Origin of the sequence: Citrobacter sp. S39, assembly GCF_009495675.1 — a bacterium.
Classification (GTDB): domain Bacteria; phylum Pseudomonadota; class Gammaproteobacteria; order Enterobacterales; family Enterobacteriaceae; genus Citrobacter; species Citrobacter freundii.
This window is the reverse complement of record NZ_CP045555.1, coordinates 3,443,086-3,500,035: the sequence shown is the minus strand read 5'-3', so window position 1 is coordinate 3,500,035 and position 56,950 is coordinate 3,443,086. Positions and strand designations below refer to the sequence as shown.

General features: G+C 50.9%; 54 protein-coding genes and 3 pseudogenes (1 of these 57 cut by a window edge). 30 read left to right on the top strand and 27 right to left on the bottom strand.

All coding sequences use genetic code 11. From position 1 onward, the window contains the following. Positions 1-186: 186 nt before the first annotated feature. A complete protein-coding gene (gene ydgH, locus GFB57_RS16650; protein WP_003028946.1) occupies positions 187-1,131 on the bottom strand; it encodes a DUF1471 family protein YdgH in 945 nt (314 codons plus the stop codon). 525 nt (positions 1,132-1,656) lie between these two features. Here ydgH and pntA point away from each other — a divergent pair. Then, positions 1,657-3,186, top strand: coding sequence for a Re/Si-specific NAD(P)(+) transhydrogenase subunit alpha (gene pntA, locus GFB57_RS16645; RefSeq protein WP_003028945.1), 1,530 nt, complete (start codon positions 1,657-1,659; stop codon positions 3,184-3,186). Positions 3,187-3,196: 10 nt separating this feature from the next. Beyond that, a complete protein-coding gene (gene pntB / locus GFB57_RS16640; RefSeq protein WP_003028943.1) occupies positions 3,197-4,585 on the top strand; it encodes a Re/Si-specific NAD(P)(+) transhydrogenase subunit beta in 1,389 nt (462 codons plus the stop codon). 46 nt (positions 4,586-4,631) lie between these two features. Here pntB and GFB57_RS16635 read toward each other — a convergent pair whose 3' ends face one another. Then, positions 4,632-5,666, bottom strand: a complete 1,035-nt coding sequence (locus GFB57_RS16635; RefSeq protein WP_003028941.1) for an AI-2E family transporter — start codon at positions 5,664-5,666, stop codon at positions 4,632-4,634. Between the two features lie 416 nt (positions 5,667-6,082). Between GFB57_RS16635 and mdtJ the strand changes: the two genes are divergently transcribed. Both mdtJ and mdtI read left to right on the top strand, forming a co-directional pair. Further along, positions 6,083-6,448: a multidrug/spermidine efflux SMR transporter subunit MdtJ gene (mdtJ, locus tag GFB57_RS16630; RefSeq protein ID WP_161799268.1), complete on the top strand. Its 366-nt coding sequence runs from the start codon at positions 6,083-6,085 to the stop codon at positions 6,446-6,448. Further along, entirely contained in the window at positions 6,435-6,764 is a 330-nt protein-coding gene (gene mdtI, locus GFB57_RS16625) for a multidrug/spermidine efflux SMR transporter subunit MdtI (protein WP_003028939.1), read from the top strand. Before mdtJ ends, mdtI begins: the two co-directional genes overlap by 14 nt. Before the next feature lie 34 nt (positions 6,765-6,798). Here mdtI and GFB57_RS16620 read toward each other — a convergent pair whose 3' ends face one another. The 5 genes from GFB57_RS16620 to msrP all read right to left on the bottom strand — a co-directional run bounded on the left by GFB57_RS16620 (position 6,799) and on the right by msrP (position 11,589). Then, entirely contained in the window at positions 6,799-7,620 is an 822-nt protein-coding gene (locus GFB57_RS16620; protein WP_003028938.1) for a serine protease, read from the bottom strand. A gap of 270 nt (positions 7,621-7,890) precedes the next feature. Continuing rightward, complete coding sequence (asr, locus tag GFB57_RS16615; protein ID WP_003028934.1) at positions 7,891-8,286, bottom strand: acid resistance repetitive basic protein Asr; 396 nt, start codon at positions 8,284-8,286, stop codon at positions 7,891-7,893. A gap of 137 nt (positions 8,287-8,423) precedes the next feature. Next, positions 8,424-9,911: a carboxypeptidase M32 gene (locus GFB57_RS16610; protein WP_003028932.1), complete on the bottom strand. Its 1,488-nt coding sequence runs from the start codon at positions 9,909-9,911 to the stop codon at positions 8,424-8,426. Between the two features lie 47 nt (positions 9,912-9,958). After that, positions 9,959-10,585, bottom strand: a complete 627-nt coding sequence (msrQ, locus tag GFB57_RS16605; protein ID WP_003028930.1) for a protein-methionine-sulfoxide reductase heme-binding subunit MsrQ — start codon at positions 10,583-10,585, stop codon at positions 9,959-9,961. Next, entirely contained in the window at positions 10,585-11,589 is a 1,005-nt protein-coding gene (gene msrP / locus GFB57_RS16600; RefSeq protein WP_003028929.1) for a protein-methionine-sulfoxide reductase catalytic subunit MsrP, read from the bottom strand. The genes msrQ and msrP overlap by 1 nt, the downstream gene beginning before the upstream one ends. Before the next feature lie 189 nt (positions 11,590-11,778). On the opposite strand from msrP, the gene GFB57_RS16595 reads away from it, so the two are divergent. The 3 genes from GFB57_RS16595 to GFB57_RS16585 all read left to right on the top strand — a co-directional run bounded on the left by GFB57_RS16595 (position 11,779) and on the right by GFB57_RS16585 (position 14,821). Then, positions 11,779-12,501 carry a response regulator transcription factor gene (locus GFB57_RS16595; RefSeq protein ID WP_003028928.1) on the top strand — a complete coding sequence of 241 codons (723 nt, stop codon included), beginning with the start codon at positions 11,779-11,781 and terminating at the stop codon, positions 12,499-12,501. Next, complete coding sequence (locus tag GFB57_RS16590; RefSeq protein WP_003028927.1) at positions 12,498-13,988, top strand: ATP-binding protein; 1,491 nt, start codon at positions 12,498-12,500, stop codon at positions 13,986-13,988. The genes GFB57_RS16595 and GFB57_RS16590 overlap by 4 nt, the downstream gene beginning before the upstream one ends. Before the next feature lie 143 nt (positions 13,989-14,131). Further along, positions 14,132-14,821: a type II CAAX endopeptidase family protein gene (locus GFB57_RS16585; RefSeq protein ID WP_003028926.1), complete on the top strand. Its 690-nt coding sequence runs from the start codon at positions 14,132-14,134 to the stop codon at positions 14,819-14,821. Positions 14,822-14,851: 30 nt separating this feature from the next. Here the strand turns inward: GFB57_RS16585 and GFB57_RS16580 are convergent, their stop codons facing one another. Continuing rightward, positions 14,852-16,105, bottom strand: a complete 1,254-nt coding sequence (locus tag GFB57_RS16580; RefSeq protein WP_003028925.1) for an MFS transporter — start codon at positions 16,103-16,105, stop codon at positions 14,852-14,854. A gap of 107 nt (positions 16,106-16,212) precedes the next feature. Here GFB57_RS16580 and GFB57_RS16575 point away from each other — a divergent pair, with 107 nt between their 5' ends. The 3 genes from GFB57_RS16575 (at position 16,213) to bioD (ending at position 19,281) form a co-directional block, all read left to right on the top strand. Next, entirely contained in the window at positions 16,213-17,121 is a 909-nt protein-coding gene (locus tag GFB57_RS16575; protein WP_003028924.1) for a LysR family transcriptional regulator, read from the top strand. Positions 17,122-17,239: 118 nt separating this feature from the next. Then, positions 17,240-18,460 carry a sugar metabolism global transcriptional regulator Mlc gene (gene mlc / locus GFB57_RS16570; RefSeq protein ID WP_003028923.1) on the top strand — a complete coding sequence of 407 codons (1,221 nt, stop codon included), beginning with the start codon at positions 17,240-17,242 and terminating at the stop codon, positions 18,458-18,460. A 125-nt stretch (positions 18,461-18,585) separates the two neighbouring features. Beyond that, a complete protein-coding gene (bioD, locus tag GFB57_RS16565; protein WP_003028922.1) occupies positions 18,586-19,281 on the top strand; it encodes a dethiobiotin synthase in 696 nt (231 codons plus the stop codon). On the opposite strand, the gene clcB is transcribed toward bioD, so the two are convergent. The 5 genes and pseudogenes from clcB to GFB57_RS16540 all read right to left on the bottom strand — a co-directional run. Further along, positions 19,237-20,526, bottom strand: a complete 1,290-nt coding sequence (gene clcB, locus GFB57_RS16560; protein WP_032933007.1) for a voltage-gated ClC-type chloride channel ClcB — start codon at positions 20,524-20,526, stop codon at positions 19,237-19,239. The genes bioD and clcB overlap by 45 nt on opposite strands. A 119-nt stretch (positions 20,527-20,645) precedes the next feature. Then, positions 20,646-21,260: a Tat proofreading chaperone DmsD gene (gene dmsD / locus GFB57_RS16555; RefSeq protein WP_003028918.1), complete on the bottom strand. Its 615-nt coding sequence runs from the start codon at positions 21,258-21,260 to the stop codon at positions 20,646-20,648. A gap of 42 nt (positions 21,261-21,302) precedes the next feature. Then, complete coding sequence (locus GFB57_RS16550; protein ID WP_003028916.1) at positions 21,303-22,157, bottom strand: dimethyl sulfoxide reductase anchor subunit family protein; 855 nt, start codon at positions 22,155-22,157, stop codon at positions 21,303-21,305. A 1-nt stretch (position 22,158) separates the two neighbouring features. Beyond that, complete coding sequence (locus GFB57_RS16545) at positions 22,159-22,776, bottom strand: DMSO/selenate family reductase complex B subunit (RefSeq protein WP_003028915.1); 618 nt, start codon at positions 22,774-22,776, stop codon at positions 22,159-22,161. Between the two features lie 10 nt (positions 22,777-22,786). After that, positions 22,787-23,821 (bottom strand): annotated as a pseudogene (locus GFB57_RS16540) (molybdopterin dinucleotide binding domain-containing protein); the annotation flags it as partial. 57 nt (positions 23,822-23,878) lie between these two features. On the opposite strand from GFB57_RS16540, the gene GFB57_RS16535 reads away from it, so the two are divergent. The 4 genes and pseudogenes from GFB57_RS16535 to GFB57_RS16520 all read left to right on the top strand — a co-directional run. Then, positions 23,879-25,465: a site-specific integrase gene (locus GFB57_RS16535; RefSeq protein WP_319886311.1), complete on the top strand. Its 1,587-nt coding sequence runs from the start codon at positions 23,879-23,881 to the stop codon at positions 25,463-25,465. Positions 25,466-25,959: 494 nt separating this feature from the next. Further along, positions 25,960-26,328, top strand: a complete 369-nt coding sequence (locus GFB57_RS16530; RefSeq protein ID WP_000113585.1) for a hypothetical protein — start codon at positions 25,960-25,962, stop codon at positions 26,326-26,328. Positions 26,329-26,498: 170 nt separating this feature from the next. Next, positions 26,499-27,667, top strand: a protein-coding gene (locus GFB57_RS16525) for an IS3 family transposase (RefSeq protein WP_100216202.1) whose coding sequence is annotated in 2 segments (ribosomal slippage) — positions 26,499-26,748 and positions 26,748-27,667 — 1,170 coding nt in all. Because the reading frame shifts where the segments join, the coding sequence is not laid out codon by codon here. 7 nt (positions 27,668-27,674) lie between these two features. Beyond that, positions 27,675-28,370: pseudogene (locus GFB57_RS16520) on the top strand (hypothetical protein); the annotation flags it as partial. A gap of 541 nt (positions 28,371-28,911) precedes the next feature. On the opposite strand, the pseudogene GFB57_RS16515 reads toward GFB57_RS16520, so the two are convergent. Further along, a pseudogene (locus GFB57_RS16515) lies at positions 28,912-30,336 on the bottom strand (molybdopterin-dependent oxidoreductase); the annotation flags it as partial. 148 nt (positions 30,337-30,484) lie between these two features. Continuing rightward, positions 30,485-30,793 (bottom strand): DUF1161 domain-containing protein, encoded by a 309-nt coding sequence (locus GFB57_RS16510; protein ID WP_085951541.1) that lies wholly within the window; start codon positions 30,791-30,793, stop codon positions 30,485-30,487. A 102-nt stretch (positions 30,794-30,895) separates the two neighbouring features. Between GFB57_RS16510 and GFB57_RS16505 the strand changes: the two genes are divergently transcribed. Next, complete coding sequence (locus GFB57_RS16505) at positions 30,896-31,606, top strand: YnfC family lipoprotein (protein ID WP_003032377.1); 711 nt, start codon at positions 30,896-30,898, stop codon at positions 31,604-31,606. Positions 31,607-31,613: 7 nt separating this feature from the next. Here the strand turns inward: GFB57_RS16505 and speG are convergent, their stop codons facing one another. Continuing rightward, a complete protein-coding gene (speG, locus tag GFB57_RS16500) occupies positions 31,614-32,174 on the bottom strand; it encodes a spermidine N1-acetyltransferase (RefSeq protein WP_003032379.1) in 561 nt (186 codons plus the stop codon). Between the two features lie 35 nt (positions 32,175-32,209). Beyond that, positions 32,210-32,551: a DUF1283 family protein gene (locus GFB57_RS16495; RefSeq protein WP_003032382.1), complete on the bottom strand. Its 342-nt coding sequence runs from the start codon at positions 32,549-32,551 to the stop codon at positions 32,210-32,212. Positions 32,552-32,704: 153 nt separating this feature from the next. On the opposite strand from GFB57_RS16495, the gene GFB57_RS16490 reads away from it, so the two are divergent. From GFB57_RS16490 to GFB57_RS16470, 5 genes are all read left to right on the top strand, one after another. Continuing rightward, on the top strand, positions 32,705-33,031 hold the full coding sequence (locus GFB57_RS16490) for a YnfA family protein (protein WP_003032384.1): 327 nt from the start codon (positions 32,705-32,707) through the stop codon (positions 33,029-33,031). Positions 33,032-33,138: 107 nt separating this feature from the next. Continuing rightward, complete coding sequence (gene rspA / locus GFB57_RS16485) at positions 33,139-34,353, top strand: starvation-sensing protein RspA (RefSeq protein ID WP_003032386.1); 1,215 nt, start codon at positions 33,139-33,141, stop codon at positions 34,351-34,353. A 13-nt stretch (positions 34,354-34,366) separates the two neighbouring features. Then, a complete protein-coding gene (locus GFB57_RS16480) occupies positions 34,367-35,386 on the top strand; it encodes a Zn-dependent oxidoreductase (RefSeq protein WP_003032388.1) in 1,020 nt (339 codons plus the stop codon). Positions 35,387-35,438: 52 nt separating this feature from the next. Further along, positions 35,439-36,818, top strand: coding sequence for an MFS transporter (locus GFB57_RS16475; protein ID WP_003032390.1), 1,380 nt, complete (start codon positions 35,439-35,441; stop codon positions 36,816-36,818). Between the two features lie 164 nt (positions 36,819-36,982). Then, complete coding sequence (locus tag GFB57_RS16470; RefSeq protein ID WP_003032392.1) at positions 36,983-38,449, top strand: mannitol dehydrogenase family protein; 1,467 nt, start codon at positions 36,983-36,985, stop codon at positions 38,447-38,449. A 75-nt stretch (positions 38,450-38,524) separates the two neighbouring features. Here GFB57_RS16470 and ydfZ read toward each other — a convergent pair whose 3' ends face one another. From ydfZ to ydfG, 3 genes are all read right to left on the bottom strand, one after another. Next, a complete protein-coding gene (gene ydfZ / locus GFB57_RS16465) occupies positions 38,525-38,728 on the bottom strand; it encodes a putative selenium delivery protein YdfZ (RefSeq protein WP_003032393.1) in 204 nt (67 codons plus the stop codon). 191 nt (positions 38,729-38,919) lie between these two features. Continuing rightward, on the bottom strand, positions 38,920-39,606 hold the full coding sequence (locus GFB57_RS16460) for a GntR family transcriptional regulator (protein WP_003032396.1): 687 nt from the start codon (positions 39,604-39,606) through the stop codon (positions 38,920-38,922). Positions 39,607-39,692: 86 nt separating this feature from the next. Next, a complete protein-coding gene (gene ydfG, locus GFB57_RS16455; RefSeq protein WP_003032398.1) occupies positions 39,693-40,439 on the bottom strand; it encodes a bifunctional NADP-dependent 3-hydroxy acid dehydrogenase/3-hydroxypropionate dehydrogenase YdfG in 747 nt (248 codons plus the stop codon). A gap of 137 nt (positions 40,440-40,576) precedes the next feature. On the opposite strand from ydfG, the gene dcp reads away from it, so the two are divergent. The 3 genes from dcp to GFB57_RS16440 all read left to right on the top strand — a co-directional run bounded on the left by dcp (position 40,577) and on the right by GFB57_RS16440 (position 44,253). After that, positions 40,577-42,622 (top strand): peptidyl-dipeptidase Dcp, encoded by a 2,046-nt coding sequence (dcp, locus tag GFB57_RS16450; RefSeq protein ID WP_003032400.1) that lies wholly within the window; start codon positions 40,577-40,579, stop codon positions 42,620-42,622. 288 nt (positions 42,623-42,910) lie between these two features. Next, positions 42,911-43,129 carry a hypothetical protein gene (locus GFB57_RS16445; RefSeq protein WP_003032402.1) on the top strand — a complete coding sequence of 73 codons (219 nt, stop codon included), beginning with the start codon at positions 42,911-42,913 and terminating at the stop codon, positions 43,127-43,129. A 197-nt stretch (positions 43,130-43,326) separates the two neighbouring features. Further along, entirely contained in the window at positions 43,327-44,253 is a 927-nt protein-coding gene (locus GFB57_RS16440) for a diguanylate cyclase (protein WP_003032404.1), read from the top strand. A gap of 282 nt (positions 44,254-44,535) precedes the next feature. Here the strand turns inward: GFB57_RS16440 and mgtS are convergent, their stop codons facing one another. Next, on the bottom strand, positions 44,536-44,631 hold the full coding sequence (mgtS, locus tag GFB57_RS16435) for a protein MgtS (RefSeq protein WP_003032406.1): 96 nt from the start codon (positions 44,629-44,631) through the stop codon (positions 44,536-44,538). Positions 44,632-45,117: 486 nt separating this feature from the next. Here mgtS and urtA point away from each other — a divergent pair, with 486 nt between their 5' ends. Genes urtA through urtE form a run of 5 tightly spaced genes read left to right on the top strand, consistent with a single transcriptional unit; the run spans position 45,118 to position 50,585 of the window. After that, positions 45,118-46,389, top strand: a complete 1,272-nt coding sequence (gene urtA, locus GFB57_RS16430) for an urea ABC transporter substrate-binding protein (RefSeq protein WP_003032408.1) — start codon at positions 45,118-45,120, stop codon at positions 46,387-46,389. A gap of 43 nt (positions 46,390-46,432) precedes the next feature. Continuing rightward, positions 46,433-48,007, top strand: a complete 1,575-nt coding sequence (urtB, locus tag GFB57_RS16425) for an urea ABC transporter permease subunit UrtB (protein WP_003032410.1) — start codon at positions 46,433-46,435, stop codon at positions 48,005-48,007. Continuing rightward, complete coding sequence (urtC, locus tag GFB57_RS16420; RefSeq protein ID WP_003032412.1) at positions 48,007-49,080, top strand: urea ABC transporter permease subunit UrtC; 1,074 nt, start codon at positions 48,007-48,009, stop codon at positions 49,078-49,080. The genes urtB and urtC overlap by 1 nt, the downstream gene beginning before the upstream one ends. Further along, positions 49,080-49,877: an urea ABC transporter ATP-binding protein UrtD gene (urtD, locus tag GFB57_RS16415; protein WP_003032414.1), complete on the top strand. Its 798-nt coding sequence runs from the start codon at positions 49,080-49,082 to the stop codon at positions 49,875-49,877. The genes urtC and urtD overlap by 1 nt, the downstream gene beginning before the upstream one ends. 9 nt (positions 49,878-49,886) lie before the next feature. Further along, positions 49,887-50,585: an urea ABC transporter ATP-binding subunit UrtE gene (urtE, locus tag GFB57_RS16410; protein WP_003032416.1), complete on the top strand. Its 699-nt coding sequence runs from the start codon at positions 49,887-49,889 to the stop codon at positions 50,583-50,585. Between the two features lie 43 nt (positions 50,586-50,628). Here urtE and ydeE read toward each other — a convergent pair whose 3' ends face one another. Next, complete coding sequence (gene ydeE / locus GFB57_RS16405) at positions 50,629-51,816, bottom strand: efflux MFS transporter YdeE (protein ID WP_003032418.1); 1,188 nt, start codon at positions 51,814-51,816, stop codon at positions 50,629-50,631. A 198-nt stretch (positions 51,817-52,014) separates the two neighbouring features. Here ydeE and eamA point away from each other — a divergent pair, with 198 nt between their 5' ends. Continuing rightward, positions 52,015-52,914 carry an O-acetylserine/cysteine exporter gene (gene eamA / locus GFB57_RS16400; protein WP_003032420.1) on the top strand — a complete coding sequence of 300 codons (900 nt, stop codon included), beginning with the start codon at positions 52,015-52,017 and terminating at the stop codon, positions 52,912-52,914. Positions 52,915-52,944: 30 nt separating this feature from the next. Here the strand turns inward: eamA and marB are convergent, their stop codons facing one another. From marB to marR, 3 genes are read right to left on the bottom strand one after another with little or no spacing between them, the layout of a single operon-like run. Next, positions 52,945-53,163: a multiple antibiotic resistance protein MarB gene (gene marB, locus GFB57_RS16395; RefSeq protein WP_003032422.1), complete on the bottom strand. Its 219-nt coding sequence runs from the start codon at positions 53,161-53,163 to the stop codon at positions 52,945-52,947. Positions 53,164-53,193: 30 nt separating this feature from the next. Next, positions 53,194-53,577: an MDR efflux pump AcrAB transcriptional activator MarA gene (gene marA / locus GFB57_RS16390; protein ID WP_003032424.1), complete on the bottom strand. Its 384-nt coding sequence runs from the start codon at positions 53,575-53,577 to the stop codon at positions 53,194-53,196. Positions 53,578-53,595: 18 nt separating this feature from the next. Continuing rightward, complete coding sequence (gene marR / locus GFB57_RS16385) at positions 53,596-54,030, bottom strand: multiple antibiotic resistance transcriptional regulator MarR (RefSeq protein WP_003032426.1); 435 nt, start codon at positions 54,028-54,030, stop codon at positions 53,596-53,598. Between the two features lie 257 nt (positions 54,031-54,287). On the opposite strand from marR, the gene GFB57_RS16380 reads away from it, so the two are divergent. After that, positions 54,288-54,953 (top strand): MarC family NAAT transporter, encoded by a 666-nt coding sequence (locus tag GFB57_RS16380; RefSeq protein ID WP_003032428.1) that lies wholly within the window; start codon positions 54,288-54,290, stop codon positions 54,951-54,953. 36 nt (positions 54,954-54,989) lie between these two features. On the opposite strand, the gene GFB57_RS16375 is transcribed toward GFB57_RS16380, so the two are convergent. Then, entirely contained in the window at positions 54,990-56,186 is a 1,197-nt protein-coding gene (locus tag GFB57_RS16375; protein ID WP_003032430.1) for a sugar transporter, read from the bottom strand. A gap of 222 nt (positions 56,187-56,408) precedes the next feature. Further along, positions 56,409-56,950: the 3' portion of a LysR family transcriptional regulator gene (locus GFB57_RS16370; protein WP_003032431.1), read on the bottom strand. It continues 334 nt past the right edge of the window; the window shows 542 of its 876 coding nt (coding positions 335-876); its start codon lies beyond the right edge, outside the window; its stop codon occupies positions 56,409-56,411.

Here is a 56,950-nt window from a genome sequence, read left to right as displayed (position 1 = left end):
ATGGTGAAAGCCACTAAGGCGCGGGATTTTACGGAGAGAAGAGAACGCATGCAATGGGGATAGAGAGATTTGTGACTAATAGTGTGAAAAGTCGTCTTAATACTGCTGTTTTTGTTTTGTCTGGGAACAGAACTGCGCGAAATTATCAGGTCTACAAGAACTGTAGACCTGATAATACATTGGGTATTACTTATACAGATCGGCGCTGATCGTCACGTTGTTACCACGTTCTGACCACTGGCGGGTGATGTGATAATACTTCGCGCCTTTTTTCGCAGCGCGTTTTGCTACCTGATAAGAAACTTCCGTCATGTTGCCGTAGTTACCGGTGAACTTGATGCTGTCGAACGGTACCATCATGGCGGCGGTCGCTTTGTTCAGTTCTTCAACTTTGGTTCCATCCGGTAGCGTGACAGTGTAACGTCCGCCTTTGGTGGATTGCGTTTCGAAGAAGCGACCGACTTCAGCACTCGGAGAAGCGGTAGTCGCAACGCCTGGGATCTCAACTTTCTTCGCGGCTTCGCCACCTGCTGCTAATGCGGCGCGTCCGGCATCAGAATCTGCTGGGATTGCATCAGGGCTTTGCACGACGCGTTTTTTCGCATCAGCTTTGTAGATGAATGCGGTAATACGCTGGTTGCCGCCCTGGTTGGCATCGACCTGGCGCACGATATAGAAGGAATACGCACCTTTCTCTCTCGCAGCTTTGGTGATTGCATCGTTTACTTCAGGCTGGCTACGGTAGAAACCCTGTACCGTAACGGTATCGTAAGGTTCAATCAGAACGGCCTGATCTTTAGGCAATTCCATAACGCCGTTAATGATACGGTTTTTTGACGCTTCCGCTTTTTCAGCGTCAGCTTTATAGACGTCGGCAACAACGCGCCAGTTACCGCCGCTGCCAAAATCTGAAGTATCAACAACATAAAAGGAGGCTGCACCGTCTTTATCTGCACGGCGTGATACGGCAGCAACTGCATCACCGATAGCATTAAAACGACCGGTGACCACAATGCGGTCATAGGGTTTCAGGGCAGCCGCTTGCTCCGGCGTCAATTCTGTCGCTGCATTGACAGAAAAAGCAGTCGCAGAAATAAGTGCGGACGCCAGGAGAGTGTTCTTAAGCTTCATAAAAATAATCCTTCGCCTTGCGCAAACCAGGTACTGGTATTGTTATTGACTAGAAACGTCGCTGATTATTGCATTTAAATTGCGTCAGTGTCTGCGTCATTTTTCACTCATCGTGCCACCTGGCTTAACAACATCGATAACATTTAGTGATATGACGAAAAATTCGGCGTTTGGTGACCAAAACTGATAAAGAAGTTGAATTTCATAAGTTAATTTAATGTTAATTAATTGTTTTTGGCAGGTACGTAATCATGTTTTGCCGCTTCGCTTAAGCGAATTATCAGCCTTTGTGGGCTATTTTTAGGGCATTTTATCTGTCTGAGGTTCGATTAATCTCTATTTTGCGAATTTCATAATAAATACTGTTTTTTGGCGCTAGATCACAGGCGTCATTTTCAGTAGGTTATACAGAGTTTGTTACTGTTTTATTTTATTGAGGTAACACTGACCTCTCTCGAGAGTGCGCGCATGCCTCGTGCGAACATTGATAAACCATCATCATAATTACAGATGGAAGGGAACATTATGCGAATTGGCATACCAAGAGAACGGTTAACCAATGAAACCCGCGTTGCAGCCACGCCGAAGACGGTTGAGCAGCTGCTTAAGTTAGGTTTCAGCGTCGCGGTTGAAAGCGGTGCAGGTCAACTGGCGAGTTTTGACGATAAGGCGTTTGTACAAGCAGGCGCAGAAATTGTTGATGGAAATGCAGTCTGGCAGTCAGAGATCATCCTGAAGGTCAATGCGCCGGAGGAGGCGGAAATTCCGTTACTCAATCCGGGCACGACGCTGGTGAGTTTTCTTTGGCCCGCGCAAAACCCTGAACTGTTGCAAAAGCTTGCAGAGCGAAACGTGACAGTTATGGCGATGGACTCCGTGCCGCGTATTTCGCGCGCACAGTCGCTGGATGCTTTGAGCTCAATGGCGAACATCGCCGGGTATCGCGCTATTGTTGAAGCTGCACATGAATTCGGTCGCTTCTTCACCGGCCAGATCACCGCCGCAGGCAAGGTTCCACCTGCCAAGGTCATGGTGATTGGTGCGGGTGTGGCAGGTCTTGCGGCGATCGGTGCGGCAAACAGCCTGGGCGCTATCGTGCGTGCTTTTGATACCCGTCCGGAAGTGAAGGAACAAGTGCAGAGTATGGGCGCCGAGTTCCTTGAACTGGACTTTAAAGAAGAAGCGGGCAGCGGTGATGGTTATGCCAAAGTGATGTCCGAGGCGTTCATCAAAGCCGAAATGGAACTCTTCGCTGCACAGGCGAAAGACGTCGACATTATCGTTACCACTGCGCTGATCCCGGGCAAACCGGCCCCGAAACTGATCACCCGTGAAATGGTCGATTCGATGAAAGCGGGCAGCGTAATTGTCGATCTTGCCGCGCAAAACGGCGGTAACTGCGAATATACCGTGCCTAATCAGGTGACAACCACCGAGAACGGGGTGAAGGTTATCGGCTATACCGACCTGCCTGGCCGTTTGCCAACGCAATCTTCCCAGCTTTACGGCACCAACCTCGTCAACCTGCTCAAACTGTTGTGCAAAGAGAAAGACGGCAATATCACCGTCGATTTTGACGACGTGGTTGTTCGCGGTGTCACGGTGGTTCGCGAGGGTGAAATCACCTGGCCTGCGCCACCTATCCAGGTTTCTGCTCAGCCGCAGGCTGCGCCAAAAGCCGCACCTGCACCGAAAGAAGAGAAAAAACCTGTCTCTCCGTGGCGCAAATATGCACTGATGGCGCTGGTGGTGATTTTGTTTGGCTGGCTCGCCGACGTTGCGCCGAAAGAGTTCCTTGGTCACTTTACGGTGTTCGCGCTTTCCTGCGTGGTGGGTTACTACGTGGTCTGGAATGTGTCACATGCGTTGCATACTCCGTTGATGTCTGTGACTAACGCCATCTCAGGGATTATCGTGGTTGGGGCGTTATTGCAAATTGGCCAGGGTGGCTGGGTGAGTTTCCTGAGCTTTATCGCGGTGCTTATTGCCAGCATTAATATTTTCGGTGGCTTCACCGTGACTCAGCGCATGCTGAAAATGTTCCGGAAAAACTAAGGGGTAACATATGTCTGGAGGATTAGTTACAGCTGCATACATTGTTGCCGCTATCCTGTTTATTTTTAGTCTGGCGGGGCTTTCGAAACACGAAACCTCTCAGCAGGGTAACAACTACGGTATCGCCGGGATGGCGATTGCGCTGATTGCCACGATTTTTGGCCCGGATACCGGCAATGTTGCGTGGATCCTGGTGGCGATGATCATCGGCGGCGCGATTGGTATTCGTCTGGCGAAGAAAGTTGAGATGACCGAGATGCCGGAGCTGGTGGCAATTCTGCACAGCTTCGTTGGTCTGGCAGCGGTACTGGTGGGCTTCAACAGCTACCTGTATCACGACACGGGCCTGGAGCCGATTCTGGTGAACATTCACCTGACGGAAGTGTTCCTGGGTATCTTCATCGGTGCGGTAACCTTTACCGGTTCTGTGGTGGCCTTTGGCAAACTGCGCGGCAAGATCTCCTCTAAACCGCTGATGCTGCCGAATCGTCACAAAATGAATCTGGCGGCGCTGGTTGTTTCTTTCCTGCTGCTGGTGGTGTTTGTCCGTACCGAAAGCGTGGGCCTGCAGGTTCTGGCGCTGCTGGTGATGACCATAATTGCACTGGCTTTTGGCTGGCATCTGGTGGCCTCCATCGGTGGTGCGGATATGCCGGTGGTCGTTTCAATGCTCAACTCCTATTCAGGATGGGCGGCGGCGGCGGCGGGCTTTATGCTGAGCAACGATCTGCTGATCGTTACCGGTGCGCTGGTCGGTTCTTCTGGTGCGATCCTGTCTTACATTATGTGTAAGGCGATGAACCGTTCATTTTTCAGCGTTATTGCAGGTGGCTTTGGTTCTGACGGTTCTTCTACCGGATCAGAAGAAGAAGTCGGTGAACACCGTGAGATTACTGCGGAAGACACAGCAGAAATGCTGAAGAACTCGCACTCCGTGATCATCACCCCGGGCTACGGCATGGCAGTGGCTCAGGCACAGTATCCGGTCGCGGAAATCACCGAGAAACTGCGCGCACGCGGCATCAAAGTGCGCTTCGGTATTCACCCGGTAGCAGGGCGTTTGCCCGGTCATATGAACGTACTGCTGGCGGAAGCCAAAGTCCCTTATGACATCGTGCTGGAAATGGACGAGATCAACGATGATTTCGCCGATACCGATACCGTGCTGGTGATTGGTGCCAACGATACGGTAAACCCGGCGGCGCAGGATGACCCGAACAGCCCGATCGCCGGTATGCCGGTGCTTGAAGTATGGAAAGCGCAGAACGTCATCGTGTTCAAACGTTCGATGAACACGGGCTATGCTGGTGTGCAGAACCCACTGTTCTTTAAAGAAAACACCCATATGCTGTTTGGCGATGCCAAAGCCAGCGTGGATGCGATTCTGAAAGCGTTGTAATCGTCAGTGAAAACTAAGACGGCCTCTGCGGAGGCCGTTTTGCATTTTACTCTTTGTTGAGATCGCTCAGTAACACTGCAATGCTTTGACCGCCATTGGTTTGCTCTAGCGCGATTTTCACAATGATGGTTAGCGGAACAGAAAGCAGCATCCCAACAGGGCCGAGCAGCCAGCCCCAGAAGATTAACGACAAAAAAACCACCAGCGTAGACAGTCCAAGTCCACGCCCCATGATCCGCGGCTCGAGGATATTCCCGAATACCAGGTTGATGACCAGATAGCCTGCCAGAACCACCAGCGCATCGTAAAGGCCGCTAAATACCAGCACCTGAGCAATAGGGGGAATGGCCGCCAATACCGAACCGATATTAGGGATGTAGTTCAGGGCGAAGGCCAGTAATCCCCAGACAAAGGCAAAGCGCACATCCAATGCAGCAAGCATGCCCCAGGCGACCAACCCGGTCACAATGCTGATTGCCGTTTTAAGCACCAGATAGTGAGAGACGCTGTCGATGGCGCGTTGAATCGCCGCCATACCTTCAATGGGGCGACTCATCATTTGTTTTAGTTTGTTGGGCAGTTGCGGTACTTCCAGCAGCATAAAAACTACCGTCAGTAGCAGTAGAAAGATCGATGACATAGCATTCGAAAGCTGCGCCAGCAAATTGGTCACCAGCGTCATTGCCGCGTTTGGATCGATATATTTGACGAGCTCATCCACGGAAACGCCGATCCCTGCGCGTTGTAACCATGGTTCAAGATTTTTTAGTGGAATAACCAGTGAAGAGCGATATTGCGGTAGCGTACGCGCAAGCTCATTTAAGGATGTGCCTAAATACGCTAACAGCAGTACCATTAGCATTACAATAATAACGATGAGCAATGACACCGCAAATACGCGCGGTATGCGAAGCTTGACCATCCGCTGCACCACGGGGTTCAGCACAACGGCTATAAATAACGCCAGAATAAAGGGGACGATGATATCTGCGGCAAAGCGAATGCCGCTCAGAATGATAACCAGCATGCCCAGCATAATGACTATTTTTAGACCGTTAAGCGTGATGATCGGTTTCGCCATATGTATTCCTGCGTTTTTGATTTTTGAATCTGAATAATAGTGTGATTTGCGTCGAGCCGTTATAACAAAAATCAAACGGGGCAGGTAAAGAAGTGAAAAGACTTTGAGTTCGTATTGAAGCTATGATACAAATCATCTGTGTTTAACTACCGAGGACAATTATCATCCGCGATGATGAGAAGCAACACTGCGGATAATTGTAATATTATGGACAATATGTTCAGGATGTTTTTGCGTTTACCTTCACTTCTTCGTACCTCTTCCACTTTCTTGCTTGCGGGTGAGCAACACTGGCGCAACGCGCTTTAGTCCCTTCTTCTGCCTGAGCTGGCGCTGTGCGCTGAGCTAACTAATTTTATTTTTTGGTTTACTGTATGCAGTAGGCCCAAAGGACTATATTCTCAAGCAGGAGAAGCATCATGTTTTACTGGATATTATTAGGTCTGGCCATCGCGGCTGAAATTACTGGTACGCTTTCAATGAAATGGGCAAGCGTCGGCCATGGTAATTCGGGCTTTATTTTAATGCTGGTAATGATCGCCTTATCGTATATTTTTCTCAGTTTTGCCGTTAAAAAAATTGCCCTTGGTGTGGCCTATGCCCTGTGGGAAGGGATCGGTATTTTATTTATTACGCTGTTTAGCGTGCTGTTATTTGACGAAACCTTGTCCACATTGAAGGTGGCAGGACTGGCTTCACTGGTGGTCGGCATTGTGCTGATTAAATCCGGCACCCGCAAGCCTGTTAAACCGGGCAAAGAGGTGACCCATGCAACAGTTTGAATGGGTTCACGGTGCCTGGCTGGGTATGGCCATCGTGCTGGAAATCGTCGCTAACGTCTTTTTGAAATTTTCCGATGGTTTTCGCCGCAAGATTTATGGCGTGCTGTCGTTAGCTGCCGTGTTAGCAGCCTTTAGCGCGCTGTCGCAGGCGGTAAAAGGTATTGACCTTTCTGTTGCCTACGCCTTGTGGGGCGGATTCGGTATTGCCGCGACGTTAGCGGCAGGTTGGGTGCTGTTTGGTCAGCGTCTGAATAATAAGGGCTGGATCGGCGTGATACTGCTGCTGGCCGGAATGATAATGATAAAACTTGCCTGATATCCATGCTGCCCGTTAATGCGGGCAGCATGTGTTATTCCTGCGCTAACGCTTCCAGCTTCTCGCGAAAACCGGTCACGGATATGGCGCGATTATCTGCCCGCCAGCGATCTTTGGCTGCTGGAGCGGAGCTTTGCACACCAATCAACTGCCAGCCAGACTCTGTCTGCAACATCAATGGCGAACCGCTGTCGCCCGGGAGCGTGTCGCACTGGTGTGACAAGACGGTATTCTGCGCCCAGCCGGTCACCACACAATCCTGATGTGTGTACAGGTCGTCCAGATGATCTTCAGGATAGCCCGACTGCGTGACTTTACGATCTGCAGTTTTTAGCGCCGCGGTTAACGCGTCCTTGTCGCCATCAAACAGTGGCAGCGGTGTGATGCCAGACGGCGGATTACGCAGCACCACCAGACCAAAATCCCACGGGGCTGCGGCAGGCGGCACTATCCAGCCATCACCATCGGCTTTTAAACGTTTGGCAAGTGAGGGCGCAACCCGGCCTTCAATGTCGTGGATTTCATAGCGCCAGAGACCCTTTTTAGACACGAAGCGCAATGCGACGGCTTTGTCCGGCTTACCTTTCGGGGGGGTGAGTAAACAGTGTCCGGCCGTCAGGGCCAGATGTGGCGAAATGAGCGTGGCGGTACACAGGTTACCGCTGGCGGTTTCCAGTTGCCCGATAGCGTCCCACGGCGATTGTGTAGGGTCAGTCACCTTTATGCGATCGTCATGACCAAAAAACAGCGTTTTTATATTTTCTGCTTCGGCGCTGTCCGTTGCAGGCTGGTCCGCATGCGCAACGACAGGAAGTAAACAAAGTGAACCCAGTAATACAGCAATGGTTTTATGCATATCACGCTCTGGTGGGGAATTATGATTATTAACAGCAAACCCTCAGTTAATACTATAGACGGGACGACGTGAAAGTGGGAGTAAAATCAGATAACTACATTCAGGCAAGATAAAAACGCATGGCGATGATGGCGCAAATTATCAGCGTAATAAGAATTAACTCAAAGCGGTAATGTGACACCATTTTACCCTCCGAAAGGCGGCGCTACATCAGGTCGATCTAGCGCCGTATGCTATGGCGTGGGGGACGCCATAGTGACTACAAATGCGTTATGCTGCAGGTTGAGCTGCTGGTTTAGCAGTGTCGTGTTTTACTGCTTTTTTGGTGTGTTTTTTAGCGGCCTGAGCTTTCTGCTCTGGCGCTTTTTGTTCTGCAGCTGGTTTGGTTGCCGCTTTTTTGGTGTGTTTTTTAGCAGCCTGAGCTTTCTGCTCTGGTGCTTTCTGTTCTACAGCCGGTTTTGTGGTGGATTTTTTAGCGTGTTTCTTGGCAGCCTGTGCTTTCTGCGGCGCTGCTTTGTGCTGTTTTTTATGATGCGTGGTTTTTGCCGGCGCAGCTTTAGTGGTTGCTGCAGCAGCCGGAGCGGTTGTAGCAGTTGTTTCAGCAGCAAATGCAGCAGAAGACAGACCCATAGCAGCGGCAACAACCAGAGCTAATACTTTTTTCATTCTCATACCCTCGATTTGGTTTTTCATTCAACCCCACTGCGGGGCCGTTGAAATAACTATATCGCTGTAATCACAGGGCTTCCGTGAGTCATTGGTATCGGCGTGTAACGATATGTACAATGACTCACGGTATGAGATTACAAATAGCGGGCTTCCAGGTGGGTGCGGAAATAACGGCTGCTAAGCGGCTCTCCGGTGGCCTGGGTAATAAGCTGTTCAGTGGTGAAACGGCTGCCATGCTGCCAGATGTTCTGACGTAACCAGTCAAACAGGGGACCAAACTCACCTTGCGCAATAGACTGATTCAAATCAGGTAATGCGCGGTTAGCGGCACTGAACAACTGCGCCGCATACATAGCGCCCAAGGTATAGGAAGGGAAGTAGCCAAAGCCGCCGTCGGTCCAGTGAATATCCTGCATACAACCGTTACGATAGTTTCCGATCGTTGACAGCCCCAGCCAGGCCTGCATTTTCTCATTCCACAATGCCGGGATATCATCCACTTCAATATCGCCATTAATGAGCGCACGTTCGATTTCATAACGCAGGATCACGTGAGCGGGATAGCTCACCTCGTCAGCATCAACACGGATAAACCCGGGTTTGACCTGCTGGTTCCAGGCGATGAAATTGCTTTCTTCAAATGCAGCCTGATCGCCAAAGTAGCGCGTTACAGCAGGAATTAACCGTGTCAGAAAGGCTTTACTGCGTCCCAGTTGCATCTCAAAGAACAGACTCTGGGACTCATGAATGGCGGTGGAACGTGCCAGAGCGATAGGTTGCCCTGACCAGTTACGCGGAAGATTTTGCTCATAGCGGGCGTGACCGGTTTCATGGATCACGCCAAACAGCGCACTGAGCAATTCGTTTTCATCATAGCGGGTGGTAATGCGAACATCTTCTGGTACGCCGCCACAGAAGGGATGTGCACTGATATCCAGCCGACCAGCGGTAAAGTCGAAACCTAGCTGTGCCATTGTTTCAAGACCCAACTCTCGCTGTACAGCTGTTGGGAAGGGGCCTACCGGGGCGATGAGCGACTGTTGAGACTGCTTTGCCACTACCTTGTTTAGCAGATCGGGAAGCCAGGTTTTAACGTCCGCGAAAAGGTTGTCCAACTGCGCGCAGGTCATTCCCGGTTCAAAAATGTCCAGTAACGCGTCATACGGCGAACACCCTTTAGCTTCTGCGCGCAGTCGGGCTTCTTCGCGGCTATACTTCACAACCTCTTTCAGGTTTTCGGAAAATCCTTCCCAGTCATTTGCCGGTCGCTGGCTACGCCAGGCATGCTCGCAGCGGCTTCCCGCAAGTGATTTTGCTTCTACCAACGATTCCGGCAACAAGGATGCCTGGTGATGCAGTCGCGACATTTCGCGCAGGTTCGCCTGTTCTACATCGTTGAGGTCTTCCTGTTGCGCTGCGGAGATCCACCTTGCCACTTTCGGATCGGTTAACAGTTGGTGTTCAAGCACGCTCAGCTCGGCCAGCGCTTCGCCGCGGGCTTTGCTTCCTCCTGACGGCATCATGGTAAACATGTCCCAACTGGCGATTGCCGAGAGGTGGGAGAAGCGAGAGAGCCGCTGGAACGTGCGGGTGAGCTGATGGTAATTATCATTGTTACTCATTTTTTGTTCTCGTTCTGTTTAGGTGTGGTTAAGAAGTTTACCGTGATTCACTCACTTTTCATAAACACACCTTTATACCTGGTTTTTCGTAAAAGTTTTTTATAGCGAAAAGCCAACAGAACCACAAAACAGATGGCGTAGATAATAGGGAGCGGTGATAACACTTTTACCGACCACAGGTAATGCAGCGGTAGCAAAATGGCGGCCAGGTAGACGTAGTTGTGCAATGTTTGCCAGCGTTTGCCCATTTTACGCTGCGCGGCTTGCGTGGAGGTCAACGTCAACAGGAATAAGATAGTCCAACCGGTCATGCCCAGGGTTAGCCATGGGCGTGAAACCAGTTCACGACCCAACAATCCCAGATTTTGTATACCCAGTTCCAGCAGAGCATAGCTGGCCATATGCAGTGTGGCCCATGCAAAGCACCATAAACCTAACAACCGCCGGGTACGAAACAACAAAGGCTGCTTTGCATAGCGTGCAAGCGGGGATATCAGCAGAGTAGCAAGCAAAAACTTTAGCGCGGTAATGCCCGTAAAGTGCTGGATATCTTTTCCCGGGTCGGCACCCAACCCGCCATGCTGCGCGGCCCAAAAGAGCCATAGCAGGGGTAAAAAACCGGCGAGATGCAGCAGCACTTTCAGGCCGGTTATCTGTTTTGCGGTCAACCTCACTAAAAATACTCCCGAAGATCCATACCCCGATATAACGATGCCACCTCATCGGCATAACCATTAAAAGGTAACGTGGGCTGTCGCTGTACATCAAGAATGCCACCCGAACCGATAAACCGTTCAGTAGCCTGAGACCAACGAGGGTGATCGACCTGCGGATTTACGTTGGCGTAAAAACCGTATTCATTCGGTGCTGACATATTCCAGGTCGTCGGCGGCTGCTCACGCGTCAGCGTAATACTGACTATCGATTTAATGCCCTTAAAGCCGTACTTCCAGGGTACGGTCAAGCGTATCGGCGCCCCATTTTGCGGCGGCAATGCTTTGCCATATACGCCTACGGTCAGCAGTGTTAGCGGATGCATGGCTTCATCCAAACGCAGACCTTCAACATAGGGATATTTTAACCCACCGCCAATGAAGCGATCTTTCTGGCCGGGCATTTCATCAGGGGCGTAGCGAGTTTCAAAGGCGACGTATTTGGCGTGACTGGTTGGCTCAACCAGCGCCAATAATTTATGCAAAGGAAATCCGATCCACGGCACAACCATCGACCATGCTTCAACGCAACGCATACGGTAAATACGCTCTTCTAACGGAAAGCGAGTGGTCAGCGCATCATGATCCAAGGTTAAAGGTTTGTTGACCTCTCCGTTGATCGTCAATGTCCAGGGATCGGTTTTCAGACTACCGGCATTGGCGGCAGGATCTGCTTTATCCAGACCAAATTCATAGAAATTGTTGTAGCCCGTCACCTTGTCTTCTGGCGTCAGAGACAGGCTGTTTTGCCAGCGCTCGGGCTTTGTAAATTCGAGCGCTTTGCCTGCGGGTGCTGGTGGACGATCGTTGCCTTTAAACCAATCCAACAAATTAGCCCGTGTAGGGGAAGACAGCGTGGCCGCCGCCGCGCCTATCCCAAGTGCTTTGAGGATTTGTCGTCGTTGCATAAAAAAAACTGATTCGGCTGTAACATCAGCTTCCCGAAGTGGACGTTTTTTCTGCATAACTTTTCCTTTTTATTTTCATGTTAAGGAAAACAAAGCGACGTTTCCCTGTTGATGCCTGGTGTGTCTATAACGACATACTGCGCGTATGCGTATCCCTGGATCCTCACGAAAAGTTAAAAATTTTGTGATAACTTCCGCCCCTTGCCTGAGGTAAGCTTTCAGCACGACGAGAGGGGGATGACACTGATGGCAGGCGCGAAAAAGATATTTTTGGTGGAAGATGACAGCGATATTGCCTCACTTTTGCAGCTTAGCCTGAAGGATGAGGGTTACGAGATAGTTCATGAAGCGGACGGCACGCGAGCGCTTGAACAACTGGAGAAACACGTTTGGGATGCCGTTATCCTCGATTTGATGCTGCCAGGTGTCGACGGGCTGGAGATTTGTCGTCGCATTCGCCAAATGAGTTTTTATTTGCCCGTTATTATTATCAGCGCCCGGACCAGCGAAACGCACCGTGTATTGGGGTTGGAAATGGGGGCCGATGATTATCTGGCCAAGCCTTTCTCGGTGCTGGAGTTGATGGCTCGGGTGAAGGCGTTGTTTCGCCGTCAGGAAGCGATGAGTCAGAACCTGCGTATGGAGGCGGGGATTATCACCGTTCATGGCGTAGAGATTGACCCTTTAGCCCGGGAAGTTCGGCTGCATGGTAAATCCCTCGATTTGACACCGCGAGAATTCGATCTGCTCTATTTTTTCGCCCGTCATCCAGGCGAGGTCTTTTCGCGCCAGGCGCTGTTAGATCAGGTGTGGGGCTACCAGCATGAAGGGTATGAGCATACGGTGAACAGTCATATTAATCGTCTGCGGACCAAAATTGAAAAGGATGCTGCGGAGCCGGAAATTATTCTCACGGTTTGGGGACGAGGCTATAAGCTTGCTGCGGTTAATGCGGAGCATCAGCCATGATTTATCGCCTGTCGCTGAGCCAGCGTCTGACTCTGGTCTTTACCGCCATTATGCTGATTTGTGCGGTTGCCGTCAGTGCTGTCCAGGTTCGCAGTAGCAAACAATATGGCGACGCGATGGTGCAAAGGCTCTCGCTGGAGCTGGCGAGCAAGATTGTCAAAAGTGAGTCGCTTATTGATGCCAGCGGGCAGGTTAATCGCCAGACCTTAAAAGGATTGTTTAATCACCTGATGACGCTCAACCCCAGCGTGGAGCTGTATCTGGTTTCACCATCAGGTGAAATACTCGCTGATGCCGCACCGCCGGGGCATATCCAGCGGCAGAAAATTAGCGTGCAGCCGATTCAGGATTTCCTTAACTCAGATGCGTTGCCCGTATATGGCAACGATCCGCGCAGCAGCCAGCAAAAGGTATTCAGCGCCGCGCCGGTTTTATATAACGGTGAGCTGCATGGCTATTTGTACATTATTCTGCAGGGCGAAGATCTGAATATGTTGGCGAATACCGCCTGGCAAAAAACGCTCTGGAATACAGTGGCCTGGACGTTAATACTGGTTTTATTAGCCGGCGGAATTGCAGGTTTTCTGGTGTGGCGATGGGTGACGAATCCAGTGAAAAGGTTGACTGGGCAGGTGGTCAAACTGGAACAGGACAGCATTAGCGTCATCAAACAGCTGGCGCAAAAAAATCCCGATCCGGCCCCGGCAAATGAAATTGCGTTGCTGAACAATGCGTTTATCGAGTTAGCGCAGAAAATTGCGCAGCAGTGGGATCTATTAGCGGACAGCGATCGTCAGCGCAGAGAGTTTATAGCCAATATTTCGCACGATTTACGCACGCCGCTGACTTCATTGCTGGGGTATCTGGAAATGCTGTCGCTGAAAGCCGATACGATGACGCCGGAGGAAAACCGGCATTATCTTAGTATCGCGCTGCGCCAGGGACATAAAGTTCGTCATCTGTCACAACAGCTGTTTGAGCTGGCAAGACTGGAGCATGGCGGTATAAAACCGCAGCGTGAACGTTTTGCTATTGGTGAATTGATCCAGGATGTGGCACAGAAATTTGATCTCCCTGTTGCCACGCGTCATTTGCAGTTGCACCTTGACGTAATGGGGCCGTTACCGCTGGTGAATGCCGATTTATCGATGATAGAAAGAGTTGTGACGAATCTGCTGGATAACGCTATCCGTCATACGCCTGACGGAGGTGAAGTGCGGCTAAAAGTCTGGCGTGATGCAGACCGTTTATTAGCCGAAGTGCAGGACAGCGGGCCTGGGGTAGAAGAAGCTGTGCGAGAAGTATTGTTTCAGCGCCCGACCGCGTTAGTTCCCCGTGAGCAGAGGGCTGAGCGCGGCGGCTTGGGCTTACTGATCGTGCGTAGAATGCTCGAGCTGCATGGAGGGGATATCAGCCTGGTTAGCTCAACGGCAGGGGCCTGCTTCCGTTTTTCGTTGCCGCTGGCGGATTCTCCCCTGAGTAGTTGACGGTGAAGTTCCGGAGTAAAGAGGGTTTTGGCATTGCCCCAATGGGCATTGCGTAAAAGTTGGTAGGTTGTCAGTGATAATGAGAATTTTTATCATGTGTCGGTAATTCATCAACTTATCTTCGATGAGCGCAAGGAGATTGTATGTCACAGGATGCCGACAACCTGTATATCGCCAGGACCAAAGCAGTAGCTGGCTGCTTTTCAATGTTTTTACTGATGTTTGGCCTCACGTTTACCCCGTTGTTTTTCCCCGCGAGTCAGGACCTGCTTGCCAAAGGGCTACTTTTCCCGCTGTTGTTTGCATTGGAATTTGTTGTGCTGGTTCCGCTGTATTACTTCTTCTTCAGAAAAAGAGAGGGGCTGGGCAAAGGCATTTTCAACGCCAGGTGGTTTACCATTTTGTTCGCGGCGCTGCTGTTTATTCAGCTTATCCTGCCATTGATTTTGGGTCTCAGACAAACCGAAGCGTGGGTGACCAGCCAAATATCCTTAAGTAGTTACGCATTGTGGTTATCTACGTTGACTCTGATATTTATTGCGCCAGTTTATGAAGAAATTGTTTTCAGAGGCTGTTTATTCAACGCGTTCCAGTACTGGTTCAATAATAAAACCTGGCTGTCGTCAGTGGTGGTATCGGTCATTTTTGCCATCATGCATACGCAGTATGTGGATCTACGTACGTTGCTGATGTTGTTTCTTGTGTCGCAGGTTTTGATCATCGCCAGACTGAAAAGCAACGGCCTGTTGATGCCGATCATGCTGCATATAGTGATGAACGGGACGGTTATTGCTCTGCAAATGGGAGCCCAGACGTTACTGCCTGATTCATAAAGGCGATGCCCGGAATCCGGGCATCGGGGATTATACGTGCAGACGATGGTGCAAACGTGCGCCGACCAGCAACGCCAGCACCAGCATCAGGGCGATAAATCCGCCCACGCCGTTCCAGCCGTAGCTGTGCCAGAATACGCCGCCGAGCGTACCGGCAATACTGGATCCCAGATAATAGCTGAACAGATACAGGGAAGAAGCCTGGCCTTTAGCGCGTTTTGCCCGTGGTCCAATCCAGCTGCTTGCTACGGAGTGCGCGGCAAAAAAACCGGCTGAAAAGAGCAGCATCCCGGCGAAGATCAGCCATAGCGATGTGAACAGGGTCATCAACAGTCCAACCAGCATCACGCCAGTTGAAAAGAGCATTACCGGGCCACGGCCATAACGAGTGGTCATAGAACCTGCTTTTGGCGAACTCCAGGTCCCGGTCAGATACGCCACAGATAACAGACCGACAACCGCCTGGCTGAGCTCCCACGGAGAGAGCATCAGGCGGTAGCCGATGTAATTAAACAGCGTGACAAACGATCCCATCAGTAAAAAACCTTCCGCAAACAGCAGCGGCAAGCCTCTGTCGCGCCAGTGCAAGCGGAAGTTGATAAACAACGTTTTCGGGCGCAGCGACGTTGGTCTGAAATGACGAGATTCCGGCAGGATTTTCCAGAACATCAGCGCAGAGGCAAGGGCAAAACAGCCGATCGCCGCCAGCGCGATACGCCAGTTAAAAAAGTCGGTAAACACGCCGCTGATCAAGCGACCACTCATACCGCCAATCGAGTTACCGCTGATATACAAGCCCATTGAGAAGGCGACGAAACTAGGATGAATCTCTTCACTCAGATAGGTCATCCCTACCGCCGCGACCCCGCTCAGTGAAAGTCCTATCAGCGCCCGCATGATTAAAATACCGTGCCAGCTGGTCATCATTGTTGAAAGGAGCGTACAACAAGAGGCGAGCAGCAGCGCGGTAACCATCACCGGCTTGCGGCCAATAGCATCTGAAAGTGGACCGGTAAACAGTAACCCTATCGCCAGCATCGCCGTTGAAATGGAGAGCGAAATACTACTGCTGGCAGGAGAGACTCCAAACTCGTGCGAAAGCACAGGCAGTATGGGTTGTACGCAATAGAGGAGGGCAAAAGTCGCCAGTCCGGCGGAAAACAGCGCCAGCGTGACACGCATAAATGGGGATGTTCCGCGTTTGATAAAACCATCCGGCGGGGTAACTATCTGTTCATCAACATCGCTTGTTGGCGCGGTATCGACAGTTGTTGTACGGCTCACTTGAAATCCTTGCTCATCCAATTACGTCTACAGGACCAGCCTTAAGAGTATGAAAATCACAATATTCTGTCTAATATATTAATAATCTCAAATAATATTTTTAAAATATGAATATCGAACTGCGTCATTTACGTTACTTTGTGGCCGTTGCCGAAGAGTTGCATTTTGGTCGGGCGGCAGCGCGATTAAACATTTCGCAACCGCCGCTAAGCCAGCAGATCCAGATCCTTGAACAGCAGGTTGGCGCCCGGTTACTTGCCCGAACTAACCGTAGCGTGGCGCTGACCTCTGCTGGAAAGCAGTTTCTGGCAGACTGTCGGCAGATCCTTGGACTGGTTAATGAAGCTGCCGCCAGGGCTGAGCGTTTGCATTTGGGAGAAGCAGGGGAATTGCGTATCGGCTTTACGTCGTCGGCGCCGTTTATCAAAGCCGTTTCAGATACGTTATCTCTGTTTCGCCAAAGCTACCCTGCAGTGCATATGCAAACCCGCGAAATGAACACACGTGAGCAAATTGCCCCGCTCAATGAAGGGACGTTGGATTTGGGACTTCTGCGCAATACGCAGCTTCCGGAAACGCTGGAGCGTGAAATCATTCTGCATGAACCACTGATGGCGATGATCCCTCGCGCGCATCCGTTGGCGCAAAAACCCGTGGTCACGTTGGCCGAGCTGGCGAATGAGCCATTTGTCTTTTTTGATCCCCATGTAGGGACAGGGTTGTATGACGATATTCTTGGCCTGATGCGTCGCTATGGACTAAAACCGACGATTGCGCAGGAGGTCGGCGAAGCGATGACTATCATCGGGCTGGTGGCTGCAGGATTAGGGGTTTCTATACTTCCTGCTTCTTTTAAACGGGTGCAGCTATATGAAATGTGTTGGATCCCGATAGCGGAAGAAGATGCTGTCTCGGAAATGTGGTTAGTGTGGCCAAAGCATCATGAGCAAAGTCACGCCGCGCAACGTTTTCGTGAGCAGCTGCTGGCGGCCGTTCAGGCGATTAATTTAGTTTAAAAATGAGTGAAAATGTGCAGTAAATCACAAGGCTAAGTAAAAAGTTGACGGGAGCCATTGAAGTGCTTCACCATAGCCCGCAGATTATTTCGGAGCGCGAAAATAAAGGGAGTAAGTGGTGGTTGCTGATAGTCAGCCTGGGCATATCGATCAAATTAAGCAGACCAATGCTGGCGCGGTTTATCGCCTGATTGATCAGCTGGGTCCGGTATCGCGTATTGATCTCTCTCGCCTGGCGCAATTGGCGCCTGCCAGTATTACTAAAATTGTCCGCGAAATGCTCGAAGCGCACCTGGTGCAAGAGCTGGAAATCAAGGAAGCGGGCAGCCGTGGGCGTCCGGCAGTTGGGCTGGTTGTTGAAACGGAAGCCTGGCACTATTTATCCATCCGTATCAGTCGCGGCGAGATCTTTCTGGCACTGCGCGATCTGAGCAGCAAACTGGTGGTAGAAGATTGTCTTGAAATGGAGCTGGTCAGTGAAACACCGCTTCTGGAACGTGTTATTACCCAGGTCGACCAGTTTTTCATCCGCCATCAACAAAAGCTGGAACGCTTAACCTCCATCGCCATCACCTTACCCGGCATTATTGATACTGAAAACGGTATCGTGCATCGCATGCCATTTTACGAAGATGTCAAAGAGATGCCGCTGGGCCAGGCGCTTGAGAACCATACTGGCGTACCAGTCTATATTCAGCATGATATTAGCGCCTGGACCATGGCTGAGGCGCTTTTCGGCGCATCGCGTGGTGCGCGCGACGTCATTCAGGTGGTGATCGATCATAACGTGGGTGCCGGGGTGATCACTGACGGTCATTTACTGCATGCAGGCAGCAGTAGCCTGGTGGAAATTGGCCATACGCAGGTGGATCCGTACGGTAAACGCTGCTACTGCGGTAACCATGGTTGTCTGGAAACGATCGCCAGCGTCGACAGCGTGCTCGAACTGGCGCAGGTGCGCTTGAAGCAGTCAATGAGTTCTTCTTTACACGGACAACCGCTGACGGTAGACGCACTGTGTCTGGCGGCAATGCAGGGTGATTTATTGGCGAAAGATATCATTAGCGGCGTCGGGACCCACGTCGGCAGAATTCTTGCCATCATGGTGAATTTGTTCAACCCGCAAAAGATATTGATTGGGTCTCCGCTCAGTAAAGCGGCAGATATCTTGTTCCCTACCATCGCTGACAGCATTCGTCAGCAGGCACTTCCGGCTTACAGTCAGCATATAGTCGTCGAAAGTACGCAGTTTACCAATCAGGGGACGATGGCGGGGGCGGCGCTCGTTAAGGACGCGATGTATAACGGTTCTTTGTTGATTCGTCTATTACAGGGTTAACATTTTTTAACTGTTGTACGAAAAATTGCGCTATCTCAAGCTGATCCTGGTCGTCATACCTTAGACTTTCTCCACTGTTTTATTTTCCTGACTTATATTTTCAAAGCATAACGGTGGAGTTAGTGATGCTGAAGCGTTTCTTTATTACAGGTACAGACACTTCTGTTGGGAAGACCGTGGTTTCCCGCGCATTACTACAAGCGTTAGCGTCAGGGGGTAAAAGCGTTGCGGGTTACAAACCTGTAGCCAAAGGCAGCAAAGAGACGCCCGAAGGTCTGCGCAACAAAGATGCGCTGGTGCTGCAAAGCGTGTCCACTATCGAACTGCCTTACGAAGCGGTCAACCCGATTGCGCTCAGCGAAGACGAAAGTAGCGTAGCGCATAGTGGTCCGGTCAATTACACCCTGTTATCCAACGGTCTCGCAAGCCTCAGCGAAAAAGTCGATCACGTTGTCGTGGAAGGCACCGGAGGCTGGCGGAGCTTGATGAACGATCTGCGTCCGTTATCGGAATGGGTGGTGCAGGAACAACTGCCGGTGCTGATGGTGGTGGGTATCCAGGAAGGCTGTATTAATCATGCTATCCTCACCGCACAGGCGATTGCCAGCGACGGACTGCCGCTGATTGGCTGGGTCGCGAACCGAATCAACCCGGGGCTGGCGCATTATGCGGAAATCATTGATGTGCTGGGTAAAAAATTACCTGCCCCGCTTATCGGTGAACTGCCTTATCTGCCTCGTGCAGAGCAGCGTGAGCTGTCGCAGTACATCCGTCTGTCAATGCTCGGCAGCGTGCTGTCGGTAGATAGAGTCGTGGCGTAACGTACGCGACAGCACCGACGCCAGGACACAGGCAATCAGTAATCCGGGGAGCAGGCGATACTCCCCGGTCATTTCACAAACCATCAAGGTCGACATTATTGGTGCATGCGTGGTAGCCGCCAGCAGCGTGGCCATCCCCGTTAAGCCCAGCAAAATAGCAATTTCATCCGAGCCCGGAAGCCATAATCCCCATACCTGACCCAGCAGCATGCCCACCGACAAGCCGACAAACAGCGTTGGCGTAAACACGCCACCTGGCGCACCGGATCCACTGCTGGCAAGCACCGCCAGTAATTTGCAGATAAAAATCCCGCTAACTACGGCCAGCAGCGGTGGCGAAAGTAAATATGACTGCACCACGCTGTAGCCATTACCCCAGACCGCAGGCGTGAGCAATGAAAGCAGGCCAACGATCAACCCGCCAAGCGCCAGTTGCCACGGCGGCGAGAGTTTTAAGCGCAAAAAACCATTATGGCTGGCGGTCATCAGCCACATGAAGAGCGGTCCGCAGATGCCAGCAGCCAGACCGGTGCTGACAATCATAACGTATTCCAGAGTATGTAATTCCCGAGACAGGTGAACGGTATACAGCAGTGCATTGCTGTCGCTAAGCAGATTGGTGGTGAGTAATGCGACTACGGCGGACACCACTACCGGTCCCAGTGATGCGAGGATCAGCGTGCCAAACAACACTTCGGCAATAAATAAACTGCCCGCCAGCGGGGCATGATAGGCTCCGGCCATACCCGCTGCGGCGCCGCAGGCAATCCATAACTTCCATTCTGTACGTGGGGTAAAGCGTTGAGCAAAGCAGGAAGCCGCCAGCGCCGCCAGTAAAATCATGGCACCTTCGCGTCCGATAGCGCTCCCGCTGGCGACAACCAGTAACGAGGCCAGCGATTTCACCAGGCTTGCACTGACGTCAAATTGTCCGTCGGTTTGTAGGGCTTCCATATAATCAGTGGGAGCCTGTGGGCGTAAACGGTTAAATTTTTGCCAGCCCCACAGCAGTAATCCAGCCGCCAGACCGCCGAGTGCAGGTGTCAGCATACGCCTTAAAGGCGAAAGGTTTGTCGCAGCGTTGACCAGACTCCCCGTGTTATTGCTCAGAAACAACCATTCGAGAAGCAGCATGGCATGACGAAATCCTGCGACTGCCAGCGCAGCAAGGACGCCAATCAACGCGGCGATCAGCAGACGGCGGAACATGGCGCGCAGGTCAGGATAAGCATGTAAATGATGCATGTGTGGCCAGAGAGGAAGTTTCAGACGTTTTATTTTGCGGCTATTTGACAACAGAAGCAAAAGCTCAGCGTGCGCAACAAGATGCACCACAGGCAGTATGCATCCTGCCTGTGACGAAATTAACGAAACAAAGGCTTATCGGCTACCGGGATCAGTAACTGTGATTGCCACTGTGCCAGCGTCAGACGCGCCAGCTCACCCAGCGCCTGGTAGAACGGGTGATCGGCTTTTTCGATAAATACATTAAGGAAGCGCGATGACCATGGGAACAGATGCCAGGCCAGCAGCTGTTCGCACTCGGTGTGGCGTTCGTTCTCAGCAAGCCAGGCCGTCAGCAACAGTAGTGAACCAAAGTGATCTTCTGGCTCATTTTGCTGCATAGCAAACTGGATACCGTTGTCCCGCATCCACTGACGCAGAGCCAGCGTGGAGTCGCCAAACAACACGTTTTCACGATCCAGCCAGACGGATCCCCAGGGCGGAGAAGGGAGCGCATAAGGGCCAACAAACAGACGTTGCCAGGCCTGCGGGAGAGACTCATCGGCCTCAGCCTGAAACTGTGCAACTAACGGCGAAAGCGTTGTCTTTTCAAGCGGCCACTGCGCCTGCCAACCATCGTTGCTTAACGCACTGACCAGTGCCGAAGCTTCGGCACTGTCTGGGGCATAGTAAAACAGCGCGCCGAGCACACGCGCTGCGGTGGAAAAGTTGTCACGTTGTGAAAAATGGGTCATGCAAACAATCCTGAACAGTGCGGGTTGCCCCGCACCCGAAAATTAACCTGCGACAGCCATTCCGACTGTCATATGTAAACCGTAAAACAAGCCGCGGCCAATGATTTCACCGGCGAGGACGGACACTAAGCCCAGCGCCAGTCCGCCGACGAACGGTTCTTTGCGACGGACAAGCGGACATATCCAGCAGCCCAGACCCGCAACCAGCAGGAGGATGCGCCAGACTTGCAGGCTTGCGTAGTCGGGCACCAGCGCGCCGGCGTTTTGTACCGAACTGTGGATTTCGCTGAGCGACAGTCCCTGCAGCACAACAACAGCCACGGTCGCCAGCAGGGCCAGCACGCTGATACCGGCGAATCTGGCAGGGCTGCAGGAAACACCCGCAGCCCGCAGCAGCAGGGCGGCAAACAGCGGCCCGCTCAGCAGCATCGTCATGAAAAACGCCAGTGTAGTATAGCCGTTATACCAGGTTGGGACGGTGTCTATCTGGTAGACGTTGGTCATCGCATAGACAAATACCAGGCCCAGCAACATGCTCAACAGCAGCCAGATTTTACCTAACGTTGCGGGCATTTTACCGAGAAACGCCACCAGCCACCACAGGCCACCGACGGCGAAAAACAGCGAACCGCTGGCAATTTCGTTACTCAGCGCCGATGCGCCAATTCTGTTCAGCGAGTTAAATGCGCGCAGCGGCGAACCTAAATGCATGACCGAGGCGAGAAAGGCGATGCCCATCACCAGCCACAGAAAAAACATGCTGCGAACGATACGTTGTTTTACCAGCTCGTCTTTAGCGGTTAGCCAGCCGTAGCCACTTACGATCAGCGCCCCGGCTACGCACTGGCCCAGCACCGTAAACAGGACCAGCGGCCATTCATGCCATCCATTTCCCATTTTACACCTCCTTTGGATTAGCCAGAAAACCCGTGGTATCCCCGGTCGGGCGGCAATTGGCGTTTGGTTTGATCACAATACTCGGTCTGGTGAAGTGCGCACTCGGCAGCGGGGCGACGGCTGCCAGATCACCATATTTTTTGCGCAGCTCATCAATGGGACCGAAGTCCAGCGCACGCAGCGGACAGGACTCGACGCAGACAGGCTTTTTGCCGTCTGCCACGCGGTCATGACAGCCATCGCACTTGGTCATATGCCCTTTGGCGGCATTGTACTGCGGTGCGCCGTACGGACAGGCCATGTGGCAGTAACGACAGCCAATACACACATCTTCATCAACGACCACAAAACCATCATCACGTTTATGCATAGCCCCGCTGGGGCAAACCTTGGTACAGGCCGGATCTTCACAGTGGTTACAGGCAATGGAGAGGTAGTAGGCGAAAACGTTCTGTCGCCAGACGCCGTTGTCTTCCTGCCAGTCACCTCCGGCGTATTCGTAAATCCGGCGGAAACTGACGTCGGGCGTGAGATCCTTGTAGTCTTTGCAGGCCAGTTCGCAGGTTTTGCATCCGGTACAACGACTGGAATCAATAAAAAATCCATACTGAGTTGTCATGGGTTAGTCCTTAAACCTTCTCGATCTCGACCAGATTAGTGTGCTGTGGGTTGCCTTTTGCCAGCGGTGAAGGGCGCTGTGTTGTCAGCGTATTGACGCAGGCGCCATGATCAATTTTGTCGCCGGTCATATCGGCATCGTGCCATGCACCCTGGCCCATTGCGCTGACGCCAGGCAGGATCCGCGGCGTCACTTTGGCGGCAATACGTACTTCACCGCGGTCGTTAAAGACCCGCACCATATCGCCATTTGCAATACCACGCTTTTGGGCATCGACAGGGTTGATCCACACTTCCTGGCGGCAGGACGCCTGCAGAACATCGATATTGCCGTAGCTGGAGTGCGTACGGGATTTGTAATGGAAGCCAAACAACTGCAGCGGAAATGCGCTGCGTTTCGGATCATCCCACCCTTCAAACGTAGAGGCGTAGACGGGAAGCGGGCTAATTACTTCGTCCTTTTGCAACTCCCAGGTGTTGGCTATTTTCGCCAGTCGACTGGAATAAATTTCAATCTTTCCGGACGGTGTTTTGAGCGGATTGGCCTGCGGATCGTCGCGGAATTTTTTATAAGCGACAAAATGCCCGTTAGGGTCTTTACGTTTATAGATCCCCATTTTTTTCAGCTCGTCATAGGAAGGCAGCGCGGGGTCTTTGGCCAGCATTTTTGCATACAAATACTGGAGCCACTGTTCCTGAGTACGGCCCTCCGTAAAGCGTTGATAGATATCATTGCCAAGGCGTTTGGCGACTTCGCTCATTATCCAGTAGATCGGTTTACGCTCGAACTTCGGTGACGTCGCGGGTTGAATAAAAATGAGGTATCCCATGTTGCCCGCATAGTCGTTAGGAATAATGTCTTCCTGTTCGACGGTCATTAGGTCCGGCAGCAGAATATCGGCATATTTGGCCGAGGATGTCATGAAGTTTTCGATGACCACTATCATTTCGCATTTCGTATCATCCTGAAGGATCTCATGCGTTTTATTGATATCTGAGTGCTGATTAGTAATGGTGTTGCCCGCGTAGTTCCAGATAGACTCCATTGCCAGACGGATGGATGGACTTGAAGTAGTTGACTCAATGCTACTTAAGGTCCTGATATGACTGACATTAATCATGATAACACTGTATATCCATACAGTTCTTTCTCTGGGTCTCCCTATCTGTATCAGCAAGTCTACACCTCAAGTCCTGACACAAGGCTGACACAAATCAATCTACTCAGCGTAGCTAAGCCTCAGTTAGTCCGTAGAGCCAATGGTCGATATACTATCCGCTTCAGACTCAAGGGACAGACCACACCGTTTCTTTCAGTATCGACCCGCAGCACAGACAGGAGAGTAGCCACAATGCGTCAGAGAGAGCTTGCAGCCACAGCTAAGGCCTTCATGTTGGATAGGCCTGAAGTCTCACTACAGGAGCTTACAGAGCATCTCCGGTCTATGGCTGAGCAGTTTCTGACAGACGCTAGTGACGATTACTGGAATGGACTTGAGGTCGCTACTTTGGTGGACGAGAAGTCCAACCTGAAGGAGCTAGCCGCTACGCAAGCCTTGAGTCTGGACCAGCAGAAGGGCATAAGGTTAGCGCTTGAAGTCCTGACCGCAGCACAGCAGAGGGTAGACACTGGTGATACCTCTGGCCTGATTGATATTGTGATGAATAACCCTACGGATTACTCAACTATATGCGACTCTATGGCAATTCTGAGTAACGAGCAGGGAGTCAGCACAGAAGTATTCACGCAGGAGCGCCAACCTGAGGTCGCTATCTGTAGTTTTTCTGAGCTTGTGTCCTCACTGCTGGCTGAGAAGGTCCAGACCCTGAAGTCCTCCAGCTACAAGGACCTCTCGTCCTCACTAAATACTGTCTCCCGGTACCTGCCTGAAGACATGGACCTGATGTCTCGCTCTGAGTGGCTGGCTGTCAGGGACGCTATGCTTGCTTCTGAGGTGAGACCATCGACAATCAACAAGCTGCTGACCAAAGCGAAGATGTGTCTCGATTATGGCCTGATGAATGGGCAACTTGAGGGCCGCAACCCTATTGAACGGATGAAGCTGACCAAGGATACCGACTCCAAGCGCAGAGCGTTCACAGACGAGGAGCTGGAGAGACTTCTGGTCCGTGTTGAGTCTGAGTATCAGTTCACACGACACACGGCTCACACGACCTCTGAGGCCCGTAGATGGGCGTCTCTGGTGTCTGTGGTCACTGGCGCTCGGTCTGCTGAGGTCTGCCACCTGACTAAACGTGACGTTGTAACCTTGGACAATGGACTGGTCTGTATCGACATCAATGAAGATGGGGACGGGAAGTCTGTGAAGAACAAACATTCAGTCCGACTTGTGCCGTTGACCGATGGGGCCTGTGGTCTTGACCTGAAGTCCTTCCTCGAATGGGTAGACATGCAGCCTGACGAGGGTCCTCTCTTCGGGATGACTCCAAGCGCATACTCTAGCTGGTTTAACTCGCGGGTCCTCACAGAGGCTCTCCCAGACGCTGAGAACGTCTCTCTACACAGTCTGAGACATTGGCTGGCGACCCGGATGAAAGAGCGTGGAGTCAATCTGGTGGACGCTCAGGGCATCTTAGGTCACAGCAGTCAGTCCATTACGTATGACCTGTACGGGAAAGGACACGCTGTTGGTAGGCTGGCTGAGGTGCTGAAGACAGCTTTACTTTAAGTAGGAAGACCCAAGGTGGAGACCATATACGGCTTGATGGTTGAGACCTTGGGTCACTGAAGTCTGACTGAAGTTAGGGAGGGTGATAATAATCATAATCCCTCCTGACTATAGGCCCACTGGTTCGCCTTCGGCTGTCCGACTCTAAGTCTGTCTGTGGTCTTATTTAAACTGCGTCCTAAACACCGGTCCCTCCAAATTCCTATGGTCTCCTCTTGACATTCCTGTTTAACTGTGAGTCGCCTCTGGTCTCTCTTTATATATACTTCCTTAATTCCTGAGGCGTCTTTAGTCCTTGACATTCTGTCCAACCTGTGAGTCACATCCGGTCCTCCCTCTTTATATTTACTTCCTTAATTCCTAGGGTCGCCTTAATCCTTGACATCCAGTCCAGCCTGTGAGTCACATCCTGTCGCGCTACTGTATGCATCACCAGTGGTGGACTTGATTATCACTATAGGGGAACCAACTAATTCAACGACAGGAGATACTCTATGGCACGACCAATCGCAACTCACGACAACACGTTCACCAAAGCCTACTTGCAGCAGCACTGCGGGGACCTGCTGTCATTCGATGGTCAGGGTGACTTGAGTGGCTGGCTGGATGATGTCCTTACTGGTGCTGGTCGCCTGAGCGAATCAATGGCAAGCAATACCAAGCCTGTCAGCCCATACTTGATTCTGACCCAACTACTAACGCACGACACATTAACTGTAAGCGCTGTGCAGGAGTCCCTGAGCCGTAAGCGTGTTGCCTTGGGTGAACCTATGGTTTCAACTCGCTACGCTCGCTACGTCTATGCTGCTGTCGTCAGCGCCAGTAAATCCGTCCAGTACCACGCCATTAAAGCTGGCTCATGATTACGGACCCTAAACTATCACTATAGGGAGACCCGCTTCCGCCTCTGAGTCTGATGCGTCAGAACATGCGAGCATCTGGTCAACCGACATTAAGTATCTGTAGTGGTTTACTGAATTTGGCCACCTGAACAGAGGTGATATGCTCACCTCAGAACATTACAGGTGCCCTAATGAAAAAAAGAAATTTCAGCGCAGAGTTTAAACGTGAATCCGCTCAACTGGTCCTTGATCAGAACTACACCGTTGCAGCTGCGGCCAGTGCTATGGATGTGGGTCTTTCTACCATGACGCGATGGGTAAAGCAGTTGCGGGATGAACGACAGGGCAAAATACCTAAAGCCTCCCCTATAACCCCGGAACAGATTGAAATACGTGAGCTGAAGAAAAAGCTACAACGCATTGAAATGGAAAACGACATATTAAAAAAGGCTACCGCGCTCTTGATGTCAGACTCCCTGAACAATTCTCGTTAATCGGGAAACTCAGAGCGCAGTATCCTGTGGTCACACTCTGCCACGTGTTCGGGGTTCATCGCAGTAGCTACAAATACTGGGAGAAAAGCGCCGAAAAGCCAGACGGCTGGCGAGCTGTGTTACGCAGCCAGGTTCGGGAGCTGCATAACATCAGCCATGGCTCTGCTGGCGCAAGAAGTATCGCCATTATGGCAACCCTGAGAGGCTTCAGAATGGGACGCTGGCTTGCTGGCAGGCTCATGAAAGAACTGGGGCTGGTGAGTTGTCAGCAGCCTACCCACCGGTATAAACGTGTTGGTCATGAACACATCGCTATCCCGAATCGCCTTGAGCGACAGTTCGCAGTGACAGAACCTAACCAGGTGTGGTGCGGCGATGTGACGTACATCTGGACAGGCAAGCGTTGGGCTTACCTTGCAGTTGTTCTCGATCTGTTCGCAAGGAAACCAGTGGGCTGGGCAATGTCATTCTCGCCGGATAGCAAGCTGACCATCAGAGCGCTGGAAATGGCGTGGGAAGCTCGCGGTAAACCAGCCGGAGTGATGTTCCACAGTGACCAGGGTAGCCACTATACAAGCAGGCAGTTCCGGCAGTTACTGTGGCGTTGCCAGATCAGGCAGAGTATGAGCCGACGTGGAAACTGTTGGGACAACAGCCCGATGGAACGCTTCTTCCGTAGTCTGAAAAACGAGTGGGTGCCAGTGACAGGTTATATAAACTTTAGCGATGCTGCTCATGCGATCACAGACTATATCGTCGGGTATTACAGCTCGCTAAGGCCGCATGACTATAACGGTGGGTTGCCCCCAAACGAATCGGAAAACCGATACTGGAAAAACTCTAAAGCCGTGGCCAGTTTTAGTTGACCACTACAAAGTCGTGACCGTTCCGTCTGGACAAGAAATCGTGGTCGAACCAATCGAGCAGGCTATTCTCATCTCTGAGCAGACCAAGCTCTGGGACGCCAAGTCATCCACCGGATTCACTCAGGGCACACTTCAGCAGGACGCTATGAACATCTGTGAGAATGTGGTCCGTACCATCAACGCTCGCATGGTTGACGTTCTGGAGTCCTCCAAACTGTTGAAGACCGTAGAGCTTCCGGTCCTGACTGGCAGCCTGACCGCTAAGGCAGACACTATCATGGACGCTCTGTATGACAACACCGAATCTTCTTTCGGTTCTGAGGTTACTGATTACGGTATCATCGCCCATGAGTCACACCTCAAGGCTCTCTCCCGTCTGGCTGCTAAGCAGGGCTTCGGTGGTGAAGACGCTATCGTCGATATGCTGGGGACTGATATTGCGTATTACAACGGTGAAGACCGTGGCGTGTTCATGATGGCTAAGCGTTTTACGGCTCTGAGCTTCGGTTGCTTCCGCCACGATGGCGAAAACATTACGGCGGTCCTTTCACGTGATGGTGACTCCCAGTCTCACTCTCTGGAAATCCTCGGTAAAGTGTTCGTTGTCGCTGAAGCTGCTACTACCGTCAAGATGGGCATTGGCTCAGCTACTGCCGTCCTGCCTGTAGTCAAACGCCTGAAGTTCACCAAGACCGAAGCGTAAGACCAATGGGTAAGAGGTAAGTCTGGACTGAATATCAGCAGGACTTCAGGTGGTGGGTTATCACTGTGATTAACTAACTATGGTCTGGACCAATGGTCTGGACCTGTTGTTAATGTAATAATATAACATAACAGATAAGGAGGGTTTTATGTCTATGACTTCCGCAGACCTGAAGTCCCTCCTGACTCTGGTCTATAAACTCGTGTTCCTCTCTGTGGGACTCCACATGGTCCTCTCTGGTCGACTCGGTGTGGATGTGTTCGACACTCTGTCTAAGGCTGTGGGTGGACTTCTAGGTCCTTAGGTTTGGACTCACAGTGGGACCGATGATTTCTGACAGAAAAATGTGAATGACCATCTAATACATTAAGCCAGCAGACTTCCCCCATAGTCCCGCCTCAAGTCCTGACCGAGGCCACCGGGGATCCTGACCAGCCGTCTAGACATCCCGTCTAATGACACAAGTCTGGCACAAAGAATGACACAAGGTCTTGACTCAATGCAGGACCTCAGGCCTACTAAGGGTCCGCTTCAAGTCCTTGAAGTTCCAGATAAATTTAATCGGTACATCGAGCTTATCTTTCCCGCGCACGCCATCGCGGGTTGCGGTCATTTCCGGGCCACGAGCGATGGCGTCGGTCCAGCTAAAGCAGGATATCTGGGTCTTGATGGGATTCTCCGGCAGCGGCATGCGTTCAATCGTGATGGTGTAGGTTGATTCTCGTGCACCGCTATTGCCGCCGTTGATGCCAACGTTGCCGGTCAGGATAGGCAACATCGCGATCGCCCGTGAGGTCAGTTCGCCGTTAGCCTGACGTTGCGGCCCCCAGCCCTGACAAATATATGCCGGTTTTGTGCTGCCGATTTCCCGAGCCAGTTTGATAATGCGATCGGCGGGGATCCCGGTGACATGCGAGGCCCATTGGGGCGTTTTAGCGATACCATCATCGCCGTTGCCAAGTATATAGGCCTTGTAATGTCCGTTAGCGGGGGCGTCGGCGGGTAGGGTTTTCTCGTCATAACCAATGCAATATGTGTCGAGGAAAGCCTGGTCGACAAGATTTTCGTTAATCATAACCCAGGCAAGTCCCGCCACGAGTGCGGCATCGGTTCCTGGGCGGATAGGGATCCACTCATCTTCACGACCCGCAGCGGTATCGGTATAGCGCGGATCAATGACGATCATCCGGGCATTAGATCGCTCCCGGGCCTGCTCAAGGAAGTACGTTATTCCGCCGCCGCTCATGCGCGTTTCGGCAGGATTATTGCCAAACATTACTACCAGTTTCGTGTTTTCGATGTCGGATGTGCTGTTGCCGTCATTTGAGCCGTAGGTATAGGGCATTGCTGCCGCGATTTGTGCGGTGCTATAAGTGCCGTAATGACTCAGAAATCCGCCATAGCAGTTCATCAGGCGAGCGACCAGCGAGGCATAAGGAGAGGAGCGCGTAATGTTGCCGCCTACAATGCCTGAGGTGTAATTAATATAAACAGCTTCATTACCGTATTTCTCCACGGTATTTTTTAAACTGCCACTGATGGTATCCAGCGCTTCCTGCCAGGTTATACGTTCGAATTTTCCCTCACCACGTTTGCCTACGCGCTTCATCGGATAATTCAGGCGATCCGGATGATTGATCCGTCGGCGGATTGAACGCCCACGCAGACAGGCACGAACCTGGTGCTGACCATAAATATCGTCTCCGGTCGTATCGGACTCCACCCATACGACTTCGTCATCTTTGACGTGGAGTTGCAGGGCGCATCGACTACCGCAATTCACGGAACACGCGCCCCAAACCACTTTCTCTTCAGCCGGTTGTATCGCCTGTTGTACCGCAGCGGCGGCGGTGCGCATTCCAAAAGGTAATGACAGCCCGCCTGCGGCAAGCGCCAGCGAACCGATAGCCGAGGATTTCACTAACGTCCTGCGGCTGATGCCTCCATATTGCTCAATATCAGACATAACTCACTCCATTATAGTTATCGCTATATATTAATCTCTACAGCGAAATTAATAGCATGCTAATAATGGAGTGAGTTTACCCATTTATGGGTATGTCATCTTAATGCATATCAAACTGGAGTAACCCTCCGCGCACGGAGGGTGAGATTTATTGCGGTTCGGCGACGTGTCCGTCTTGTGCAGATGTGCTATTGGCGGGGGCGTTGCCGCTGTTGGTCCGGGTATAGAGAATTTTGTGCGTATCATTTGCACAATGTCCGACTACCAGTGAGTCAGGTTGATCGGCCTGATCGTTGGGGACAATATTCAGCGTGAAGCTGGATTCAGCAACACCATTATTGATGATGCGCTGTTCGATATCGCTTTTTACGCGTTCGCATGACGCGGGGGCCGCCAGAACCTGCGGGGAAGCGACTACCAATATGATCGCGGCAATTCCTGGTATGTATTTCATCATCAGCTCCTTTATGATCGACTTAAACTAAGATTAGCATTTCTGGTGTAAATAACTGTATTTGCTAATATGATTGAGAATTATCTTTTTATCCCGGTGAAAAATGTGAAGAAACAGACCCTGTTAGGTTTCCTGTGCGTCGTGCTGGTTGGGTGTGATAACGCTAAAGGGCTGGTTTCCTTTACGCCGGAAATGGCCAGTTTTTCCAATGAATTTGATTTCGACCCGCTGCGTGGGCCGGTGAAAGATTTCAGCCAGACGCTGCTCAATGATAAAGGTGAGGTTACTAAGCGTGTCGTTGGTACGCTGTCACAGGAAGGTTGTTTCGATACGCTTGAACTGCACGATATTGAAAACAATACTGGTATGGCGCTGGTCCTGGATGCAAACTACTACCGGGATGCCGAAACGCTGGAAAAACGGATCCGTTTACAGGGCAAATGCCAACTGGCGGAACTGCCTGCGGCAGGAGTGGTGTGGGATACCGACGATAACGGTTTTGTCGTTTCTGCCACGGGGAAAGAGATGAAGGTGGAATATCGCTATGATGCGGAAGGCTACCCGCTGGGTAAAACAACCGTCAATAAGGACAATACCTTACAGGTTGATGCCAAACCGTCGGTCGACCCGTTGAAGAAGCTGGATTACACCGCGGTGAGCCTGCTCAACAATCATCCGGTAGGCAACGTCAAACAAACGTGCAAATACGATGAATACGCAAATCCGGTCAACTGCCAGCTCGTTATCGTTGACGAGAGCGTGAAGCCGGCAGTTGAACACCATTACTCAATTGAAAACACCATCGCGTACTATTAGTCAGGCTTTATTGAGCTGTAGGTTGCAGCAGGTTTGGACCTGACGTTTTATGTTCTGCCAGATACTGCTGCTGGAAGATACACATACGGATAGTGTTGCGGTATTGGCCGTTGATAAAGAATTCATGAATCAGCTCGCCTTCGACCATAAAGCCAAGTTTACGGTAGATGTGGATAGCTTTTTCGTTCTCTTTATCAACGATCAGATACAGCTTATATAAATTGAGTACGGTAAAGCCGTAATCCATCGCCAGCTTAGCAGCCCGGGAAGCCAGACCTTTGCCCTGATAATCAGGGGAAATAATGATCTGGAATTCCGCCCGTCGGTGCACATGGTTAATTTCAACCAGTTCCACGAGTCCGGCTTTTTCACCGTCGCATTCCACCACAAAGCGACGTTCGCTTTGATCGTGAATGTGTTTGTCATACAGGTCTGACAGCTCAACAAACGCTTCGTAAGGTTCTTCAAACCAGTAACGCATTACGCTGGCGTTATTATCAAGCTGATGGACGAATCGTAAATCTTCACGCTCCAGCGGGCGCAACTTAACACTGAGGGCGCTAGTCATATCGTATCCTTTCAATATCCTTCAAAGTGCAATGATTATGGGGCAACGGTGCGGCCAGTACGGCGGTCAAGGCAGCGCAATGTGTTAGGTTCCCAGTACGCATTAATATTAGCGCTCTGTTCGCATTTATCACGGCTATCAAAGGCTGTATCGGCTTTGTCCCACTCTTTCTCTGCACGTTTGTTGACTTTCTGGCGAAGCTGACGCGTATCGTTCCATTGTTCCTTTTCCATTGCTGCTTGTTGACGACTTTGCGCACTGTCCCCGGATTCAATGACCAGTTTACTGGTTTCAGCAAATGCGGAAGAGGTGTACACAGCCGCAGCCAGCGTCAGCATAGCCGTCAGGCACAGGCGTTTGGTCAGTGTAATTTTCATGGCGAATTCCTTTTATGGGAAAGGGTAAAAACGATAAAACAGGGTTAAATTCTACACTATTCCGGTTTGCGGGCATACCCACCCGGTGGATATGGATACGCTAACGAGATTCTGTCGTATCATAGTTAAACCGAAGGTAACTGAATAACATCAATGCTTAAGACCACATTTCTTTTTTTCGTCACCGCGTTATGCGAAATCATTGGCTGCTTTTTACCCTGGCTTTGGCTTAAGCGAGGGGCTACAGCCTGGTTGCTGATACCCGCCGGGATGTCACTGGCTTTATTCGTCTGGTTGCTGACACTCCATCCGGCAGCCAGCGGGCGTGTATACGCAGCCTATGGCGGTGTTTACGTGGTGACCGCGCTGCTATGGCTACGCATTGTCGATGGTGTAAAACTCAGTTTGTATGACTGGTCTGGCGCGCTGGTGGCGTTGTGCGGCATGTTGATCATTGTGGCTGGATGGGGGCGCGCATAGCGCCTTTTTTGTGATCAAGCAGAGTTTTTTTGATCTTTATACTTGTATGGTAGTAGCTCAGTTGAGTAAATTTCATGCATCACAAGAACAGATGTAGGGAATAAGAAATGAAGATTGTTGGGGCTGATGTTTTTGTTACCTGTCCTGGGCGTAATTTTGTGACGTTGAAAATTACGACAGAAGATGGGATCACCGGGCTGGGAGATGCCACGTTAAATGGACGCGAGCTGTCCGTGGCGTCGTATCTGAAAGATCACGTGTGTCCGCAGCTTATTGGTCGCGATGCGCATCGTATTGAGGATATCTGGCAGTTTTTCTACAAAGGCGCGTACTGGCGTCGTGGGCCGGTCACCATGTCGGCGATTTCCGCAGTGGATATGGCATTGTGGGACATCAAAGCGAAAGCAGCCAATATGCCGTTGTACCAGTTACTCGGCGGTGCTTCTCGTGAAGGGGTTATGGTTTATTGCCACACCACTGGCCATACCGTGGATGACGTACTGGAAGATTATGCGCGTCATAAAGAAATGGGTTTTAAAGCGATTCGCGTGCAGTGTGGCGTACCGGGCATGAAAACCACTTACGGTATGTCTAAAGGCAAAGGACTGGCCTATGAACCTGCCACTAAAGGGCAATGGCCGGAAGAACAGTTATGGTCAACGGAGAAATATCTCGATTTCACGCCAAAACTGTTTGAAGCCGTGCGCGATAAATTCGGTTTCAACGAACATCTCCTGCACGACATGCATCACCGTCTGACGCCAATTGAAGCGGCCCGTTTTGGCAAAAGCATTGAGCAATATCGTCTGTTCTGGATGGAAGACCCAACCCCAGCTGAAAACCAGGAGTGCTTCCGCCTGATCCGCCAGCATACCGTCACGCCGATTGCGGTAGGGGAAGTGTTCAATAGCATCTGGGACTGCAAACAGCTGATCGAAGAACAATTGATCGACTATATCCGCACCACCATCACCCATGCAGGTGGTATCACCGGTATGCGCCGGATTGCTGATTTCGCGTCGCTGTATCAGGTACGTACCGGTTCACATGGACCTTCCGATCTATCGCCTGTGTGCATGGCCGCCGCGCTGCATTTTGACCTGTGGGTGCCGAACTTCGGCGTACAGGAATATATGGGCTATTCCGAGCAGATGCTGGAAGTGTTCCCACATAACTGGACATTTGATAACGGCTATATGCACCCAGGAGACAAACCCGGCCTTGGGATCGAGTTTGACGAAAAACTGGCGGCGAAATATCCGTATGACCCTGCATATCTGCCTGTTGCTCGCCTGGAAGATGGCACGCTGTGGAACTGGTAAGGAGTGATTTGCTATGAAAAGTATCGTGATTGAAAAACCGAATACGCTGATTATCGCTGAACGACCGGTGCCAGAACCCTCAGCAGGTGAGGTCAGGGTAAAAGTGAAACTGGCGGGAATTTGTGGTTCAGACAGCCATATTTACCGCGGTCATAATCCATTTGCACAATACCCGCGCGTGATTGGCCACGAGTTTTATGGTGTGATCGAGGCGGTAGGTGACGGCGTTGACCATTCGCGAATAGGCGAGCGGGTGTCCGTTGATCCGGTCATCAGCTGCGGACATTGTTATCCCTGTTCCATTGGTAAACCTAACGTTTGTACATCGCTGGTGGTGCTGGGCGTACATCGCGATGGCGGTTTCAGCGAGTACGCTGTCGTGCCGGCGAAAAACGCCTGGACGATCCCCGATACTGTGCCGGATGAGCATGCCGTTATGGTCGAACCATTTACCATCGCCGCAAATGTAACCGGGCAAATTAATCCGACAGAAAACGATATTGCGCTGATTTATGGCGCAGGGCCTATGGGACTGACCACTGTACAGGCGCTTAAGCGTGTCTATAAGGTTAAAACCGTAGTGATTGCTGACAGAATCGATGAACGCCTGGCCATGGCGAAGCAGTGTGGTGCAGACTGGGCCATCAATAATAGTCAGCACTCGTTGCAAGAGTTTCTGGTAGAAAACGGGCTAAAACCGACCATCATCGTGGATGCAGCTTGCCATCCATCCATTTTACAGGAGGCTATCACGCTGGCATCGCCAGCCGCGCGAATTGTTCTGATGGGCTTCTCCAGCGATCCTTGTCAGATTATTCAACAAGGTATTACCGGTAAAGAACTGTCCATTTATTCCTCAAGATTAAATGCGAACAAATTCCCGGTTGTGATTGACTGGTTGGTCAATGGACTCATCGATCCTAATCAACTTATTACTCACACTTTTGACTATCACCACGTTACAGACGCAATTGAATTGTTTGAGAAAGATCAGCAGCACTGCTGCAAAGTCTTACTCACATTCACTGAATAATATAAAAACTGCGAGTAAGTGGTACGCATCTTACCTCTTAGAGATAGCCAATATGAATCAAGAAAAACACGAAAGGTCCACGAAAGATCTGGTCAGAGCTGCCGTATCCGGATGGTTGGGTACTGCGCTCGAATTTATGGATTTTCAGTTATATTCTCTGGGTGCTGCACTGGTATTCCATGAAATATTTTTCCCGGAACAGTCTGCCGCCATGGCGCTTATTTTAGCGATGGGTACATACGGTGCAGGATATATTGCTCGTATCGTTGGCGCATTTATATTTGGCAAAATGGGTGACAGCATTGGGCGTAAAAAAGTGCTGTTTATTACCATCACCATGATGGGAATTTGTACGACCTTAATTGGCGTGCTGCCAACATATGCACAAATTGGTATCTTTGCTCCTGTTCTGCTGGTGACGCTGCGTATCGTGCAAGGGCTTGGTGCAGGGGCTGAAATCTCCGGCGCAGGCACGATGCTTGCTGAGTACGCGCCAAAAGGTAAACGTGGCATTATTTCCTCACTTGTTGCCATGGGAACCAACTGTGGAACCCTTAGCGCAACGGCCATCTGGGCGGTGATGTTCTTTGCGCTCGACCGTGAGGAGTTATTAGCCTGGGGTTGGCGCATTCCGTTCCTGGCGAGTGTCGTGGTGATGATCTTTGCCATCTGGTTGCGTATGAATCTCAAAGAAAGCCCGGTATTTGAGAAAGTGAATGATGAAGAAAACGCTCCGGCATTAAATAATTCGTCAGAAAATACGCTGGGGGCGATGTTTACCAGTAAATCTTTCTGGCTGGCAACCGGCCTACGTTTTGGACAGGCGGGTAACTCAGGGTTAATCCAAACTTTCCTTGCCGGTTATTTAGTGCAAACGCTGTTATTTGATAAATCTATCCCCACTGATGCCTTAATGATCAGTTCGGTACTGGGCTTTATTACAATACCGTTGCTTGGTTGGTTGTCTGATAAATTTGGTCGTCGTTTGCCTTATATTATCCTGAATATCTCGGCAATTATTTTGGCTTACCCGATGTTGTCAATTGTAGTGGATAAAACGTATAGCCCGGGTGTCATTATGACGGCACTGATTGTTATTCATAACTTTGCCGTATTGGGATTATTTGCTCTCGAAAATATTACTATGGCGGAAATGTTCGGTGCCCGTAACCGGTTTACGCGAATGGCGATTTCAAAAGAGGCGGGCGGGTTAGTTGCCGTTGGTTTTGGTCCGGTTCTGGCGGGTATTTTCTGCAACATGACCAATTCCTGGTGGCCAATTCTGGTGATGGTCATCGCCTACTCACTGATCGGTCTGATTTCCGCGTTGCTGATGCCAGAAGTGAAAGATCGCGACCTGAGCGTGCTTGAGGATGCTGCCGAGGTGAATAAAGCCGAGAAGGTTCGTTGCTCGGTGACTCAGACAAACTGATACCAGACACTAGCATGGACGGATGTCTCATACGCTGTCCATGCTATTACACAGCTTTATATGATGTCATACCAATCATAAAAAGCTTAATGCAAATCAAAACATACAACCATACAGGCGTTACTCTGGAACAGTCCTGATTTCATTTATAAGTAGGCCATACCATGCAAAACAAGCTCTTAGCGGCAAAGGCTGCACTTCCTGACTACGATCGTACAAAACTGGTTCCGCGTATTGTTCATCTGGGGTTTGGCGCGTTTCACCGCGCACATCAGGGGGTTTACGCTGACATTTTGGCTGCAGACCACGGCAGTGACTGGGGCTACTGCGAAGTGAATCTGATTGGCGGCGAGCAGCAGATTTTCGATCTGAAACATCAAGATAATCTGTATACCGTTGCAGAGATGTCTGCTGATGCCTGGACTGCGAGAGTCGTGGGCGTGGTGAAAAATGCATTGCATGCACAGGTTGATGGTCTGGAAAGCGTACTGGCAGCGATGTGTGAACCACAGGTCGCGATCGTTTCTCTGACCATAACGGAGAAAGGATACTGCCATTCTCCGGCGACCAGTGAACTGATGTTAGACAATCCAATGATTGCCGCCGATCTGCAAAACCCAAAACAGCCAAAAACTGCGCCAGGCGTAGTGGTTGAGGCTTTGGCACGCCGCAAAGCGGCAGGTTTAGCCGCCTTTACTGTGATGTCCTGCGACAACATGCCTGAAAACGGTCATGTAATGCGTAATGTTGTCACCGCGTATGCCAGAGCGGTGGATGAAGAACTGGCTGCGTGGATCGAACAACATGTGACGTTCCCGTCGACTATGGTTGACCGAATTGTCCCGGCAGTTACCCCAGAGACTCTGGACAAAATTGAACACATCACTGGCGTACGCGACCCGGCAGGTGTGGCATGTGAGCCTTTCCGTCAGTGGGTTATCGAAGATAACTTTGTTTCCGGTCGCCCTGAATGGGAGAAGGCAGGAGCGGAGCTGGTGGCAGATGTCATTCCGTTTGAAGAGATGAAACTGCGTATGCTCAACGGCAGCCACTCTTTCCTGGCTTATCTTGGTTATCTGGCCGGTTATCAACACATTAATGATTGTATGGATGATGAAAACTATCGTCTTGCTGCTCGTGCGCTGATGTTGCAGGAACAAGCACCCACGCTGAAAGTAAAAGGTGTTGATCTACAACGTTATGCCGATCTGTTAATTGAGCGTTACAGCAACCCGGCACTGCGTCATCGTACCTGGCAGATCGCTATGGACGGAAGCCAGAAATTGCCGCAGCGTATGCTTGATTCCGTTCGTTGGCACATTGTAAACGGCAGTCACTTTGATTTACTGGCGCTGGGCGTGGCGGGCTGGATGCGCTACGTCGGCGGTGTGGATGAGCAGGGCCAGGCGATTGAAATTAGCGATCCGCTGTTGCCCGTGATCCAGAATGCGGTGCGTAGCAGTAACGAGGGCGAAGAGCGCGTTCGGGCGCTGCTGGCGATCGATGCTATCTTTGGTCGTGAACTGCCGCAGGTTGAATTGTTCAAAAACCAGGTTACACAAGCATATCTTGCTTTACTGGCTGAAGGGGCGAAGGCGACGGTTGCGAAGTATGCAGCAAAACTGAAGTAACGAAGATTATGTTTTATGTCGCCATCTGGCTTTCAACGGGCCAGATGGCGCTGTGTTTTCTGGCATTCACACCAATTAGTTCATGCCTAAACGAATCAGCTCGAGGGGGGCATATTTGCCTTCACACCCTTCGATTTCCACTGTTTTTCCGCGGCGAATCTGCTCAGCGGTCAGGCCATCGGTATCTATCGCTGTAATGCGGCCTGTGAGCCCGGTGTCGCTGATCATGACGCGGCTGCCAGTGGTGATTGCGTTACGGTTACGATCGTATGTTTTCATGGTGTTTTCTCCTTTCCAACTTACCGTCAAAGCCCGTGGGCTTTTAGTCCCACGTAACGGGCGCAATATAAATACGCTTCTCGTTAAGGATTTTTTTTGTTTTCGATCAAAATCACAGCTTTTTTTATGCAGTTATGCAGGAGAGGGGAAAACGCAGGAGAAACTCACCCCGGTGTGAGGCGAGCGTAGTATTAATCTTCGCTGAACCAGTCGCTATTTTCCTGACGAATAAGCTGAACGGACTCACCAATTTCCTGGAGATGGAGCATCATTGCGCGCTCGACCGCATCGCCATCATGTTTCTCAAGGGCGGCAAAGATATCGTGATGCTGGCGTAACAGCATTTCAGGCGGGGAAATATGATCCAGGCTCATATAACGAACGCGGTCAATTGTAGCCTTTATATTCTCAACGGTATCCCAGGCGAGTTGGCACTCGGCGATTAAAGCCAGTTTCTGATGAAACTCATCATCAAGCTGGAAGAAATCATTGATCTGTTTTCGGTCAATTGCGATGCGCTGCTGATGCAAATTTTGTTCAAGCTGATAGCACTGTTGGTCGTTGATCAGCGATGCGGCGCGGCGTACCACGGCACATTCAATCGCCTGGCGGACAAAACAACCATTTTGCACCTGCGACAGCGAAATCTTGTTCACATAGCTGCCACGCTGTGGGCGGATCTGAATCAGACCGTTTTCTGCCAGTTTGATGAATGCTTCTCGTACCGGCTGGCGTGACACATTAAAGCGTACGGAAACCTCTTTCTCAGACAGCGGTGTACCGGGTGCTATCAGACAATGCACGATATCACGGCGAAGAATACGGTAAATCTGTTGATTTACTGGCTGTGTAGGGTTGAGCTGCGTTTCTACGGTCATTCATTCTTACTTTTTAGAGAGTTAACCCGGATATTTTATCACTTCTTTCAGGCTATCTATACCCGGCGCAAGGCCGGGCAGCTAAATTAGCTCCGATGAATACTCAGCCCGGCAAAAGACTGTGTGACAGGCATCATTTCAAGGGTGTTGATATTGACATGAGCCGGTAAAGAAGCCACCCACCATACCGCTTCTGTGACATCTTGCGGGGTCAGCGCCGTGGTATTTTCGTAGGCTTTTTCAGCTTTGGCATCATCACCTTTGAAACGGACATTAGAGAATTCCGTACCGCCAACCAGACCCGGCTCGATGTCGGTAACGCGAATGGCAGTGCCGTGTAAATCAGTACGTAAATTCAGGCTAAACTGGCGAACAAATGCTTTGGTCGCACCGTAGACGTTACCGCCAGCGTATGGCCAACTGCCCGCTGTAGAACCGATATTGATAATATGACCGCGGTTGCGTTCAACCATGCCTGGCAGAACGGCACGGGTCATATAAACCAGCCCCTTGTTGTTGGTGTCGATCATATTTTCCCAGTCTTCAACGCTGGCCTTATGGGCAGGCTCAAGGCCCAGCGCCAGACCTGCGTTGTTGACCAGAACATCAATATTGCGCCATTCAGCAGGGAGGGCGTCCAGCATCTCTTCAATTGATGCACGATTACGTACGTCCAGTTGCGCGGTATAGAGGCGGTCACCCAATTCCTCTTTCAGTTCCTGCAGGCGCTCCTGGCGGCGTCCGGTGGCAATAACTTTATGCCCATTCTCAATAAAACGACGCGTAATGCACTCACCAAAACCTGCGGTTGCTCCGGTTACTAAAACGATCATCTCACTGTTCCTCAACGCTTTTTATGTAGTACTACCATAGCACGTCATTTCCGTTCAGAGCTATTCCTGCGTAACGCGATTGCGGTTGATTCCTGGGAAGTCTACTCTGGTAAACAAATCGTTTTCAGGAGTGAAAAATGTCGTTAACGAATCCTTTTTTACGTCACAGCACGTTGCCGTATCAGGCCCCGCAGTTTGATCAGATAGAGGTGCAGCACTATCGCCCAGCGTTCGATGAAGGCGTGCGGCAAAAACGTGCAGAGATCGAGGCGATTGTGCAAAACCCGCTAGCCCCTGATTTTGCCAATACGTTGCTGGCGCTTGAACAAAGCGGCGCTTTGTTGACACGCGTAACCAGCGTTTTCTTCGCGATGACGGCGGCGCACACCAACGATGAACTACAGCACCTTGACGAAGAGTTTTCCGCAGAACTGGCGAGCCTTGCCAATGATATCTATCTCAATGAAGCACTCTTTTCACGCGTTGAAGCTGTCTGGCAACGGCGAGGTTTTCTGGGGCTGGAAAGCGAATCATTACGCTTGCTGGAGGTCATCCACCAGCGTTTTGTACTGGCCGGCGCATGTCTGAATGAGACTGATAAAGCGAACCTTAAAGCGCTCAATACAGAGTCCGCCACGCTGACCAGCCAGTTTAACCAACGGCTGCTGGCAGCGAACAAGTCTGCTGCTCTGGTGGTGGATGATGCACGTTACCTGGAGGGACTCAGCGCTGAGGAAATTGCCGTTGCCGCTGAAGCTGCAAGGGAGAAAGGGCTCGACGCGCGTTGGGTTATCCCGCTATTGAACACGACTCAGCAACCGGCGCTTGCGGCGTTACGCGATCGCCATACACGTGAAAGTCTGTTCACCCGCGCATGGAAGAGAGCAGAAAACAATGACGCTAACGATACTCGGGCTATTATTCAGCGACTGATCGAGATCCGGATGCAGCAGGCGAAACTACTCGGTTTTGCCAATTACGCTGCATGGAAAATTGCCGACCAGATGGCAAAAACACCGGAAGCTGCACTGACTTTCATGCGGGCGATTGTTCCTGCCGCGCGAGCTCGGGCACTAGATGAACAGGCCGAAATCCAGAATGTTATCAATCACGAACAGGGGCAATTTAACGTCGAGGCCTGGGACTGGGCATTTTATGCTGAGCAGGTTCGTCGTGAGAAATATGCTCTGGATGAGGCGCAGCTCAAACCTTACTTTGCCCTTGATACGGTGCTGAACGAGGGCGTTTTCTGGACGGCCAATCAACTCTTTGGCATAAAATTTATAGAACGGTTTGACATTCCTGTTTATCACCCGGATGTTAGGGTATGGGAAATATTTGATCACGATGGCGTAGGTCTGGCGTTATTTTACGGCGATTTCTTTGCCCGGGAATCGAAAAGCGGTGGTGCCTGGATGGGCAATTTTGTTGAGCAATCGCAACTCAATGAAACCCGGCCGGTTATTTACAACGTGTGTAATTATCAAAAACCGGCAAAAGGTCAGCCTGCATTGTTATTGTGGGATGATGTTATTACGTTATTTCATGAGTTTGGGCACACGTTGCACGGTCTGTTCGCCACTCAGCGTTACGCCACGCTTTCAGGGACCAACACTCCGCGTGATTTTGTTGAATTTCCTTCGCAGATTAACGAACACTGGGCGAGTCATCCGCAGGTCTTTGCCCGTTTTGCTCGTCATGTTGTTACTGGGGAGCAAATGCCGCAGGCGTTGCGAGATAAAATGCAGCAGGCCAGCCTGTTTAACAAAGGTTACGACATGACCGAACTGCTCAGTGCTGCATTGCTGGATATGCGCTGGCACGGTCTGGAAAATAGCGCGTTATCTCTTTCGGTCGATCAATTTGAACAACAGGCGCTGGCAGCAGAAGGTTTGGATCTCAAGGCCGTGCCGCCACGATATCGCAGCAGTTATTTTGCCCATATCTTCGGCGGCGGTTATGCCGCGGGTTATTACGCCTATCTGTGGACGCAAATGCTGGCCGATGACGGCTATCAGTGGTTTGTAGAGCAGGGCGGATTAACTCGTGAAAACGGGCAGAAATTCCGCGAAGCGATTTTGTCCCGCGGAAATAGCACTGATTTAGCTGAACTCTATCGTCAGTGGAGCGGACGAGATCCAAAAATGGAGCCGATGCTGGAACATCGTGGTTTGAGCGCGTAAGGTTTGTTCAGAGGGGGAAAGTCCTCAATTCAGCTTAGTTAATCATAATGATGCCGATAAATTCATCATTGTGATGAAAAGGGAATTACGCAGTAGGCCGGATAGCGAAGCGCCATCCGGCCTACTGCTTACTGTTGCTTCGCGCATCAACAACCGGATGTGATGCCCGTTTATTTGAATTATCTAAGAAAAGAACCCTGCAATTTAACGTCCTTACCGGAAAAAGTTACTTTTACTCTGTGCGACAATCATTGTTCCAAAACGTTGAACTTCATAGAGGTCTTAAACATGCCTGAACGTACAGAACTTGTTGATAAAATCGTCCTTAACAGTCTGCAAACCTACTTTGAGAATTGGCCACTGGCGACAGCAGAGGATAATGTAATTTTTATCCTGACCGTAACAACTCTGACGGTAGCATCACTGACACTGGATATTCATAGCTATAAAAAGCTTAAGGCATACACATCAGCTTTCTTATCGGTTTTTATCTATCCGCGAAAATAAAAGGCTCAATGAACCGCGACCAATTTGAGCCAGGTATGAACTGAGCCGGCGATACTCGCTATGCCGCGACCAGTGGCATAGCGCAATGCTATTGTTAATCGCGGCTTATTAATTACTATTAAAAAATTTACATAAATTTTCTTTTTTATCGTTAAGATAATTCCATCAGAAACGCTCGAACAGGGAGGGAGAACGTGATGATGAGAAATACGAAGGAAATAGATACAATTTTGATTGAGTTGAACAAGTCCATTGATGCCCACTACAAATGGTTAGTGACAATGTTCCGCTGCGTGGTGTCTTTAGATGTTACTCAGCCGGATATTATGGGTGAAAATTCGCATTGTGTTTGTCGATTTGGACAGTGGCTTAATAATCAATCGCGGTACAATGAGGATGATTGTAGTTACGTAAGCAAGATAAATGCCACCCACGAAAAGATGCATTTATTAGGCAAGGAGTTGCTATTGGCTATAGTGGAGAAACGTAGCCATCCATGGCATTTCGACAGTTTCCAGGACGCGCTGCTGGCATTTACCTCATCTGTAATGGACTACAAAATATATTTATTGAATATCCGCAGTAATATCGATGTATTAACAGGTTTACCTGGCAGAAGAATGCTCGATGAGTCTTTTGATCGGCAGTTGCTCGATGCCGAACCGCTTAATCTCTATATATTGTTGTTAGATATCGATCGTTTTAAATACGTTAACGATACCTACGGCCATTTGGTTGGTGACATTGTATTGCGGGCTCTGGCATCAAATTTATTGTCATGGACGCGATATGATGAGGTGGCGTACCGCTACGGTGGAGAAGAGTTCATTATCATCATCAGAACAAAAACGGACGAGCAGGCATGCCAGGCGGGTTTGAGACTTTGTCGTCTGATTGGGCAGAAAAAAATTCCCTACGCTGATGGAGAGATCGGTATCACGGTGACGGCAGGCATAACCCGAGTCCAACCGGGTGAAACGCTGGATACCGCGCTTGGTCGGGCTGACAGGGCGATGTATCAGGGGAAACAGACCGGCAGAAATCGCTGTATGTTTATGGATGAAAATGAGCAGATCGCGTTGGTGGACACCAATGACGGGACCTCGTATCCCCTCAGTGCGTGAGTTTTCGAAAACGCTTTGAGGTAGTTGCGTTTCGTTTAACTTTCATTGGGGTTGTTGATGATAGGTTAGCTGACTATCCGTTATCTTCGCAGGGAATTGCCAGATAGCGTATAAAACAAAACACAAATCTATCCATGCAAGCATTTACCGCTGGTTTATCCGGCGGTTTTTTTTATCTGTAAATCAGGAAAAAGGTACCACGAGCGCGATTTGGGCAAAAAAATGGCCCCTTGTGCAGCTACGCAACAAGGGGCCGGGTCGGTGCAGGACTATCTCCGTTCATCAATCATCCCATCTGTGGCTAAAATACGCGGCCAGGAAACCGGAAAATAAAATAATTCCCAGAACAGCCATAAAAATATTCATATTACCCAGCATAGTAAATGCTCCTTTATCTGTGAGTTTCCTCTCTTACCTTAAGTTCACCTCGCTTATGACTATAGTAGCAATTCAATCTTAAACAAAGGCTGAACTGTGTGATTATTTCGGCTGAAAAGTAAATTTTTGACATGATCACGTCGAATAAAATAAATAATAGTGACGAGACACATTTATCTGCGCACAAATAATCCTGTTTTTAAAACCTGAGACGCTGCTATGACAGTGTGCTGCTGACACAGATTGTTGCACGTTTATAATGCAGGGTTGTCTCATGGTGGTTCAATTTTTCGTTTGCTTAACCCGTTTGGCGGGAAAATGTAATACTGATTTTTGTGCGCGAGATGCTAATCTGTTGATTTTATATGATGTTTTAATATCTGGCATCGTTTTTGCCTTATCACTTCTGAACACCTTTAATTTGCACCGTTTTGTCTGCCCGGCTGCACCGGAGCTTTCAGCAAGTTTAATTTCAGGAGTGAAACTATGCAGCGTCGTACATTTTTAAAAGCTTTTGCACTTTCTGCCTCTGTTGTAGCAATGGGCGTGAGTTTTAGCGTTCAGGCAGCCGACACCATCAAGGTTGGCATCATGCATTCTTTATCCGGCACGATGGCCATATCCGAAACGCCGCTAAAAGATGTGGCGTTGATGACCATCGATGAAATTAATGCTCAGGGCGGTGTGTTGGGTAAAAAGCTGGAACCGGTGGTGGTTGACCCGGCCTCGAACTGGCCGTTATTTGCTGAAAAAGCAAGGCAGTTGCTGAGTCAGGATAAGGTAGCGGCAGTTTTTGGCTGCTGGACATCGGTTTCGCGTAAATCGGTTCTACCAGTATTTGAAGAATTGAACGGTCTGCTGTTTTACCCAGTGCAATATGAAGGTGAGGAGATGTCGCCTAACGTCTTCTATACCGGCGCAGCCCCCAACCAGCAGGCGATCCCGGCAGTTGAGTATCTGATGAGTGAGGACGGCGGCAGCGCGAAACGCTTCTTCCTGCTGGGCACGGATTATGTTTATCCACGCACGACCAACAAAATTTTACGCGCCTTTTTGCACTCAAAAGGAGTTGCCGATAAAGACATCGAAGAGGTGTACACCCCATTCGGACACAGCGATTACCAGACCATTGTCGCCAGTATTAAAAAATTCGCCGCAGGGGGGAAAACGGCGGTGGTATCAACCATCAACGGCGATTCTAACGTTCCATTCTATAAAGAGTTGGCCAACCAGGGCCTGAAAGCCACCGATGTTCCTGTGGTGGCATTCTCCGTGGGTGAGGAGGAGTTACGCGGTATTGATACCAAACCGCTGGTGGGCAACCTTGCAGCCTGGAACTACTTTGAGTCCGTCGATAACGCTGCCAACAAGAAGTTTGTCGCGGATTACCGGGCGTATGCCAAAGCGCACAAATTACCAAATGCTGAATCGGTGGTGACAAACGACCCCATGGAAGCTACGTATGTTGGCCTCCATATGTGGGCGCAGGCGGTAGAAAAAGCCGGAACGACCGATGTGGATAAAGTTCGCGCTGCAATGGCGGGGCAATCCTTCGCTGCGCCATCAGGCTTTACCCTGACCATGGATGCGACCAACCATCACCTGCATAAACCCGTCATGATTGGCGAGATTGAGGGCAATGGCCAGTTTAACGTGGTATGGCAAACCGATGAGCCGGTCCGCGCCCAGCCGTGGAGCCCGTACATCGCTGGTAATGATAAAAAATCTGAACAGCCTGTTAAAACCGCCAGCAACTGATCGTGTGCCCTCCTGCGGGAGGGTAACGCTTTGGAGAATGCTCATGAAAGTTATGCGCTTTATTCGTGGTGTGTTGTTGCTGACGTGGTTTTTGCCGTGGATAGCGCAGGCATCAGATGCCGATACTTTTACAGCCGCAAATCGAACTCAGCAGGCCGCCTTGCTTGAACAATGGGCGGTGAATCCCGATGTTCAGCGCATCCCGCTGCTCAGCGCGTTGCGCGAGGAGAATCTGCTGACTGATAACGCGAAAAATACCTTCATCATGAACGGCTCGCACGCACAACCGTTAGGAACAGCGACAACCCCAAACGGCGAGCTAAAAAAAATTCGCCTGACTAACCGCCTGCGTAATCTGGTGGCAGGAGCGTTGGCTGTCCATCAGCTTTTAAGTGACAGTGTCACGACAAGGTTAGAGGCAGCTCGTACATTACAGCGTGAGGCACAGCCGGATATGCTGCCGTTTTTACAGCAACGACTGGCTCAGGAGTCAAATGGTGATGTGAAATCCGCGCTGGCTATTGCACTGGCAAATCTGCAGCTGAACAGTTCCTCGCCGGAGGTCAGACGTCAGGCAATCGAACTATTAGGGGCGTCAAATGATCCTGAAACTCAGGCGCGCCTGCAACCATTCACCCGGGCTGAACATGAACCCGATACCCGCGTGCGTGCTGCCGCTGGCGAAAGCCTGAATTCCATCGCGCATCGTATGAAGGTTGGGGACCTTCTTGGACAGGCCTTTATGGGGCTGTCGCTGGGCTCAATTTTGCTGCTGGCGGCATTGGGTCTGGCTATAACCTATGGATTACTCGGCGTCATTAATATGGCGCATGGCGAGATGTTAATGCTCGGGGCTTACTGTACCTGGATGGTACAACAACTGATGAGCCAGTTTTTCCCGCAATGGCTAGCCTGGTATCCGGTTATTGCGCTGCCGGTTGCCTTTTTACTTACCGCAGCGGTAGGAATGCTGCTTGAGCGCGGGGTGATCCGCCATTTATACGGGCGTCCTCTCGAAACGCTGCTGGCGACCTGGGGGATCAGCCTGATGCTCATCCAGTTGGTGCGTATGTCCTTCGGCGCGCAAAACCTGGAAGTCGCCAATCCGGCATGGCTTTCAGGGGGGATTCAGGTTTATGCCAATCTGATTTTACCGTGGAACCGAATTGTGGTGCTTGGCTTTGCCATTCTGGTGCTGTTTTTCACCTGGCTGTTGTTGAATAAAACGCGTCTGGGGCTGCGCGTACGTGCCGTGACGCAAAATCGCAATATGGCGGCCTGCTGCGGCGTACCTACCGGACGAGTCGATATGCTGGCCTTTGGCCTTGGTTCAGGCATTGCCGGGCTGGGGGGCGTAGCGCTCTCGCAGTTGGGCAACGTAGGACCCGAATTGGGGCAAAGCTACATTATCGATTCGTTTCTGGTTGTGGTGCTGGGCGGCGTGGGACAACTCGCAGGGAGCGTGGCCGCGGCGTTTGGACTGGGGATCTTCAATAAAATTCTGGAGCCTCAGGTGGGGGCAGTTCTAGGCAAAATCATGATTCTGGTGCTGATTATTCTGTTTATTCAGAAGCGTCCGCAGGGGCTGTTCGCGCTAAAAGGGAGGGTTATTGACTGATGACGATGCCAATGACATTAACGCTGGCGCGTAAAGCGCCACGCGCGACGCGCATCCTGGGGCTGGGGTTGCTGCTGGCGTTGATTATTCTGCCGTTTCTTGCACTGTTACCTGCGGACCATCCGCTGGCTATATCGGTGTGGACGCTAACGCTGGCCGGGAAAATTCTCTGTTATGCCATTGTGGCGGTCGCGCTGGATCTTGTGTGGGGCTATGCCGGCATGCTCTCGCTGGGACACGGTATTTTCTTTGCGCTGGGAGGGTATGCGATGGGAATGTACCTGATGCGCCAGGCCTCTGGCGAAGGATTACCGGCCTTCATGTCATTCCTGTCGTGGAGCGAGCTGCCGTGGTTTTGGTGGGGGACGCAACATTTTATCTGGGCGCTACTGCTGGTCGTTCTGGTTCCTGGCCTGCTGGCACTGGTATTTGGTTGGTTTGCCTTTCGGTCAAAAATCAAAGGGGTCTATTTCTCCATCATGACCCAGGCCCTGACTTTCGCAGGAATGCTGCTGTTTTTTCGCAACGAAACGGGTTTTGGGGGAAATAACGGTTTTACCGGCTTTACCACCATTCTGGGATTCCCGGTAACCGCCACCTCAACCCGTATCGCGCTGTTTCTGGCGACGGTCATGCTGCTGGTGCTGGCATTATGGCTGGGACAGGCGCTGGCCCACAGTAAGTTCGGCCGTATTCTGACTGCCGTGCGCGATGCAGAGAACCGTCTGATGTTCTGTGGTTACGATCCGAAAGGTTTCAAGTTACTGGTGTGGACGCTTTCCGCTGTACTGTGCGGCCTGGCAGGAGCGCTGTATGTTCCGCAGGTGGGGATCATTAACCCTAGCGAAATGTCGCCGACCAACTCGATTGAAGCGGCGATTTGGGTTGCCCTCGGCGGACGTGGAACCCTGATCGGCCCGGTATTCGGCGCTGTGTTGGTGAATGGCGCGAAAAGCCTGTTTACCGTCATCATGCCGGAATACTGGCAGCTGTTTCTTGGCCTGATCTTTATTGGCGTTACGCTGTTTTTACCCCGAGGTGTAATTGGTCTGTTTCGCAAGGGAGACAAATAATGCAGCCAGATGAAGGGCTATTTACTCGCCAGATGCCGGGGGATCGGTTTCGCAACCAGACTGATCCGGTGCTACAGCTGGAAAAAATTAACGTTAACTTCGATGGCTTTCAGGCGCTAACCGATCTCACGCTCAATATTGGGGTTGGGGAACTGCGTTGCATCATCGGGCCCAACGGCGCCGGAAAAACGACGTTAATGGATGTCATTACCGGCAAAACCAGGCCGCAAAGTGGTCGTGCGATATACGATCAGTCGACCGACTTAACGACGCTGGATCCCATTGCCATTGCACGTCAGGGGATTGGACGGAAATTTCAAAAGCCCACGGTATTTGAAGCATTAACGGTGGAAGATAACCTGGAGCTGGCGCTGAAAAATGATAAATCTGTCTGGGGTTCTCTACGGGCACGACTCTCAGGCGAACAGCGGGATCGTATTGATGAAGTACTGGCGCTGTTGCGGCTGGGTAATGAGCGGGCCCGCAGCGCCGGTCTGCTTTCGCATGGGCAAAAACAGTTTCTCGAAATTGGCATGCTGCTGGTACAGGAGCCGCATTTACTGCTACTGGATGAACCCGCGGCGGGGATGACGGATGCGGAAACGGAATACACGGCGGAGCTGTTTCGCCAGCTTGCCGGTAAGCACTCTCTGATGGTTGTTGAGCACGATATGGGATTTGTCGAAACCATTGCCGATCGCGTTACAGTATTACATCAAGGACGTGTCCTGGCTCAGGGGAGCCTTCGTGAAGTGCAGGCCAACGAGCAGGTTATTGAAGTTTATCTCGGGCGTTAAGGAGTGCAGATGCTGCAGGTGAAAGAACTGAATCAATATTATGGCGGCAGTCATATTCTGCGCGGGGTGAACTTTGAAGCGCGTATCGGTGAGGTGACATGTCTGCTGGGGCGTAACGGCGTGGGGAAAACAACGCTACTTAAGTGTCTGATGGGGCTTATTCCGGCCCGCAGCGGAAGCGTGCTCTGGCAGGAGAAAAATGTCACTCACTGGAAGCCGCATCAGCGGGTCAGGGCCGGTGTGGCGTATGTCCCGCAGGGGCGTGATATTTTTCCGCGTTTGACGGTAGAAGAGAATCTACTGCTCGGCCTTTCCCGTTTTTCAGCACCGGAGGCACGACATGTGCCGGATGATATTTACGCGCTCTTTCCGGTTTTACAGGAAATGAAGCATCGGCGGGGCGGAGATTTGTCCGGCGGACAGCAGCAGCAACTGGCGATTGGACGAGCACTGGCAAGTCGCCCACAATTGTTGATCCTTGATGAGCCTACCGAGGGGATCCAGCCGTCGGTGATTAAAGAGATTGGTCAGGTGATTTCCCAACTGGCGCATCGCGGCGATATGGCCATTTTGCTGGTGGAGCAGTTCTATGATTTTGCCGAGCAGCTCGCCGACAAATACCTGTTGATGTCGCGGGGCAGCATTATTCAAAGCGGCGACGGTAAAAATATGGAGGCCGAGGGCGTTCGGGGACTGGTTGCTATCTGAGGTATGCGACAGAGCGACTGTGGCTCTGTCGCGAACATAATAACTAGCAGACCACCGTCTGGCCCCAGGGTTTGGCGCGCATGCCTTTTATCATTAGCGCCCAGGCAAGAACGATCGCCACTATCAGCGCCACAAACAGCGACCATGGTGGCAATGTGGTTAAAATGACGCCGCTGACTAATGGGTTAACCGCTGCGCCAAGCCAGCCTAACGACTGGGCGGAAAAATAGCTGGCTTTCATACCTGCTGGTGCGATGTTGTCGATAAGCATGTATTCACCCGGTGCGTAAATGACTTCGCCGATAGTGAAAAAGGCAGCAGAAATTCCCCATAACAACAGACTGTTGCCGGAGAAAGCGAAACCGACCAGGCCAACGACAAAGAAGACTGTACCCATTGTCATTAACGGGCGGATATTTGTGGCGGTGAGCCTGCGACCAAGTGCGTATTGCAGTGATACTACGATGGCGGCGTTAACGGGCAGGACCACCGCGACGACTTTCTCGGCAAAATCGCCATCGGCGACCACCATAACGTATTGCGAAATACAGGATGCAAAGGCGCCGCCAACGAATGATGCCAAAAATGCTGACAGCGTAAACCAGAATAATGCTCTGTCGCGCAGCAGTACTGAAGGGGACCAAACAGCGGCATTTACACCTTCTGCGGTTGCTGGTGAACGTTTTACCCACGTCTGGATAAACACCAGAGGTAGCGCAGAACAGGCGGCAGCCAGCCAGAACGGCAGGTTAATGCTTTGCATAACCAGCAGCGTGCCCAGCGGCGGACCAACGGTCCAGCCGATGTTCAGCACGGTATAGTTAAGTGAGAAAATTTTCGTTTTGTTGGTCGCAGACAAGTTATCGGCAAACCAGGCTTTCAGCACCGTGGCGAAGACGGAGTAGGCGCAGTTGATCAGGGCAAAGAGCAAAACCACTATCACGACGTTATGCACCAGCGGAATAGCAATAAAGCCGGAGGCAAAGCCGCAGATAGCCAGCAACATATAGCGTTTTTTATCGAACTTGTCGGCCAGAATACCAAAGCCAAGGCTGAAGACGACGCCTATGGTCAGTGCAACCGTCATCGCATAACCGATCAGGTCGACGCTCAGTTGATACTGTCGACTGAGGTAAATCGTCATAAATGGCAGCGTGGCGCCACGACCAATGGTTAATAACAAAGATGACGCAAGTAACGCGAGAGTGGACCTTCTCAGAGAGATATTCATTTTCCTGCCCGACAATGCATGTTGTTATGTTTTTTTTAGATATCAGAAACAAATAGCATGCTAAAAGTGTGATGTACACCCAATAAGTTGTCCGAAAATGCCCTGTGTGGCCTACCTGAATTAATGATCTGTTACGGTACAACGATTTCCGTTACTTTAACTTGTTTACAAAAATTTAATATTTGCAGGGGCGGTGGTATGTCGCGTAAAGACGGGTTATTGGCGTTACTGGTCGTTGTGGTTTGGGGACTGAACTTTGTTGTCATTAAAGTGGGTTTGCACAATATGCCGCCGTTGATGTTGGCAGGGTTACGCTTTTTGTTGGTGGCGTTCCCGGCGATTTTTTTTGTTGCCCGCCCGAAAATTCCGCTTTCGCTTTTACTCGGCTACGGCCTGACAATTAGTTTTGGACAGTTCGCGTTTCTCTTCAGCGCCATCAAATTTGGTATGCCTGCCGGGTTAGCTTCTCTGGTATTACAGGCTCAGGCGTTTTTCACCATCATTCTGGGGGCATTCGCCTTTGGCGAACGTCTGCAGGGTAAACAGCTGGTAGGAATTGCGCTGGCGGTATTTGGTGTGCTGGTACTGATTGAAGCCAGTCTGAACGGTCAGCATGTTGGCATGCTCGGTTTTATGCTGACGCTGGCGGCGGCGCTAAGCTGGGCCTGCGGCAATATTTTTAACAAAAAAATCATGCAGCATACATCGCGTCCGGCCGTTATGTCGTTGGTGGTATGGAGCGCGTTAATCCCCATTGTTCCGTTCTTCCTGGCCTCATTACTTCTCGATGGTCCAGCGCAAATTACCCAAAGTCTGGTGGCGATAGATTTGACGACCATTCTGTCACTGGTGTATCTGGCGTTTGTGGCGACCATTGTGGGTTATGGCATCTGGGGTTCGTTACTCGGACGCTATGAGACCTGGCGGGTAGCGCCGCTATCGCTGTTGGTGCCGGTTGTCGGTCTGGCGAGTGCGGCCGTACTGCTGGACGAAACGCTTAGCGGATTACAGCTACTTGGCGCGCTACTGATCATGGCTGGGCTGTATATCAATGTGTTTGGTTTTCGGTTGCGTAAAATTGCGTCGGTGAGGGGCTAAAAAAAGCCCCGCGGTTGCGGGGCAATATAATTACAGGTTGCGCAGATTGTAATAAGGCACACCTAATTCGTCGGACTTGTCGCTGCCTGCACCCATATGATTAAAATCGAACGGGGACTGATCGTGCGCAGGGGGCATAATCATCGCGTCGCGACTGTTCTGTGTGGCAGGTTGCGCGGTCTGTTCCGCCATGCTCTGACCCGAAACAACAAACAGCAGGGCCAGCATCGCATAAGACAGAAGTTTCATGATTTCCTCGGTTACGTCGTTAACTGGCGATTAGCAATTACATTGATTGAGTGGAAGCAAATAGCGCGATTCGCCATGCATATTCGTCATACGGTATTTGTGCGGCGGAACATCAAAATAATTTTTGAATGTCCGGGTCAGCGTCTGCTGAGACTCAAAACCGTAACGCTCTGCCAGATAAAGAATGGGCTCGTTACTCTCTTTTAATTTTTGCGCTATTTCAGTCATTTTACGGCTGCGAATGTATTGACCCAGTGAATGACCGGTTTCTTTTTTAAACATCCGTTGCAGGTGCCATTTGGAGTAACCTGAACGCTCAGACACTTTTTCCAGTGAGAGCGGCGATTCAAGGTTATTTTCGATCCAGTCCAAAATGCTATGAATAGTGATTGTGTCAGTATTGCGTCTGGACATCGTCATACCTCTTTCTGTTTACGGCAGGATTCTCTTAAGCAAGTGCTCAAGTGTGGCTACTTCATCCGCCGTTAAGTTTTTTGTTAGTTCCTGGTGCAGGTCTTGCCCTACTAATTGATGACACTGCTCGCAAATTGCTGCGCCATGATCGGTGAGTTTCACCAGCACGCCACGCTTATCATGTGGATTCGGAAGCCTTTCTATCCAGCCTTTACAGGCCAGTCTGTCCAGCATCCGCGTCAGGGCGCCAAGGTCGACAGACAGCACTTTTTTCAATTCGACAGGGGTGATGCACACCGCGCAACGGATGGAGCAGAGCACCTTGAACTGCGATGCCGTGATATCCAGCGGTGACAGATAGTCGTTTAGCAAACGATCTTTTTTCTGATTAACCATATAGATCAAACGACCCAGTGGGATGATTTCGTTAAACAGATCACTGGTGTTTTTCACAATGGTTGCCCTGGCAAGTAGTTAGTCACGGCTGATATTATTGCTTAGGCAAATATAAGTCAAACGAATGGATCCGCAAATGCCACGTTTTGCTAAATCATCAGACTCAATACCTGGCAAGTGGAATTTTAACGGTTTGATAATTATGGTTTATACGTGCGGATGAAAAATGAATCCTTACATCACGAAAATGGCTTATCTCGCGGATTTCACCGTATACTTGCCGCTGACGATTAACGCACAGGAAAGATGACATTATGATGGACTTGTTTAAAGCAATAGGACTGGGGCTGGTAGTCCTGTTACCGTTGGCAAACCCGTTAACCACCGTGGCGTTGTTCCTTGGCCTAGCCGGCAATATGAACAGCGCAGAGCGTAACCGTCAGTCACTCATGGCATCTGTCTATGTATTTGCCATTATGATGGTGGCGTACTACGCCGGGCAGGTGGTAATGAATACGTTCGGGATTTCGATTCCCGGGTTACGTATTGCGGGTGGGTTAATCGTTGCGTTTATCGGCTTCCGGATGCTGTTTCCACAGCAGAAGGCGCATGATTCTCCGGAAGCGAGAAGCAAGTCTGAAGAGCTTGAAGACGAACCGACGGCCAATATCGCTTTTGTACCGCTGGCTATGCCAAGCACTGCCGGTCCGGGGACGATTGCGATGATCATCAGCTCCGCGTCAACCGTGCGTCATGGCTCCGAATTTCCGGACTGGGTGATAATGATCGCGCCGCCGATTATTTTTGCGGTTGTCGGGATTATCCTGTGGGGCTGTTTGCGCAGTTCCGGGGGGATCATGCGGCTGGTCGGTAAAGGTGGTATCGAAGCGATTTCTCGTTTGATGGGCTTCCTGCTGGTGTGTATGGGCGTGCAGTTTATTATTAACGGCGTGCTGGAGATTATCAAAACCTACGCTTAAAACACTATGCCCGGTAATATTTACCGGGCATATTTTTTATGAATGCTGAGGCTGTTCTTCCAGTGATACCGGCCATTTACGAAAGATAATCACCGACCATATCAACGCGGCAACGGCAGGCACTGCGCCGACGTAACCAATCGTAGACATCGACCAGTGCAAACTCACCTGATTACCTACCAGTGCGCCAGCGCCAATACCGATATTAAAGATTCCGGAGAACAGCGCCATTGCGACGTCAGTCGCATCCGGAGCAAGTGCCAGCACTTTCACCTGCATACCCAGGCCTATCAGCATGATGGCGACGCCCCAGAAAATACTCAGGATGGCAAGGTGCATTTCGCTGTCAGCGGCGGGAAGTAACAGTACCAGGCATATCGTCAACAGGGCAATGGCACTGCTAATCAGTACGGACGCATGCAGATTACCCAGCTTACCGAAAATGACGCTACCGACAATTCCCGCACCACCCAGAACCAGCAATAAGACAGTAGCAAAATTTGCGCTCAGGCCCGCGACGGTCTGCACGAACGGCTCGATATAGCTGTAGGCCGTATAATGCGCGGTGACCACAATCACCGTCAGTAGATACAGACTCATCAATGCCGGGCGATGGAATAACACGGGCAGGCTTTTTAAAGAGCCGGAGTGCTCACTGGGTAGTTTGGGCAGGAGCTTAATCAGGCAAAGCAGGGTAACTAACGCCCCCATACCGATGGCGAAGAAGGTCGTGCGCCAGCCAAAATACTGACCGACGATACGCCCGATGGGCAGCCCCAATACCATCGCCAGCGCAGTGCCAGTGGCAATCAGGCTGAGAGCCTGTGCACGTTTCCCGGCAGGAGCCAGGCGAATTGCCAGCGATGCGGTGATCGACCAGAAAATAGCGTGCGCAAAGGCAATACCAATACGGCTAATTACCAACACGGTAAAATTCCATGCCAGGAAAGAGAGCACATGGCTGGCGATAAACACAACAAACAGACAGATCAGAAGTTTTCGGCGCTCCACCTGACTGGTAAGTAACATGAAGGGGAGCGACATCAAGGCAACAACCCAGGCGTAGATCGTCAGCATGATCCCGACCTGAGCGGTCTGCATATTGAAGCTTTGTGCGATGTCGGAAAGCAAACCGACAGGGACAAACTCTGTGGTATTGAAAATAAAACCGGCAATGGCAAGCGTAACTACCCGTAGCCACGCGACCTTGCGGGAAACAGTGTCTGTTGTCATATCAAATAAGAGGATTAGCTGCGAAAAGGTAAGGCCACGATCTTAAAACGTTTGCTGGCGAAAATACAATCATTTTGTGATGCGGATCTCATTTCATTGGCAGGGCGCTACAATTTGCTGCCGAACATTCCTCATATTTTTAAGTATTTCAATAATAATGAAATTCCGGGCGTATGACTTCACCCGGATATACAGTTATTCATGTTCTTTGAGGATAGCCAGCTACTCCGGGCTCTGTGATAACTGAGGGTTCAACACCTCTATAAACGCTTCCAGTTGCCGCGTCATTGCGCCTCTGCGCCAGACCAGCCATGTATTCAGCCAGCGCCAGTTCTCGCTTAGCGGCCAGGCGTTGACCTGATGATGCCCTGGCATGCTCTCCAGCATCGAACGCGGGATCAGTGCGATACCCGCTCCGGCAATGACGCAGGCCAGCATACCGTGATATGACTCCATTTCGTGAATGGTGCCGGGCATGGCGCGATCGGCATGAAACCAGCTTTCAAAATGGCGGCGATAGGAACAGTTGGCGCGAAAGGCGTAAATACTGCAACCGTTGACGTCGCTGGCCCGCTGAATGGGGGGATGACCGTTAGGAGTGACAATCATCATCTCTTCACGGTAGACCGGCATTCCTTCAAGGCCTGGATGGGTAATAGGGCCATCGACAAAGGCAGCGTTCAATGTACCGTCGAGCACGCCGTCCAGCATTGTGCCTGAAGGACCCGTCGCTAACGCGAACTGAATTTTGGGGTAACGCTGGT

What these genes read in the sequence shown, in the direction of transcription:
- ydgH (WP_003028946.1), bottom strand. Translation starts at nt 1,131, where the DNA reads ATGAAGCTTAAGAACACTCTCCTGGCGTCCGCACTTATTTCTGCGACT.
- pntA (WP_003028945.1), top strand. Translation starts at nt 1,657, where the DNA reads ATGCGAATTGGCATACCAAGAGAACGGTTAACCAATGAAACCCGCGTT.
- pntB (WP_003028943.1), top strand. Translation starts at nt 3,197, where the DNA reads ATGTCTGGAGGATTAGTTACAGCTGCATACATTGTTGCCGCTATCCTG.
- GFB57_RS16635 (WP_003028941.1), bottom strand. Translation starts at nt 5,666, where the DNA reads ATGGCGAAACCGATCATCACGCTTAACGGTCTAAAAATAGTCATTATG.
- mdtI (WP_003028939.1), top strand. Translation starts at nt 6,435, where the DNA reads ATGCAACAGTTTGAATGGGTTCACGGTGCCTGGCTGGGTATGGCCATC.
- GFB57_RS16620 (WP_003028938.1), bottom strand. Translation starts at nt 7,620, where the DNA reads ATGCATAAAACCATTGCTGTATTACTGGGTTCACTTTGTTTACTTCCT.
- asr (WP_003028934.1), bottom strand. Translation starts at nt 8,286, where the DNA reads ATGAAAAAAGTATTAGCTCTGGTTGTTGCCGCTGCTATGGGTCTGTCT.
- GFB57_RS16610 (WP_003028932.1), bottom strand. Translation starts at nt 9,911, where the DNA reads ATGAGTAACAATGATAATTACCATCAGCTCACCCGCACGTTCCAGCGG.
- msrP (WP_003028929.1), bottom strand. Translation starts at nt 11,589, where the DNA reads ATGCAGAAAAAACGTCCACTTCGGGAAGCTGATGTTACAGCCGAATCA.
- GFB57_RS16595 (WP_003028928.1), top strand. Translation starts at nt 11,779, where the DNA reads ATGGCAGGCGCGAAAAAGATATTTTTGGTGGAAGATGACAGCGATATT.
- GFB57_RS16590 (WP_003028927.1), top strand. Translation starts at nt 12,498, where the DNA reads ATGATTTATCGCCTGTCGCTGAGCCAGCGTCTGACTCTGGTCTTTACC.
- GFB57_RS16585 (WP_003028926.1), top strand. Translation starts at nt 14,132, where the DNA reads ATGTCACAGGATGCCGACAACCTGTATATCGCCAGGACCAAAGCAGTA.
- GFB57_RS16575 (WP_003028924.1), top strand. Translation starts at nt 16,213, where the DNA reads ATGAATATCGAACTGCGTCATTTACGTTACTTTGTGGCCGTTGCCGAA.
- bioD (WP_003028922.1), top strand. Translation starts at nt 18,586, where the DNA reads ATGCTGAAGCGTTTCTTTATTACAGGTACAGACACTTCTGTTGGGAAG.
- clcB (WP_032933007.1), bottom strand. Translation starts at nt 20,526, where the DNA reads ATGCATCATTTACATGCTTATCCTGACCTGCGCGCCATGTTCCGCCGT.
- dmsD (WP_003028918.1), bottom strand. Translation starts at nt 21,260, where the DNA reads ATGACCCATTTTTCACAACGTGACAACTTTTCCACCGCAGCGCGTGTG.
- GFB57_RS16550 (WP_003028916.1), bottom strand. Translation starts at nt 22,157, where the DNA reads ATGGGAAATGGATGGCATGAATGGCCGCTGGTCCTGTTTACGGTGCTG.
- GFB57_RS16545 (WP_003028915.1), bottom strand. Translation starts at nt 22,776, where the DNA reads ATGACAACTCAGTATGGATTTTTTATTGATTCCAGTCGTTGTACCGGA.
- GFB57_RS16535 (WP_319886311.1), top strand. Translation starts at nt 23,879, where the DNA reads ATGACTGACATTAATCATGATAACACTGTATATCCATACAGTTCTTTC.
- GFB57_RS16530 (WP_000113585.1), top strand. Translation starts at nt 25,960, where the DNA reads ATGGCACGACCAATCGCAACTCACGACAACACGTTCACCAAAGCCTAC.
- GFB57_RS16510 (WP_085951541.1), bottom strand. Translation starts at nt 30,793, where the DNA reads ATGATGAAATACATACCAGGAATTGCCGCGATCATATTGGTAGTCGCT.
- speG (WP_003032379.1), bottom strand. Translation starts at nt 32,174, where the DNA reads ATGACTAGCGCCCTCAGTGTTAAGTTGCGCCCGCTGGAGCGTGAAGAT.
- GFB57_RS16495 (WP_003032382.1), bottom strand. Translation starts at nt 32,551, where the DNA reads ATGAAAATTACACTGACCAAACGCCTGTGCCTGACGGCTATGCTGACG.
- GFB57_RS16490 (WP_003032384.1), top strand. Translation starts at nt 32,705, where the DNA reads ATGCTTAAGACCACATTTCTTTTTTTCGTCACCGCGTTATGCGAAATC.
- rspA (WP_003032386.1), top strand. Translation starts at nt 33,139, where the DNA reads ATGAAGATTGTTGGGGCTGATGTTTTTGTTACCTGTCCTGGGCGTAAT.
- GFB57_RS16480 (WP_003032388.1), top strand. Translation starts at nt 34,367, where the DNA reads ATGAAAAGTATCGTGATTGAAAAACCGAATACGCTGATTATCGCTGAA.
- GFB57_RS16475 (WP_003032390.1), top strand. Translation starts at nt 35,439, where the DNA reads ATGAATCAAGAAAAACACGAAAGGTCCACGAAAGATCTGGTCAGAGCT.
- GFB57_RS16470 (WP_003032392.1), top strand. Translation starts at nt 36,983, where the DNA reads ATGCAAAACAAGCTCTTAGCGGCAAAGGCTGCACTTCCTGACTACGAT.
- ydfZ (WP_003032393.1), bottom strand. Translation starts at nt 38,728, where the DNA reads ATGAAAACATACGATCGTAACCGTAACGCAATCACCACTGGCAGCCGC.
- GFB57_RS16460 (WP_003032396.1), bottom strand. Translation starts at nt 39,606, where the DNA reads ATGACCGTAGAAACGCAGCTCAACCCTACACAGCCAGTAAATCAACAG.
- ydfG (WP_003032398.1), bottom strand. Translation starts at nt 40,439, where the DNA reads ATGATCGTTTTAGTAACCGGAGCAACCGCAGGTTTTGGTGAGTGCATT.
- dcp (WP_003032400.1), top strand. Translation starts at nt 40,577, where the DNA reads ATGTCGTTAACGAATCCTTTTTTACGTCACAGCACGTTGCCGTATCAG.
- GFB57_RS16445 (WP_003032402.1), top strand. Translation starts at nt 42,911, where the DNA reads ATGCCTGAACGTACAGAACTTGTTGATAAAATCGTCCTTAACAGTCTG.
- GFB57_RS16440 (WP_003032404.1), top strand. Translation starts at nt 43,327, where the DNA reads ATGATGAGAAATACGAAGGAAATAGATACAATTTTGATTGAGTTGAAC.
- mgtS (WP_003032406.1), bottom strand. Translation starts at nt 44,631, where the DNA reads ATGCTGGGTAATATGAATATTTTTATGGCTGTTCTGGGAATTATTTTA.
- urtA (WP_003032408.1), top strand. Translation starts at nt 45,118, where the DNA reads ATGCAGCGTCGTACATTTTTAAAAGCTTTTGCACTTTCTGCCTCTGTT.
- urtB (WP_003032410.1), top strand. Translation starts at nt 46,433, where the DNA reads ATGAAAGTTATGCGCTTTATTCGTGGTGTGTTGTTGCTGACGTGGTTT.
- urtC (WP_003032412.1), top strand. Translation starts at nt 48,007, where the DNA reads ATGACGATGCCAATGACATTAACGCTGGCGCGTAAAGCGCCACGCGCG.
- urtD (WP_003032414.1), top strand. Translation starts at nt 49,080, where the DNA reads ATGCAGCCAGATGAAGGGCTATTTACTCGCCAGATGCCGGGGGATCGG.
- urtE (WP_003032416.1), top strand. Translation starts at nt 49,887, where the DNA reads ATGCTGCAGGTGAAAGAACTGAATCAATATTATGGCGGCAGTCATATT.
- ydeE (WP_003032418.1), bottom strand. Translation starts at nt 51,816, where the DNA reads ATGAATATCTCTCTGAGAAGGTCCACTCTCGCGTTACTTGCGTCATCT.
- eamA (WP_003032420.1), top strand. Translation starts at nt 52,015, where the DNA reads ATGTCGCGTAAAGACGGGTTATTGGCGTTACTGGTCGTTGTGGTTTGG.
- marB (WP_003032422.1), bottom strand. Translation starts at nt 53,163, where the DNA reads ATGAAACTTCTGTCTTATGCGATGCTGGCCCTGCTGTTTGTTGTTTCG.
- marA (WP_003032424.1), bottom strand. Translation starts at nt 53,577, where the DNA reads ATGTCCAGACGCAATACTGACACAATCACTATTCATAGCATTTTGGAC.
- GFB57_RS16380 (WP_003032428.1), top strand. Translation starts at nt 54,288, where the DNA reads ATGATGGACTTGTTTAAAGCAATAGGACTGGGGCTGGTAGTCCTGTTA.
- GFB57_RS16375 (WP_003032430.1), bottom strand. Translation starts at nt 56,186, where the DNA reads ATGACAACAGACACTGTTTCCCGCAAGGTCGCGTGGCTACGGGTAGTT.